This is a genomic window from Aeromonas sp. DNP9, from assembly GCF_001728955.1.
Classification (GTDB): domain Bacteria; phylum Pseudomonadota; class Gammaproteobacteria; order Enterobacterales; family Aeromonadaceae; genus Aeromonas; species Aeromonas veronii.
Map to the genome: position 1 here is coordinate 1 of NZ_LYSQ01000027.1, position 57,671 is coordinate 57,671.

The 57,671-nt window shown below is 58.2% G+C and carries 45 protein-coding genes, 1 tRNA gene and 1 pseudogene (1 of these 47 running past the window's edge); 24 read left to right on the forward strand and 23 right to left on the reverse strand.

The window, feature by feature from the left end:
- The 13 genes and pseudogenes from A9G06_RS17585 to hinT all read right to left on the reverse strand — a co-directional run.
- Window positions 1–290: pseudogene (locus tag A9G06_RS17585) on the reverse strand (IS3 family transposase); the annotation flags it as partial.
- 125 nt (window positions 291–415) lie between these two features.
- A complete protein-coding gene (gene tyrA, locus A9G06_RS17590; RefSeq protein WP_069556049.1) occupies window positions 416–1,543 on the reverse strand; it encodes a bifunctional chorismate mutase/prephenate dehydrogenase in 1,128 nt (375 codons plus the stop codon).
- A gap of 135 nt (window positions 1,544–1,678) precedes the next feature.
- A complete protein-coding gene (locus A9G06_RS17595) occupies window positions 1,679–2,752 on the reverse strand; it encodes a 3-deoxy-7-phosphoheptulonate synthase (protein WP_021231016.1) in 1,074 nt (357 codons plus the stop codon).
- A 409-nt stretch (window positions 2,753–3,161) separates the two neighbouring features.
- Window positions 3,162–4,463 carry a glucose-1-phosphate adenylyltransferase gene (glgC, locus tag A9G06_RS17600; protein WP_069556050.1) on the reverse strand — a complete coding sequence of 434 codons (1,302 nt, stop codon included), beginning with the start codon at window positions 4,461–4,463 and terminating at the stop codon, window positions 3,162–3,164.
- Between the two features lie 290 nt (window positions 4,464–4,753).
- The gene (gene secF / locus A9G06_RS17605) at window positions 4,754–5,671 is read right to left on the reverse strand and encodes a protein translocase subunit SecF (RefSeq protein ID WP_005334046.1); all 918 of its coding nucleotides are present in this window, start codon (window positions 5,669–5,671) and stop codon (window positions 4,754–4,756) included.
- Between the two features lie 151 nt (window positions 5,672–5,822).
- Window positions 5,823–7,625: a protein translocase subunit SecD gene (gene secD, locus A9G06_RS17610; RefSeq protein WP_069556051.1), complete on the reverse strand. Its 1,803-nt coding sequence runs from the start codon at window positions 7,623–7,625 to the stop codon at window positions 5,823–5,825.
- 158 nt (window positions 7,626–7,783) lie between these two features.
- Entirely contained in the window at window positions 7,784–8,218 is a 435-nt protein-coding gene (locus A9G06_RS17615; protein WP_083243824.1) for a hypothetical protein, read from the reverse strand.
- Between the two features lie 95 nt (window positions 8,219–8,313).
- Window positions 8,314–9,171 (reverse strand): DUF6279 family lipoprotein, encoded by an 858-nt coding sequence (locus A9G06_RS17620; protein ID WP_005353080.1) that lies wholly within the window; start codon window positions 9,169–9,171, stop codon window positions 8,314–8,316.
- 3 nt (window positions 9,172–9,174) lie between these two features.
- Complete coding sequence (locus A9G06_RS17625) at window positions 9,175–9,999, reverse strand: phosphotransferase (RefSeq protein WP_253182347.1); 825 nt, start codon at window positions 9,997–9,999, stop codon at window positions 9,175–9,177.
- Between the two features lie 10 nt (window positions 10,000–10,009).
- A complete protein-coding gene (gene lpoB / locus A9G06_RS17630; protein ID WP_069556054.1) occupies window positions 10,010–10,606 on the reverse strand; it encodes a penicillin-binding protein activator LpoB in 597 nt (198 codons plus the stop codon).
- Window positions 10,606–11,001, reverse strand: a complete 396-nt coding sequence (locus tag A9G06_RS17635) for a YcfL family protein (RefSeq protein ID WP_069556055.1) — start codon at window positions 10,999–11,001, stop codon at window positions 10,606–10,608. The genes lpoB and A9G06_RS17635 overlap by 1 nt, the downstream gene beginning before the upstream one ends.
- Before the next feature lie 82 nt (window positions 11,002–11,083).
- Complete coding sequence (locus tag A9G06_RS17640; protein ID WP_069556056.1) at window positions 11,084–12,520, reverse strand: COG3014 family protein; 1,437 nt, start codon at window positions 12,518–12,520, stop codon at window positions 11,084–11,086.
- Window positions 12,520–12,870, reverse strand: coding sequence for a purine nucleoside phosphoramidase (gene hinT / locus A9G06_RS17645; RefSeq protein WP_021231009.1), 351 nt, complete (start codon window positions 12,868–12,870; stop codon window positions 12,520–12,522). Before hinT ends, A9G06_RS17640 begins: the two co-directional genes overlap by 1 nt.
- Before the next feature lie 252 nt (window positions 12,871–13,122).
- On the opposite strand from hinT, the gene A9G06_RS17650 reads away from it, so the two are divergent.
- Window positions 13,123–15,135, forward strand: a complete 2,013-nt coding sequence (locus tag A9G06_RS17650) for a methyl-accepting chemotaxis protein (protein WP_069556057.1) — start codon at window positions 13,123–13,125, stop codon at window positions 15,133–15,135.
- Window positions 15,136–15,206: 71 nt separating this feature from the next.
- Here A9G06_RS17650 and A9G06_RS17655 read toward each other — a convergent pair whose 3' ends face one another.
- Window positions 15,207–16,082, reverse strand: a complete 876-nt coding sequence (locus A9G06_RS17655; protein WP_042053203.1) for a 6-carboxytetrahydropterin synthase — start codon at window positions 16,080–16,082, stop codon at window positions 15,207–15,209.
- A gap of 80 nt (window positions 16,083–16,162) precedes the next feature.
- Between A9G06_RS17655 and A9G06_RS17660 the strand changes: the two genes are divergently transcribed.
- The 5 genes from A9G06_RS17660 to A9G06_RS17680 all read left to right on the forward strand — a co-directional run bounded on the left by A9G06_RS17660 (window position 16,163) and on the right by A9G06_RS17680 (window position 21,531).
- On the forward strand, window positions 16,163–17,506 hold the full coding sequence (locus A9G06_RS17660; RefSeq protein WP_005353068.1) for a dihydroorotase: 1,344 nt from the start codon (window positions 16,163–16,165) through the stop codon (window positions 17,504–17,506).
- A 112-nt stretch (window positions 17,507–17,618) separates the two neighbouring features.
- Window positions 17,619–17,695 (forward strand) — tRNA-Pro (locus A9G06_RS17665).
- Window positions 17,696–17,911: 216 nt separating this feature from the next.
- Window positions 17,912–18,343: a hypothetical protein gene (locus A9G06_RS17670; protein WP_041235087.1), complete on the forward strand. Its 432-nt coding sequence runs from the start codon at window positions 17,912–17,914 to the stop codon at window positions 18,341–18,343.
- 204 nt (window positions 18,344–18,547) lie between these two features.
- Window positions 18,548–19,807 carry a dicarboxylate/amino acid:cation symporter gene (locus tag A9G06_RS17675; RefSeq protein WP_005334018.1) on the forward strand — a complete coding sequence of 420 codons (1,260 nt, stop codon included), beginning with the start codon at window positions 18,548–18,550 and terminating at the stop codon, window positions 19,805–19,807.
- Window positions 19,808–19,911: 104 nt separating this feature from the next.
- Window positions 19,912–21,531 (forward strand): methyl-accepting chemotaxis protein, encoded by a 1,620-nt coding sequence (locus A9G06_RS17680; RefSeq protein ID WP_042083837.1) that lies wholly within the window; start codon window positions 19,912–19,914, stop codon window positions 21,529–21,531.
- Window positions 21,532–21,594: 63 nt separating this feature from the next.
- Here the strand turns inward: A9G06_RS17680 and A9G06_RS17685 are convergent, their stop codons facing one another.
- On the reverse strand, window positions 21,595–22,197 hold the full coding sequence (locus A9G06_RS17685; RefSeq protein ID WP_069556058.1) for a DUF924 family protein: 603 nt from the start codon (window positions 22,195–22,197) through the stop codon (window positions 21,595–21,597).
- A gap of 251 nt (window positions 22,198–22,448) precedes the next feature.
- Here A9G06_RS17685 and A9G06_RS22300 point away from each other — a divergent pair, with 251 nt between their 5' ends.
- From A9G06_RS22300 to A9G06_RS17695, 3 genes are all read left to right on the forward strand, one after another.
- On the forward strand, window positions 22,449–22,589 hold the full coding sequence (locus A9G06_RS22300; RefSeq protein WP_021231002.1) for a hypothetical protein: 141 nt from the start codon (window positions 22,449–22,451) through the stop codon (window positions 22,587–22,589).
- A 1-nt stretch (window position 22,590) separates the two neighbouring features.
- Window positions 22,591–23,511, forward strand: a complete 921-nt coding sequence (locus A9G06_RS17690) for a DUF808 domain-containing protein (protein ID WP_069556059.1) — start codon at window positions 22,591–22,593, stop codon at window positions 23,509–23,511.
- A gap of 122 nt (window positions 23,512–23,633) precedes the next feature.
- The gene (locus A9G06_RS17695; RefSeq protein ID WP_069556060.1) at window positions 23,634–25,430 is read left to right on the forward strand and encodes a M3 family oligoendopeptidase; all 1,797 of its coding nucleotides are present in this window, start codon (window positions 23,634–23,636) and stop codon (window positions 25,428–25,430) included.
- A 63-nt stretch (window positions 25,431–25,493) separates the two neighbouring features.
- On the opposite strand, the gene A9G06_RS17700 is transcribed toward A9G06_RS17695, so the two are convergent.
- Window positions 25,494–26,900 carry a nucleobase:cation symporter-2 family protein gene (locus A9G06_RS17700; protein WP_069556061.1) on the reverse strand — a complete coding sequence of 469 codons (1,407 nt, stop codon included), beginning with the start codon at window positions 26,898–26,900 and terminating at the stop codon, window positions 25,494–25,496.
- A 505-nt stretch (window positions 26,901–27,405) separates the two neighbouring features.
- Between A9G06_RS17700 and ycfP the strand changes: the two genes are divergently transcribed.
- A complete protein-coding gene (gene ycfP / locus A9G06_RS17705) occupies window positions 27,406–27,945 on the forward strand; it encodes an alpha/beta hydrolase YcfP (RefSeq protein WP_005334000.1) in 540 nt (179 codons plus the stop codon).
- A 74-nt stretch (window positions 27,946–28,019) separates the two neighbouring features.
- Window positions 28,020–29,312 carry an NAD(P)/FAD-dependent oxidoreductase gene (locus tag A9G06_RS17710; protein WP_021230998.1) on the forward strand — a complete coding sequence of 431 codons (1,293 nt, stop codon included), beginning with the start codon at window positions 28,020–28,022 and terminating at the stop codon, window positions 29,310–29,312.
- Between the two features lie 84 nt (window positions 29,313–29,396).
- On the opposite strand, the gene A9G06_RS17715 is transcribed toward A9G06_RS17710, so the two are convergent.
- The 3 genes from A9G06_RS17715 to A9G06_RS17725 all read right to left on the reverse strand — a co-directional run bounded on the left by A9G06_RS17715 (window position 29,397) and on the right by A9G06_RS17725 (window position 33,925).
- Window positions 29,397–30,038: an energy-coupling factor ABC transporter permease gene (locus tag A9G06_RS17715; RefSeq protein WP_069556080.1), complete on the reverse strand. Its 642-nt coding sequence runs from the start codon at window positions 30,036–30,038 to the stop codon at window positions 29,397–29,399.
- Window positions 30,039–30,125: 87 nt separating this feature from the next.
- On the reverse strand, window positions 30,126–30,923 hold the full coding sequence (gene pflA / locus A9G06_RS17720) for a pyruvate formate lyase 1-activating protein (protein ID WP_005333994.1): 798 nt from the start codon (window positions 30,921–30,923) through the stop codon (window positions 30,126–30,128).
- 65 nt (window positions 30,924–30,988) lie between these two features.
- On the reverse strand, window positions 30,989–33,925 hold the full coding sequence (locus A9G06_RS17725) for an EAL domain-containing protein (RefSeq protein WP_069556062.1): 2,937 nt from the start codon (window positions 33,923–33,925) through the stop codon (window positions 30,989–30,991).
- Window positions 33,926–34,060: 135 nt separating this feature from the next.
- Between A9G06_RS17725 and A9G06_RS17730 the strand changes: the two genes are divergently transcribed.
- From A9G06_RS17730 to pbpC, 4 genes are all read left to right on the forward strand, one after another.
- Window positions 34,061–35,749: an FAD-dependent oxidoreductase gene (locus tag A9G06_RS17730; protein ID WP_005344666.1), complete on the forward strand. Its 1,689-nt coding sequence runs from the start codon at window positions 34,061–34,063 to the stop codon at window positions 35,747–35,749.
- 215 nt (window positions 35,750–35,964) lie between these two features.
- Window positions 35,965–36,624, forward strand: coding sequence for a VTT domain-containing protein (locus tag A9G06_RS17735; protein ID WP_005353037.1), 660 nt, complete (start codon window positions 35,965–35,967; stop codon window positions 36,622–36,624).
- Window positions 36,625–36,789: 165 nt separating this feature from the next.
- Window positions 36,790–41,676, forward strand: a complete 4,887-nt coding sequence (locus tag A9G06_RS17740; protein WP_069556063.1) for an alpha-2-macroglobulin — start codon at window positions 36,790–36,792, stop codon at window positions 41,674–41,676.
- Window positions 41,677–41,728: 52 nt separating this feature from the next.
- Window positions 41,729–44,074, forward strand: a complete 2,346-nt coding sequence (gene pbpC / locus A9G06_RS17745; protein ID WP_253182348.1) for a penicillin-binding protein 1C — start codon at window positions 41,729–41,731, stop codon at window positions 44,072–44,074.
- A gap of 426 nt (window positions 44,075–44,500) precedes the next feature.
- Here the strand turns inward: pbpC and A9G06_RS17750 are convergent, their stop codons facing one another.
- Window positions 44,501–45,466 (reverse strand): hypothetical protein, encoded by a 966-nt coding sequence (locus A9G06_RS17750; protein WP_069556065.1) that lies wholly within the window; start codon window positions 45,464–45,466, stop codon window positions 44,501–44,503.
- Between the two features lie 177 nt (window positions 45,467–45,643).
- On the opposite strand from A9G06_RS17750, the gene thiI reads away from it, so the two are divergent.
- Complete coding sequence (thiI, locus tag A9G06_RS17755; protein ID WP_069556066.1) at window positions 45,644–47,092, forward strand: tRNA uracil 4-sulfurtransferase ThiI; 1,449 nt, start codon at window positions 45,644–45,646, stop codon at window positions 47,090–47,092.
- A gap of 75 nt (window positions 47,093–47,167) precedes the next feature.
- Here the strand turns inward: thiI and A9G06_RS17760 are convergent, their stop codons facing one another.
- Window positions 47,168–47,560: a hypothetical protein gene (locus A9G06_RS17760; protein ID WP_069556067.1), complete on the reverse strand. Its 393-nt coding sequence runs from the start codon at window positions 47,558–47,560 to the stop codon at window positions 47,168–47,170.
- A 100-nt stretch (window positions 47,561–47,660) separates the two neighbouring features.
- A complete protein-coding gene (locus tag A9G06_RS17765) occupies window positions 47,661–48,293 on the reverse strand; it encodes a trimeric intracellular cation channel family protein (protein ID WP_069556068.1) in 633 nt (210 codons plus the stop codon).
- A gap of 373 nt (window positions 48,294–48,666) precedes the next feature.
- Here A9G06_RS17765 and flaA point away from each other — a divergent pair, with 373 nt between their 5' ends.
- The 7 genes from flaA (at window position 48,667) to A9G06_RS17800 (ending at window position 55,817) form a co-directional block, all read left to right on the forward strand.
- Window positions 48,667–49,578: a flagellin A gene (flaA, locus tag A9G06_RS17770; protein ID WP_069556069.1), complete on the forward strand. Its 912-nt coding sequence runs from the start codon at window positions 48,667–48,669 to the stop codon at window positions 49,576–49,578.
- Between the two features lie 584 nt (window positions 49,579–50,162).
- On the forward strand, window positions 50,163–51,068 hold the full coding sequence (flaB, locus tag A9G06_RS17775; protein WP_069527712.1) for a flagellin B: 906 nt from the start codon (window positions 50,163–50,165) through the stop codon (window positions 51,066–51,068).
- Window positions 51,069–51,101: 33 nt separating this feature from the next.
- A complete protein-coding gene (locus A9G06_RS17780; protein WP_069556070.1) occupies window positions 51,102–51,542 on the forward strand; it encodes a flagellar protein FlaG in 441 nt (146 codons plus the stop codon).
- A 27-nt stretch (window positions 51,543–51,569) separates the two neighbouring features.
- Window positions 51,570–52,979 carry a flagellar filament capping protein FliD gene (fliD, locus tag A9G06_RS17785; RefSeq protein WP_069556071.1) on the forward strand — a complete coding sequence of 470 codons (1,410 nt, stop codon included), beginning with the start codon at window positions 51,570–51,572 and terminating at the stop codon, window positions 52,977–52,979.
- 25 nt (window positions 52,980–53,004) lie between these two features.
- On the forward strand, window positions 53,005–53,427 hold the full coding sequence (gene fliS / locus A9G06_RS17790; protein WP_069556072.1) for a flagellar export chaperone FliS: 423 nt from the start codon (window positions 53,005–53,007) through the stop codon (window positions 53,425–53,427).
- Window positions 53,424–53,723 (forward strand): hypothetical protein, encoded by a 300-nt coding sequence (locus tag A9G06_RS17795; protein WP_069556073.1) that lies wholly within the window; start codon window positions 53,424–53,426, stop codon window positions 53,721–53,723. Before fliS ends, A9G06_RS17795 begins: the two co-directional genes overlap by 4 nt.
- 6 nt (window positions 53,724–53,729) lie before the next feature.
- Window positions 53,730–55,817 (forward strand): 6-hydroxymethylpterin diphosphokinase MptE-like protein, encoded by a 2,088-nt coding sequence (locus A9G06_RS17800; RefSeq protein ID WP_069556074.1) that lies wholly within the window; start codon window positions 53,730–53,732, stop codon window positions 55,815–55,817.
- 193 nt (window positions 55,818–56,010) lie between these two features.
- Here A9G06_RS17800 and A9G06_RS17805 read toward each other — a convergent pair whose 3' ends face one another.
- Window positions 56,011–57,000: an alpha/beta hydrolase gene (locus A9G06_RS17805; RefSeq protein ID WP_069556075.1), complete on the reverse strand. Its 990-nt coding sequence runs from the start codon at window positions 56,998–57,000 to the stop codon at window positions 56,011–56,013.
- Between the two features lie 273 nt (window positions 57,001–57,273).
- Here A9G06_RS17805 and dapB point away from each other — a divergent pair, with 273 nt between their 5' ends.
- Window positions 57,274–57,671, forward strand: partial view of a 4-hydroxy-tetrahydrodipicolinate reductase gene (dapB, locus tag A9G06_RS17810; RefSeq protein WP_069556081.1) — the 5' end (the start) only. It continues 415 nt past the right edge of the window; the window shows 398 of its 813 coding nt (coding positions 1–398); its start codon is at window positions 57,274–57,276; the stop codon falls past the right edge of the window.

A 57,671-nucleotide genomic window follows, 5' to 3' on the forward strand; every position in this document is an offset into this window, starting at 1 on the left:
TTCTGGCTCATCAGTGCCAGCTGCTGCTCGAGTTCCTTGATGCGCTGTTCGGGTGTCTGGTTGTCGGGGTCAGGCATGGTGATGCTCCTGCCGGCACGTACAGAAGCCCCCTGGCTCCAATCTTGCCGACCATGTTTACGTAACCATACCAGAATGGTCGAATTGCCCTGAATGCCATATCGGGCTTGTGCTTGCTGGCAACTGAGCTCGCCTTTTTCAATCTGCTCGACCAGTGCCAGTTTAAAAGTCAGTGAGTAATCGCGCTGTGTCCGTTTCACACCTTGTCCCATCGGGTTCTCCATTTATTGGGGGGAAAGGTGTAAACCATATTCAGGACGGGACATAACAAACAAAAAGGGAAGATGCCTGAGTATCTTCCCTTTTTGGTTATATGAGCGTTACTGCTTTTGCAGGATCAGCCGTGTTGGCGGCGGTCGTTGGCCTGGGCCAGTAGCATGCGGCTTTCACGCAGGAACTGGTCGGCATGCTCGCCGAAGAAACCGGAGACTTGCGAGAAGGCATCGATGAAACCGTCCCTGTCCCCCCGCTCCAGCAGCCCCAGCGCTTCGCCGAAGTTTTGGTAGTAGCGACGGATCATCGCCAGATTCTGCGGTGACGACAAAATGATGTCGGCATAGAGGTGGGGATCCTGAGCGAACAGCCGCCCCACCATGGCGAGCTCCAGCCGGTAGATGGGAGAGCTCAAACTCAGCAGGCGATCCAGATTGGCCTGCTCCCGGGAGAGGTGCCAGCCATAGGCAAAGGTGGCGAAGTGACGCAGTGCCTGAATGAGGGTCATCGCCTCATCGTGGGCCTTGGCTTCCACCTGTTGCAAGCGGGCGCCCCAGATGGTCATCTGATCCAGCAGCCATTGGCTGGCGGCGGGGTCACGACCCTGGCAGCAGACGATCACCTGCTTGGCGAGGCTCGCCACATCCGGCCCGAACATGGGGTGCAGTCCCAGTACCGGGCCTTGGTGCACCGCCAGCATATGTTCGAGCGGTGCCGCCTTCACGCTGGTGACATCCACCAGCAGGCAGTGGGCGGGCAGGTTACCGAGGCGATCGATGATCTGGCAGGTGATATCGATGGGCACCGCCACCATCACCAGACCGGCTCCGGCGAGGATCTCGTCAGCACGCGGCCAATCGGCTTGCTCCAGCGTCTCGACCCGGTAGCCTGAGAGGCTGAACATATGACCGAACAGCCGACCAAGCTGGCCCTGACCGCCGATGATGACCACCTTGCCAAGATCCGGCTTTATGCACTTGAAGCCGGTGTCTTTCTCGCTGGCATAAGATTCACGCATCACCCGGCGCAGTACATCCTCGATGAGATCGCCGGGCACCCCCAGCAGCTCGGCCTCGGCGCGGCGGCGGGCCAGCATGCTCGCCTCCCTGTCCGGTGCATAGATGGGCAGGCCGTGGCGGCTCTTTACCTCACCCACTTCTCCCACCAGGGCCAGACGGGCGGCCAGCAGATCGATCAGCTGCTTGTCCACCGCATCTATCTTGTCCCTGAGTACATTCAACTCTTCAGCCATATCCAGCCCCTGCTGGCGCCGCAAGCGGCGGCGCCCTGAAAATCAAGATGCAACAAGGTATCACGGCATGAGCTGCCAGATGCCACCTGCGGTGATACCCAGATTGTTCAATAGGTTACGACAAGATACCACGGCTTACCGTGCAGTTCTGCCCTTGAGGGGGTCAGCCAGCTGGTTGTGGCAGCGGGCCAGCAGGGTAGCGGTGGTGTCCCAGTCGATGCAGGCATCGGTGATGGAGACCCCGTAGCGCATCTGCTCCTTGGGCTGCTCGCTGGACTGGTTACCCTCAAACAGGTTGGATTCGAGCATCACCCCGATGATGGAGCGGTTGCCCTCCTGGATCTGGTGGATGACGTTGTCGGCCACCTTGGGCTGCAAACGGTGATCCTTGCTGGAGTTGCCGTGGCTGCAATCCACCACCAGGCTCGGCAGCAGGCCCGCTTTCTCCAGCGCCTCTTCCGCCAGCGACACGTTGACCGAGTCGTAGTTGGGATGTTTGCCGCCGCGCAGGATCACGTGGCCATCCGGGTTGCCCTGGGTCTGCAGCAGCGCAACCTGGCCCTGCTGGTTGATCCCCATAAAGGCGTGAGGGGAGGAGGCCGCTTGCAACGCATTAATGGCAGTCCCTAGGTTGCCGTCGGTGCCGTTCTTGAAGCCGACCGGCATGGAGAGACCGGACGCCATCTCCCTGTGGGTCTGGGATTCGGTGGTGCGGGCGCCGATGGCTGACCAGGAGAAGAGCTCGGCCAGGTATTGCGGGCTGATGGGGTCGAGCGCTTCGGTGGCCAGCGGCAACTCCAGCTCCGCCAGCCAGCAGAGCAGCTCGCGGGCACGGTGCAGCCCCAGCTCCACATCGAAGGTGCCATCCAGATTGGGGTCGTTGATAAAGCCTTTCCAGCCGACCGTGGTGCGCGGCTTCTCAAAGTAGACCCGCATGACAATGTAGAGAGAGTCCTGATAGGCATCATGCAGCGCTTTGAGTCTGGTTGCGTACTCTTTGGCGGCGTCCATGTCGTGGATGGAGCAGGGACCACAGATCACCAGCAGCCGGTGATCGCGGCGGTGAATGATATCGGCGATGGTATTACGGGCCCCTTGCACGAATGCCAGCGCCTTGTCGGAGATGGGTAACTTCTCCTTGAGCTGGGCAGGCGTGATCATCACTTGTTCGGACTGGATATGGATGTTGTTCAGGGGGTCTCTTTGCATGATTTTATTCTCTCTACTGTATTAAGCCAAAAGCGGTTGTACCTATATATTTACACTGGTACCTGATTTGTTACGCAACCGCCATCACCTTACCAAGGAAAAACAAACAATCAAGTGAAACTAGTGGGTTTACCGCTAAAAAGTCAGATAAAGGAGCTGCTATATAGCGCGAACAGGAATAATACAGAGGATTTTTCGGAGGGTTAATGGTTTTTGTGTAATTTAATGTTTACGGCATGAGGGCGTGAAGGCTGCGTTGTCCAGCTGTTTACCCACAGTAAATGGTATCTCTGGGAGACTGCAACGCGATGGGAATGATGGTGTGAGGCAGCTATCTGGTCAGCCATAGAAAGAGGGAGCCATCATGGCTCCCTTTACGGTAGGAAGGGGGATCCCGTCTGGCTGCGGATCAGCGCTTTTGTTTTCCCTGCAGCTCTTTGTTCAGGCGAGTGAGCATCCCCTGGGTGACCAGCACTATGCCCTGCTCGGAGCGGTGGAAGCGACGTGCATCTTCATCGGCGTTTTCACCGATCACCGTGCCTTCCGGCAGTTTGCACCCCTTGTCGATCACCACCCGGCGCAGTCGGCAACCGGCACCAATCTCCACACCCGGGAAGATAACGGCCTGATCCAGGGTGCAGAATGAGTCGACCCGCACATTGGTAAAGAGCACCGAACTCAGGATGAAAGAGCCGCTGACGATGGTGCCCCCAGCAAACATGGAGTTGATGGTCATGCCGTGCTGACCGTTTCGGTCCTGCACGAACTTGGCGGGAGGAGTCATGTTCTGACTAGTCCAGATGGGCCAGTCCTGATCGTAGATATCCAGCTCCGGCGTGACTGAGGCGAGATCCATGTTGGCTTCCCAGAAGGAGTCCACGGTGCCCACATCGCGCCAGTAGGGGCGGCGATCCGGACAGCAGCCGACACAGGACATGCCAAACGGGTGAGCGAATGCGGTGCCCTCTTTCACCACGCGGGGGATCACGTCCATGCCGAAATCGTGATGGGACTGCTCGTTGGCAATGTCCTCTTCCAGCAGCTGATAGAGATACTCCGCATCGAAGATATAGACGCCCATTGAGGCCAGCGCGGTGTCGGCCTTGCCCGGCATGGCGGGCGGGTTGACGGGCTTTTCGACGAAGGCGTTGATCTTGCGATCATCATCCACCGCCATCACTCCGAAGGCGCTTGCTTCACTGCGTGGCACCTCGATGCAGGCAACGGTCACCTTGGCGCCCATATTGACGTGGTCGAGCAGCATGGCGGCGTAATCCATCTTGTAGATGTGATCGCCCGCCAGCACCACTACATATTTGGGGGCGTGATCGCGGATGATATCCATATTCTGGTAGACCGCATCGGCGGTACCCCGATACCAGTTCACCTCATCCACCCGCTGCTGGGCAGGGAGCAGATCGATAAACTCGTTCATCTGGTAGCGCAGGAAAGACCAGCCGGACTGGAGATGGCGCAACAGGCTGTGGGACTTGTACTGGGTCACGACACCGACCCGACGAATGCCGGAGTTGATGCAGTTGGAGAGCACGAAATCGATGATGCGGAATTTGCCGCCGAAATGAACGGCAGGTTTTGCACGGTTGTCGGTTAACTGTTTGAGGCGACTACCCCGCCCTCCTGCGAGTACCAAAGCCATGGTCTCGTTCAGCAACTGTCTGGATTTTGCTGTATTGGCAGGTTGTAACAACATCTCATATCCCTTTGTAGATAAATCACTACAATGTTGCCTCCTTTGAGCCCTCAAGAAAGTGCTTTCAGTCACACTTTATGGTTTCTGACGTAATAAAATGACCTTTTTGTTATTAAAAATGACGGGTTGATCCGTCATTGCTTTCAATATGGTCAGTTGTCAATTGAGACGAGCCGAGCACCAAAAGGGGCGGCGAGAGACCGACAGGAGGAATGGGAAAAAGCCCCTGCCAATGGTTGGCAAGGGCATAGTTGGTAGAGGTTCGATTAGCCGACTCTGGTTAGCAAGGATCAGGCTGCGTTGGCCAGTGGCTCCTCGCTCTTCTTCTGGTAGGCCTGCGGGGTGAGCCCAAGCAGCTCCTGCACGGTCGAGGCGACGGTGATGGAGGAAACAGTACCCACCAGGATCCCGGCAAAAAGGGTGAAGGAGAAGCCGTAGAGGGCGTCACCGCCAAACAGCAACAACGCGCCCACGGTAAACAGGGTGGTGCCCGAGGTGATCATGGTGCGACTGAAGGTCGCCTTGATGGCCACATCGGAGCACTCGTGGATCCCCATCTGGGTACGCGAGCTCAGCAGATCCCGCAGCCTGTCCGAGATGACGATGCTGTCGTTGAGGGAGTAGCCGATCACCGCCATCAAACCGGCGATGATGTTCAGATCGAATTCGATCTGAAAGAGTGACAGCAGCCCCAGCGCTACGATGGCGTCATGGACCACCGAGAGCAGGATGCCGATGGCCTGACGCCACTCGAAGCGAAACGCCAGATAGGCCGACATCGCCAGCGAAGCGACCAGCACGGCCAGCATCCCCTGCTGGAACAGTTCGGCACCCACCTGAGGGCCGACGATGGTGGTGCGCAGCAACTCGACCGGCATCCCCAGCTGTTGGGTCAGCATGGTGGCGAGATCCGCCGCGGGCCAGGGAAGTTCGTGGGGGGGCAGCTTGATCAGCCACTCGCCGGGAATACCGGCCGAGCTCAGCTCAACGGCTCCCGCCAGCGGGGAGACCAGCATGGCATTGAGCTCATGGGCCTCTTTCAGGGTCTGGATATGAAACTCCAGCAGGATCCCGCCGGTAAAATCGAGCCCCAGTGTCAGGCCGTTCACCAGCAAGATGGCGACGCTGGCCACGGTCAGCAGGATGGAAGCCCACAGGCCGATATAACGCCAACGGGTCAGCCCCATGGCAACGATCATTCTCAACATAATTCTCTCCTTGGCCAGCCAGCATCTGGTAGTTGGCCCATCACGACGTGTCGCAACACGCCGGGAAAATAGTGTTCTGCTTTGGCCGCCCCGGCCATATCCATGGCTGATGGCGCAGCCAAAGCCGCTCATCAGAGGGACTGCTGTCCCGTTACACCTTCAGCGTGCGCTCGCTGCTGCGTCCCCACAGGGGATTGATGATGGCGCGTGTCCCCCAGATCCCGGTGATCATGCTGGAGAGCAGACCCAGAATGAGGGTGATGGAGAAGCCCTGCAGCGGCCCGGAGCCGATGGAGTAGAGCACCACGGCGCAGATGAGCGTAGTGATATTGGCATCAAAAATGGTGTGGAAGGCGGAGCGATAGCCAAAGTCGATGGCGTTGGCCAATGAGCCCCCCTCTCGCAGCCGGTCCCTGATCCGCTCGAAGATCAGCACATGGGTATCCACCGCCATGCCCACCGTCAGCACCAGACCGGCGATCCCCGGCAGGGTCAGCACGGCGCCCGGCAGCACTGCCAGCATGCCGACCTGCATCAACAGGTTGGCGACCAGCGCCGTGATGGCAACCCAGCCGAATTTGCGGTACCAGGCCATCATGAACAGCATCATGCCTGCCATGCCGAAGGCCAGCGCGGTGAAGCCCGCCTCGATATTCTGCATCCCCAGCGTCGGGCCAATACTGCGTTCTTCCAGGATCTTGAGCGGGGCGGTGAGGGCGCCGGCACGCAGCAGCATGGCCAGCTCTTGCGCCTCCGGCAGACTGCCAATGCCGGTGATGCGGAACTGGTTGCCAAGGGCGGTCTGGATGGTGGCGACGTTGATCACCTCGCTCTGGGCGCGCAGTTTGCCCTGAGCGTTGGTCTTGTACTCGGTGAAGACGGTCGCCATCGGCTTGCCCACATGCTGTCGGCTGAACTGGTTCATCTTGCTGCCACCCAGGGTGTCGAGCACGATATTGACCTGGGGTTGACCCATTTCGCCCATGTTGGCGCGGGCATCGACGATGTGCTCGCCGGTGAGTACCGGCTTGCGCGCCATGCCAACAGCCTGACCGTTGCGATCGGCGATATAGAAGTGGCTGTCGGCTTTGGCCTCGTAGAAGGCCAGCGAGGCGGTGGCGCCGATCACCTCTTTCGCCTGCTTGGGGTTATGTACCCCGGGCAGTTCGATACGGATACCATCCTGCCCCTGACGCACCACCGAGGCCTCGACGATGCCGAGCTCATTGATCCGTTTTTTCAGGATCGACAGGTTCTGGGTCACGGCGTTGTTGACCAGCAGGGTGCGCTCAACATCGCTCAGCACCAGTTTCAGATCATTGCCGGAGCGGGCCAGCTTCCACTGATCCTGACGGGTACCGGCACTCTCCTTGATGATGGCGAGCCAGCTCTCCTGTTCGGCCACCTCCGGCAGGGTGACGGCTACGGCGCCCTGTGCGCTGCGCGTGACGCTGGCGCCGCGCAGATTGGCTTCACGGAAGCGGGTGCGCAGGGTATCCACCAGATTCTTGGTCTGATTGTCGATGACAAAGTCCACGTCCACCCCGATCAGCAGCTGGGAGCCGCCACGCAGATCGAGCCCCAGCTTGATGGGGTCGGCGCCAAGGCGGGTGATCCAGGCCGGTGCGTTGGAGTGAAACTCCAGGGTCAGGGCGGCACTGTCGACCCCTTGCAGCTCCAGCAACTGCTTGGCGCGCTGCTGCTCGCCCTGGCTGGCAAAGACCAGCTCGACTCGCTCAGGTTGCTCAATGACCTTGAGCGGGGTCAGGTGTTTGTCGCTCAGCAGCATCTGTTGCTGGGTGGTCAGGCGCTGCTGTCCGTGCAGGCCGAGGGAGGGCTGCTCACCAAAAAAGGTGGGCAGGGAGTAAAAGGTAAAGGTCAACAGCATCAACAACAGCAGTGCGTACTGCCACTTGCTCATGCGGTTGAGAACGGTGCGATTGCTCTTTCTCATGGCAAACAAGCCTCTGTCAGGAGAATGGTGCCTAGGCCGATAGCAACAAGGCTCGGCAAGGCGCAAAAAATGGGATGCATCAGATGCGGATCAGGCAGTTGCCGGATCCGTCAGGAAGAGGAGATGAGCAAACAGTGGATGTGCCAGCCCCTCCGGGGTCAGGCGTTCAGATAGCTCTGGGTGAAGCGGTACTGCAGATGTTGGCGCTGTAGATGGCGCCGATGGATCGCACCGAAGCGATCGCGAAAACTCTGCTTGTGATAGAGCTCGGGGGCCAGCATCAGCCAGCCGAGCAGCAACAGCAGGATGGCCTGGGCCGACCAGCTCTGGATCAGCTCGTAGACCACACTCTTGGGCTGGTTGTCACTGCGCAGGGATTGTTCGAGACGCAGCAGGTGATTCTGATGGCTGCCAACAAACTTGATGATGCCATCATCGCTGTCGCTAAGCTGATTGAACACCTGAGTCTGCTGCTGTTCACTGTGGGGAGATGCGGGTAGCAGCGGGCCTTCCATTCGGGCGATGGAACAAAGCAGGGTGAGGGCGATAACCAGAGTTACCAGCACCAGTTTTACTTTGTCGATAAAGCGCAAAAAGTTAATTCCCGATAAATAGAAAGGGCAAACTACCATAAGCGCTCGGTTTGAACAAGGTTGCCCGGGCGCATGGCACCATTCGGTGCCGCTCGTCAGCTGCCGCTCATCTGCTTGAAGTCGCGGGCATAACCCTTGAGCAGGGAGTAGAGATGGGCCCGCTGGGAGATATCCAGCGACTGGCTCATGGCGCTCAGCCAGTTGACGGTACGCTGGCGCGACTGCTCGGTATAGCCGGTAAAACGGCCATCCATCAGCCCATCCCCCTCGGCCAGCAGGTCAGTCAGCTCGCGGGTAAAGTCGGGACTCTGGCGCTGCTTCATCAGCCTGTCCAGCTCCTGGGTCCAGGACTCCTGAAACTCGAGCCAGGGGGGCATCAGCTCGTATTGCCATTCGGCCCACTGGGCCACCAGTGGCGCCTGTGCAGGTTTCACCTCGCCAATCCAGAACTCGAGCCGCTTGTTCATCTTGTCGCGAAACTCCGCCAGCATCTGCTCTTTGGGCTCAGTGGCAAAGTCCTTTTGCCGCTCCTGTTGCCGCTTGACCCGATCGGTCATAAAGCGGGCCACCTGCTCATCGGTCAGGGTGCGCGCCAGCCTGACCGCGCGGGGGATAGTATTTTCCAGCGTGCGGGTCAGGCTCTGCTGCACCGCATCCAGGTTGGTCGAGATCTGCTCCGGCGTCATGGGGCTGGCCACCGCCTTGGCCAGCGCGTCGAGATCCTTGGCGTAGCGCGGCAGCTCGTGTTGGCGATGCCAGGCCATCAGCCCCTTCACTTCGCGGCTGAGCAGATCCTTCTGCGAATAGGAGAGGGCAAAGTAGTCATCCAGCTGCCAGATGATGGCGGTATCGAGCCAGTAGTAGATCACCCGGGTGGAGCAACCGGTCAGCAGCAGGCCGATCAGCAGCAGACCCCAGGTTTTCGGCTTGTGCCAGCGCACCTTGTTTATCATCTGTTACTCCAGTCGTTGCCGGTTGATGGCGATCAGGGTGTCATAGTCGAGTGAGGGCTGTTGCTCTGCCATCAGCAGGGCCCAGAGCAGGCCGATATAGTCGACCCAGGGTAAAAATGCCTCGCTCTGAAAATCGGGCCACTGGTGGCGCGGCAGGGCCTGCAGATAGTGCACTTCCAGCTCGTCGCGCCGCTCGGCGGGCCACTCATGGGTGCGCTGGATGCTGGCGAGCTCAAAGCCGGGGTGACCTACCGCGCCATACTCCCAGTCGATGACCCAGGGTTTGTTTCCCAACAAGTTAGCCGGATTGAGATCATGGTGGCAAGGGCGCCAGCAATCATTTGGCTCACTGCTGGCGAGCAAGCCCCGCTCCAGGGCGGGCAGCCAGGAGGGAATGTGGGCCAGTCGGGCGCGATAGCCCGCGGCGTGGGCTCGCACCGCCATCACCACCGCAGGTAGCGGCAAGCGATGGAGCTTGCGCAGCACCTCAGCCAGCAGACGGGGCTGATCGGCTGCCGGTGGCGCCGCGTGTACCCAGTTTGGCTCATCGCACCATTCGAGCAGCATCAGACCGCTGGCGGGATTGCCATAGTGGCAGGGCAGCGCCAACCCTTCTGCCATCGCTCCCTGATAAAGCTGCCACTCGGTGGAACGGTCGATACCAAGGCGCACCGGGTCGGAGTGGCCCTGACGCAAAAAGTAACTGCGCCCCGAGGGGAGGCGCAGTCGATAGTTGCAGTTGGTCAGGCCTAACCCGAGTGGTTCCAGCTGCCCCTCCCGCCAGGGGGCGGGCAGGCTGGCCAGTAGCGGATCACGGTTGCCTGTCACCGGGAGCTTGTTACCAGCCAAAGGTGGATTTCTTCGCCTGTTTGCGGATCTCTTTCTGATCGGCCCACAGCAGTTCGCCGTTTTGCAGGTCCATCAGGTTCATGGTCATTTGGTAGTAGACATCCTTCACCTTGCCATTGTCTTTGACGATGCTGGCGAGGTTGCCATAGAGCATGTAGCGGGCACCGGTCTGCTTGCCAAGCCGTACCATGGAGGCCGGGTCTACCATGCCGCTGCTCTGCTGGTATTCGAGCTGCTGCTTGACGGCGGCCACCTTGCTCATGTCGACGAAGCGGAACTTGCCGGCCCGCAGCAGCTTGGTGCGGATGGTGTCGGTGATCGCTTCAGTATCGATGTGCTCGGAGGTCTTGTTGCGGATAGAGTCCATAAACATCACCGGACGACCGCCGGCGGTGATCTCGCTGGTGGCAGGGGAGGCGAGCATGGAGTCCGCCATCTTGTCGGCGATGGCCTGCAGGTCGCTTGAGCCGTAATCGACGGTGACGGTTTCGGTTTCAGTGGGATCGCCATAGCTGACGGTGGTGCTGGAGCAGCCGCCCAAGAGCAATGCAGAGGTCAATATCAGCAGGGCATGATTCATTTTCATCAGTAGGATTCCTCAATCACTTCGCGTACGTAAATCCGGTAACCCTGCGCCGCCGGGCTGGGCGCCAGGGCCGAAAGGGTGCGGGTCTGATAGCCATGCAGCTTGATGGGGGTCCAGCCGCGGCCATCGCTGGCGACCTCCTGACCGGCCTCATCATACCAATAGAAGATATATTGCAGCTTGTTATCGCCGCGCTGGGTGCTGGCGGCGGCCACATTGACCTGCAGCAGGCCATTTTGCTGGCGGCGGCTCAGCTCGGTCAGGGTGACGTTGACGTTTTGATGCTGCTCCGCCACTGGTGCATCGCCCGCCGGGCCATAGAGCGCCACGCCTGAGGTGTTGGTGGCGCAGCCGGTCAGCAGCGCGAGCCCGAGGGCCAACCCGTATGCTTTCATCTTGCTCTCCTTAATCGGGTGAGTGGGGCCGCGTGTGAGCCTGCCCGGTTAATTGTCTTGCTCATATCTCTTCGCCATCTGCTCAGAGCGGCATCACCCGGGTGGTCAGACCGGCGCCGAGGCGCTGTACCCAGACCAGGGTGGTGCGGCCGCTATGAATGGTCAGCGGCAATTGGCGCTGGGCAGCACCTGCTCCCAGAGTGAGGTTCACCTCACCCGCCGGCACCATCCCCTGCCAGCTCGATGCCTGAGCTGGCAGCGTCAGCCAGCTGCGGGTATCGGCCCGCTCGGAGAGGGTGTTGAAGATCCCCACCAGAATATTGCCCACATCCCCTCCCTCTTTGGCGGCGGTGCGGCGCATCTGCTCCTTGGCCACCAGCCGCAGCGCCTGGCGGGTCAGCATGCCGGGCAGCCGCTCCTGCAGATCTTTGGCGGCCAGCGCTTCCAGCCTGACCAGCTCGCTGGTCTGCTCGACCCGTTTGCCGAGCGTGACGGTGAGCGGCCCCGTATCGCTGGCCCGATTATCGTAATAGGGGATGGCGACGGTAAAGGTACGAAAATCGCCGCGGGAGGTGGAGATGGGGAGCGGCAGGAAGAGTTCGCGCCGCGCCGGGATCAAACCATCTTCAAACAGCACCACCAGTTGGCCTTGATCTTTTGCAAGCGGCGGCGCTTTGCGGCCTATCTTTTTCTCGGTCTCGCGGATCTCGTCCGGTGAGCCACGCAGCCGCGCCAGACGCAGCAAGGCATCTTGCAGGCTGCGGTTGTCCGGCGCTATCTGGTAGCCGCGCTGATAGTCGACCCAGGCATCGTTGAGATCCCCGGCCGCCTCATAGAGCACGGCGGAAAAATAGAAGGTGTAGGCGTTCTGAAAACCGTTTTTGACCTTGCCGATCAACCGGTCGAGATCCGGTGCGCCGCGCGACATCAGCTGGCGCATCTCCCCTTCTGCTTCGGCCTCTTTGCTCTCATCCTTCGCCTTGCGCACCTCATCGGCTCGCCGTTTCAGGGCCTGCTCCTGCACCTGATTGGCCCGGCGTATTTCCACCAGGGCGCCATCAGCATCACCCCGTTGCAGATAGTTGAGGGCCAGATAGTGATGCAGCATGGTGCGTTCGTAATCGGGAGTACGATAGGCCATCGACTGATCGTTGGTGAGCAGACTGCCCACCTGATCCAGACCGTGGCTCAGCCGGTATTCGGCCTGATTGTCTTCCCACTGAAGGCGGCTGTCGGCGGCGGTGAACGCCAGCTTGCTGCCCGCATCCTGACCCGCCAGCCAGGCAATGCGCCCCTGTTCGAGCCGATCCAGCACAAAGGTGTCATCCCCAAGGGTGGAGTCGCGCACCTCGGGCAACGCCTCGGCGGCATGGCCCAGCAGCAGCTGGTTGCGCAGGGGCACCATCTGATCGGAGTAGGAGACGAACATATCCTGCCAGCGGGAGGCACAGCCTCCCAGCAACAGCAGGGCGCCGCAGAGCAACAGGGCGCTGCGGCAGGTTGAGGCGTGGCGATTCATTACAGGCTGAGCAGCGGTCCCAGCGGCTGGCCACCGACCAGATGCATGTGGATGTGGTAGACCTCCTGCCCGCCGTGGCGGTTGCAGTTCATGATGAGGCGGTAGCCATCTTCGGCGATGCCCGCCTCGCTTGCCAGCTTGCGGGCCACGGTGAACATCCGGCCAAGGGCCAGTTCATGTTCGGCTTCCACGTCATTAACGGTGGGGATCAGCACATTGGGGATGATCAGAATATGGGTTTTGGCCTTGGGCTGGATATCCCGGAATGCGGTGACCAGATCGTCTTGATAAAGGATGTCGGCGGGGATCTCTTTACGGATGATTTTGCTGAAAATGGTTTCTTGCGCCATGGCTAACTCCCTTATATGAAACAGAAAATTGAACTAGAACCCCAAGCGGCTCCCGAAAGGGGGGCGAGCAGCACGCCAAGTGTGACACAAGCCGACATTTGACACAGCTGATGTCCCATTCCCTTCAGTTATTGTTAAAAATACCGATAGCCAGAGGGACGTCATCTGCAGCGCCTGTTCAGGGTGGTCTGCAGGGTATCAAAAGGACGGGGTACTCAGGCAAGGGACTTTTGCATATACAGCGGGACAATAATGAAACAAACAATGTCGGATCTCTCCATCTTGCAGCGAGTCTACCTTGGCTTCGCGATCCTGGTGGCCGTGATGGTGGCCAGTTCACTGCTCACATTTCGTAGTCAGGAGACTCTGGGGAACGCACTGGAGCAGGTTACCCAGCAGTCTATGCCGCTGGTGATTGCCAGCAGCCAGACCCAGATCACCCTGCTCAGCGCCAACAAGTGGCTGGGGGATGTGCTCACCGAGCAGGATCCCAAACAGCTGCCGGCCGAAGTGGCCGAACTGAAACAGGCCAAGGCTGCGGTGGGCAACAGCCTTGACGTCTTGCGCCAGCAGGTGGCCCATCACCCCGAACTGCAAGGGGAGATGAGCAGCCTCAGCCAGCAGGTCGACAGCTACCTGCAACTGACCGATACCCTGCCCGGCGAACACGAGGCGCTGCTCACTCGGCTGCACAAGGTCAATCTGGCCAAGGGGCAGTTTCAGGTCAGTCTGCCCCAGTTCAAGAAGAGTCTGGGTGACATGATGGTCACCATCGACGACAGCTTCATCAAGATGCTCTCCGAGACCCTGACCACCAAGCTTTCCGCTATCGAACTCTCCACCATGGACGCCCTCAATCAGACCATTCCGGCCCCCATCGAAGGGGCGCTCAAGCGCAACAAGATGCAGATCGAGGGGTTCAACAGTACCATCAAGGATCTGCAGGGGGAGCTGAAGAACTTCGAGAACGACATGGGCCACTATGTTCACGGCTTCGTGCGCGACACCACCGCAAGCGAAGGCGTGCTCTCCCAGTATCTGGCGCTGATGAAGCAGCAGGAGCAGATGCGGGAGAAGAGCAAGCAGGCGAGTGCGCTCATCGTGGCAATTCAGGATCAGCTTGAGCGGATCACCGCTCAGAGCCAGCAACTGATGAACCAGAGCATTCAGCATGCCAAAGCTGCACAGAGCCAGAGCACCCTGACTCAGGGAGCCAGCATAGCGGTCGCCATCCTGATTGCCATGCTGGTGGCATATACCCTGGGCAAGGCCATTCGCCGTCCGCTCAGGGAGTTGCTGCGGGTGCTGACCGAAGTAACTCAGGGCGACATGACCCAGCGCATCGGTTTTCAGAGCAAGAACGAATTTGGCCAGCTGGGCAGCCAGATCAACCTGCTGATTGCCCAGATGGGGGAGGTGCTGGCGCAGCTTTCACAAGCGTCGGCCCAGCTTAACGATGCCGCCCACGGCAATCGCCACACCACCGAATCAGTGCGGGCGGATCTGGAGAAACAGCGGCAGGAGACCGCCTCGGTCGCCGCCGCCATGACCCAGATGGAGGCCTCGGTGCGGGAGGTGGCGCAGGCTGCCAACCAGACTCTGGAGCGGGTGCAGGATGTGGAGAAGGCCTCCGAGATGGGACGCAAGGTGATGGCAGGCAATATCACCACCACTCATCAACTGGCGGGCAAGCTGCAACAGACCGGCAAGGTGATCGGTGATGTGAGCGCCATGAGCAGCCAGATCGGCAATATCCTCGATGTCATTCGCGGCATTGCCGAGCAGACCAACCTGCTGGCCCTCAACGCCGCCATCGAAGCGGCGCGGGCCGGCGAGCAGGGGCGCGGATTTGCGGTTGTGGCGGATGAGGTGCGCAGTCTGGCGGGCCGCACCGCCCAGTCCACCAGCGAAATCCAGACCATGATCGAGAACCTGCAGCAGGGGGTAGCCAAGGCGGTGACCGTGATGCAGGAGTGCTCTCGCGAGATGGACAGCTGCGTGGATCAGAGCTCTCACGCCAACAACGCCATGGAGGAGGTGCAGGGGATTGTGGTGCTGATCAGCGACATGTCGAGCCAGATCGCCTCTGCCGCCGAGCAGCAACAGGCCACCAGCGCCGATATCGCCACCAACCTCAACCGCATCTCCGATATCTCGGATCTCAACTATCAGGGGATTGAGCGGGTAGCCGAGACCAGCCAGCAGCTGGACTCCCTCGCCGAGCAGCAGGAGAGCCTGGTCAAGCGCTTCCGCCTCAGCGCCTGATGGTCGAGAGTTGAAACAACAAGGCCCCGCAGATGCGGGGCCTTCTCTTTATTACGGTAGTGACAAGGGGATCAGGCGTAGGCAATCGCACCCTTGCCGACCCCTTCATAGGCGACAATCTTGACGAACTTGTCGCCCACCATCTTCTTCACTTCGCGAGCAATGTAGCAGGCCAGCAGCTCGACCGTGGTGTCGGTGTCGATCATCTCCACCTCGGCGGTGGGGATGGCCAGCTGGAACAGCCCTTGCGGCGCCACATATTTGAAGCCGCAGTGATGCTCGCCAAGCTGGGCATTGGCGCGAGGGCTCAAAGCGAGCTCGGTGAGCGCCACTTTGTCCTCCTCGGTGCCGAGGTAGATATCGCCCCAGCGCTCGGCCCAGTTGAGCTCAAGCTCCTGGTCGCGCTCGCCATCGACGTGGATCTCGATAGGAGAGCGGTGGCCGTGGGCGATGCGCTGGCAGTTGCCATCGTGCTTTTTCAGGCCGTGGCTGTAGTGGTAGAAGGCACCGGTGATCGCTTCCTGACGCAGAGTCAGGGAGAGATCCTTGATATTACCCGGCAGCCGTTTGGCCAGTACCGCCAGCAGGTAGCGGGTCACCGACTCTTTATCAACTTGTGGTGCCGGGATAAAGGCGAAGCCCTGGGATGGGCAGCGCAGATGGATGGAGCGACCCGGGCGCAGCAGATCCACTGTGCTTTCGTCACCATCCAGTGTCTCGACGTGGATCAGCGGGCACTCGGTCGGCACCAGCAGCTTGTGGTCCACCTCTTCATCGATGATCGACTTGATCAGCTTCTTTACCCGGCCAAAGTCCAGCAGCATGCTCATTTCGTTGAGCTCACCGCTCATTTCGATATCTACCAGCCAGCTCTCGCCCACCATGCCGCGGCGTTCGCACAGGTAGCTGGAGTCGATCACGGTCAAATCTCTTACAAATAACTTCATCAGTCAGGCCTTGCTACAGAGAAAGGGCAGTTTTGCGCTATTATGACCCGCGATTATCGGCAAAGGAACTGGAACCCCCCATGAACAAACTGCTTATCAAAAATGCCACCCTGGTCAACGAAGGCCGCATCTATGCCTCCGATGTGTTGATCGAGGGGGAACGGATTGCCCGCATTGCCCCGGACATCGAGGCGCCCGATGCGCTGGTTATCGATGCGGCAGGTCGCCACCTTATCCCCGGAATGATCGATGATCAGGTCCACTTCCGGGAGCCGGGGCTGACCCACAAGGGGACCATCGCCAGTGAATCCCGGGCCGCCGTCGCCGGTGGTACCACCAGTTTCATGGAAATGCCCAACGTCAATCCCCAGACCACCACCCTCGACGCCCTCGAAGCCAAATACCAGATCGCCGCCAACTCCTCCGTCGCCAACTACAGCTTCTATCTCGGCGCCACCAACGACAACCTTGAAGAGATCAAGCGTCTCGACCCCAAGCAGTCCTGCGGTGTCAAGGTGTTTATGGGCTCCTCGACCGGCAACATGCTGGTGGACAATCAGGAGACCCTGGCGGCCATCTTCCGCGAAAGTCCGGTGATGATCGTGACCCACTGCGAAGACACCCCGACCATCGCCAAGGCGGAAGAGGCGGCACGGGCCAAGTGGGGCGAGAATGTGCCGATGGGCGAGCATGGCCGCATTCGCAGCGACGAAGCGTGCTACAAATCCTCCAGCATGGCGGTGGCGTTGGCCAAGCAGTACGGTGCCAAGCTGCACGTGCTGCATCTGACCTCGGCCAAGGAGCTGTCGCTCTTTACCGCCAGCCATGACCTGAGCGAGCTGAAGGACAAGAACATCACCGCCGAGGTGTGTGTGCACCACCTCTTCTTCAATGAAGCCGATTACGAAACCCAGGGCAGCCTGATCAAGTGCAACCCTGCGGTGAAGAGTGCCGCCGACCAGCAGGCGCTGCTGGATGCGGTACGCAACGATGTGCTCGACATCATCGCCACCGACCACGCGCCCCACACCTGGGAAGAGAAGCAGAACAGCTACTTCAAGGCGCCGTCCGGCGTACCGTTGGTGCAGCACTCTTTGCAGGCGCTGCTGGAGCTCTATCACAACGGCGTGTTTACCCTGGAGACTATCGTCAAGAAGACCTCCCACGCGGTAGCTGAGCGTTTTCAGGTACAAGATCGCGGTTATATTCGCGAGGGGTATTTCGCCGATCTGGTGCTGCTGGATCTGGGCAAGCCCTATGTGGTCAACGATGACAACATCCTCTACCACTGTGGCTGGTCGCCCTTCAACGGCTACCGCTTCCACAGCACGGTGGAAATGACGCTGGTGAACGGCCAGATCGCCTGGCAAAACGGGCAGGTGACTGACCAGATCCTGGGCAAGCGGCTGACCTTTAACCGCTGATTGTTCGCAAAGCAGGCGAACGCACCGTGGCCGAGGAATTGGCGGCGTTTCCCTGTTGACAGGGCAGGGTCATCTCCATAAACTCTGCCCCCGTCAGCCGAGCTGACTCCGTCGGTGTGTAGCGCAGCCAGGTAGCGCATCTGCATGGGGTGTAGAGGGTCGGAGGTTCGAATCCTCTCACACCGACCAAATTCCCCGGTAAAGGCCTTGTCAAACGACAAGGCCTTTTCTTTTGCCTGCGATTTGCCGCACAGGCGCGAAGCCAGTGGTGATGCGTGCCGGTCGATGTTGGCGTGAGTCGATTGTGCAGCCACCGCGCTTTATGGTGTAGTAACAACACTGTTGCTCATTTGCCTGGCGAGGCCTCTCGTGTCTGCATCCGTATCCAAGCCCTGTTGTCTGCTGATGCTCACCCTGCTGCTGGTGGGCTGCGCCACCCCTTACGAGAGTGAAAAGTCATTCTGGAACGGCCAGACCGGTTTCTCCCAGACCCGGCTTGGCCCGGACAAGTGGCAACTGGAGTTTGTCGGCAACGATCTGGTGGACAGGGAGACCGCCCGCAAATATGTGCTCAAGCGGGCAGGGGAGCTGGCACTGGCAGAGGGTTACTCCTGGCTCAAGGTCGATGAGCTGACCATTAACCGCGATGCCGTCAGGGTGACCCCATCACGGCCGATCTTCGGCTTTGACGAGGATGAACCTGATCTCTTTATGGCCCAGATGCAGGTGCAGCATACCATCTCGGCGCTGCTCACTTTTCGCCTGTTGCCACGGGCACTCGATGAGCGAACTCTGAATGCGAAATATCTCGCCGAAATCAAAATAAACAGTGATTAATATTGGTGATTTGCAAGATCCATATCACATGCACCTAATGGCAGGATAAAATTCTGGATAAAGCCTCTAGATTTACCCCCTGCTTTTAGGCATTCTCCCAGCATACCAGCCGCCAGGAATCAACGGCTCGGATCACAAAAACGGACTGTAGTGGCTCCCACGCCACTGTTTACGGCTTGCACCAATCAAAACCGGGACTCCCCCATGAAAATGAATAAACTGACGGTCGCCATCCTCATCTCCATGATGTTTGGTATCCTCACCGGCCAGGGCTATCGGATGTTTGCCGCAGATCAGGCTGCGGATTTTGCCAATAACATCACGATCCTGACCGATATCTTCCTGCGACTGATCAAGATGATCATCGCTCCCCTGGTCTTCACTACCCTGGTGGTCGGTATCGCCAAGATGGGCGACACCCGCACCGTGGGTCGTATCGGTGCCAAGACCCTCGGCTGGTTCATGCTGGCCTCCCTGATGTCCCTGAGCCTGGGTCTGGTGATGGTGACCCTGATGCAGCCGGGTGTGGGTCTTTCACTATCCCTGCCCAATGACACCGCCAGCTCGGGCATTGCTGCCGGTGCCATTACCCTGAAAGATTTTGTGACCCACGCCATCCCCAAGAGCGTGGTCGAGGCGATGGCCACCAACGAGATCCTGCAGATCGTGGTCTTCTCCCTCTTCTTCGGTCTGGCTGCCGCCGCGCTCGGCGATCTGGCCAAGCCGGTGGTGGTGCTGATGGCCAGCGCTGCCGAGATCATGCTGAAAGTGACCGGTTATGTGATGAACTTTGCGCCGTTCGCGGTGTTTGGCGCCATCGCCGCCATGGTGGCCAAAGAGGGGCTGGGTATTCTGGTTACCTACGGCAGCTTTATGGCCCAGTTCTATATCGCGCTGGCCTGTCTCTGGCTGCTGCTGATCGCCATGGGTAGCGTCTTCCTGCGTGGTCGCGTCATCAAGCTGCTGGCGATGATCCGCGAGCCGATCCTGCTTGCCTTCTCGACTGCCAGCTCCGAAGCGGCCTATCCGAAGACCCTGGATCGTCTGGAGAAGTTCGGTTGTGACAAGCGCATCGCCAGCTTCGTGCTGCCGATGGGTTACTCCTTCAACCTCGACGGCTCCATGATGTACTGCACCTTCGCGGTGATGTTCATTGCCCAGGCGTATGGCATCGAGCTCTCCATGGCCCAGCAGATCACCATGCTGCTGCTGCTGATGGTCACCTCCAAGGGGATGGCCGGGGTACCGCGCGCCTCTCTGGTGGTGATTGCCGCCACCCTGAACCAGTTCCATATTCCGGAAGCTGGCATTCTGCTGCTGCTGGGGATCGATCACTTCCTCGACATGGGCCGCTCTGCCACCAACGTGCTGGGCAACGCCATCGCCGCCAGTGTGGTGGCCAAGACCGAAGACAGTCTGGGTGAAACCGTCGCGCTGGGCGAGAGTGAGCCAGCCAAAGCCTGATCACAACGCCATGAGCCATAAACAACAACGGCCCGCCAATGCGGGCCGTTGTTGTTTATGGCTCGTCTACACTGCTAGATAGTTTTCATCTGGAGTGTACGGTTATGAACATTGCTCGTCGGCTTCAACTGATAGCGCTGCTCGTTATGCTGGCGCTTGTTTTCCTCAGCTGGTTCAGTATCAACCGCCTTGGGGCTGGCAATCGAGACTTGAGCTATGTGACGGACAATACGGTGCCCAGTATTGCGCTGATCAAGGAGGTGCAGGCTGCGTTTTATGAGCTGCACTCCCGGGTTCAAAGCCATATCCTCAACACCGACAATGACAAGATGCAGCAGATAGAAGCCGATATTGCCGAGCATCGCAAACAGATCAATTCGCAACTGGAGAAATATAAAGCAGAGATGCTCTCCAATGACGAAGACCGGCGCCTGACCGACGATGATCAGCGCATTATCGCGCAATATTATCAGGAGATAGACAAGGTTCTGCAGCTCTCCAGACAAAACAAGAACGATGAAGCGCGAGACATGCTGGCGGGAGAAGCCACCAGAGTGTTCCAGCAGTTTGCCAAGGCAATCGAGCTTCATGTCAACTTCAATATGGATTTGGGACTGGCGCTCAAGAAGCAGGGCCAGGAGAATTATGACAACAGCCTGCAAACCCTGTTGTTTATCGCCGGTGGTGCCACCGTACTGACGATGGGGCTGTTTGTCTGGTTGTTCAATCAGGTGGCCAATCCCCTTCGCACCGCCATGGATACCCTGACCCGGATCCAGCGCGACCTCAACTTTACCCTGAGAGCAGATGTGAAACAGCAGGATGAGATTGGTCTGACCCTCAATGCGGTCAACCGGCTGCTCGATACGCTGCAACAGACATTTACCGAATTTTCCGTCGGCAGCTTGCAGATCAAGAGCACTGCTGAATCCCTCTCTCAGGCAGCGCAACACCTGGCCAGCTCGGCCAATCAGGCCAATGATGCCACCAGTCTGATAGCCGCCGGTGTGGAAGAGATGACGGTCAGCATCACAGATATCTCCCAGCGTACTCAGGAGACGAGCCGCATCACCAACGAGTCGGGGCAACTGGCGACCGAAGGGGGTCGGACCATCGAGCGCACCGTCCATGCCATCAACGAGATAGCCGACTCGATCCGGCAGGCCTCAGCCGAGGTCATTGCGCTGGGTGAGGGTATTTCGCGCATTGGCGGTGTGGTCAACGTGATCCGTGATGTCGCGGGGCAGACCAACTTGCTGGCCTTGAACGCGGCCATTGAAGCGGCGAGGGCCGGGGAGTCCGGCCGTGGCTTTGCGGTAGTGGCGGATGAGGTGCGCAAACTGGCGGAGCGGACGGCGCAATCCACCCAGGAGATCTCCGCCACCGTAGAGGCGATCCAGCAGGAGTCGAACAATACGGTCTCCCGCATGCATCTGGTGGAGGAGAAGGTGAGCCAGGGGGTCACCATGGCGACCGAGAGTGGCGCCATTATTGCCGAAATCCGCAGTGCATCGCACCGGGTGATGGAGCAGGTGGGCGAGATCACCAATGCCATCCGCGAGCAGAGCTCGGCCGCCGAGTCGATTGCTCATCAGGTGGAGCAGATTGCTCAGGTCGTGCAGCAAACCAGCAGCACAGCGGAAGAGACCTCAGCCGCCGCCGAGGAGCTCAATGTCACCACAGAGAGCATCCACCAGCAGATATCCCGCTACCGCATTCAGTAACGCCGACGGTTGTTATCCATCTGCTATCCCCGCCAGCTGGCGGGGATTTTTTATATGGCTTGCTTAGAAGCCTGAGCCCGGTTGCTGCAAAAATGCCGCCTCTTCCGGTGTGCTGGTGCGACCGAGTATGTCGTTGCGGTGGGGGAAGCGGCCAAAGCGTTCGATGATCACCTGATGGCGGCGGGCAAAGTCGGCAAATTCGGCAAAGGTCGCCTGCGCCGGTGTGCCAGCCTGCTCGGCAGCGAGTGCCTCGAACAGCGCCACACTTCGGGCCTGTTGTTCGCGGGATTCGGCATGCTCTAGCGGCAGATAGAAGAAGACCCGCTCCAGTGGCGAGAGGGATTTGTCAGCCCCGATGGACAGCCCTTTCAGGCAGAGATCCCTTGCCAGCGCATCCTGGGCAAAGGCCGCAGGCGTGCCGCGATGGATATTGCGCGGCAGTTGGTCGAGCAGCAGGATCAGCGCCAGCCGACCGCTGGGGAGATCGGCCCAGTGGGCGAGGCTGCCCTTGGCTGCGGCCTCTGCCAGCTCGCCAAAGCGGCTGGCCAGCAGGGCATCCGTTTCGCTGCTTTTTCCCCACCAGAGCGGGGCTTGCCGTGTGGCCCGCAGGACGTCATCGGCTTCGTCGCCAAACCAGAGAGCGAGCAGAGGTTGCCAGGGTTGCATGGGAACTCCTTGAGGTGATTCAGAGGGAACCAGGAACAAATGGCTCAGGGGTGCTGCCGAAACGGCGGCTTCTCGTTACACTGTGCCATCTTTTGCCAGAAAGACGTAACCCCCCGATGGCGAGCGCCGAATTCTTGGCTCGGCCGATGATGGCCTGCGATCGCCATGAGGTGGTCCTGTTGACCTTGGTGGTTATCGGGACGTAAACCCCTCTCCCGGGGTTGTTCTCATTGATATAAGGAATCTCTGATATGGCCGGAACCAGTTTGTTAGCCCTGCTCGACGATATCGCCAGCGTGCTCGATGACGTGGCGCTGATGACCAAGGTCGTGGTGAACAAGCGCGAGACATTTTTCGGGAAGACGTTTCTCACTGATATAAGGGATCTTTGATATGGCTGGAACCAGTTTGTTGGCCCTGCTCGACGATATCGCCAGCGTGCTTGATGACGTGGCGCTGATGACCAAGATGGCGGCGAAGAAGACCGCTGGGGTGTTGGGGGATGATCTGGCCCTCAACGCGGAGCAGGTTTCCGGGGTGCGCGCCGAGCGGGAGCTGCCGGTGGTATGGGCGGTGGCCAAGGGGTCATTTCGCAACAAGCTGATTCTGGTGCCTGCCGCCATCGCCATCAGTGCCCTGGTGCCCTGGCTTATCACGCCGCTCTTGATGCTGGGAGGCGCCTACCTCTGCTTTGAGGGGGCCGAGAAGCTGGCCCACAAGTTCCTGCCTCATGAAGTGAGCGAGGGTGAGGCACACACTGCTCCTATTCCCGATGATCTGGTGGCCTTCGAGCAGCAGAAGGTGAAGGGAGCGATCCGCACCGATTTTATTCTCTCTGCCGAGATCATCGTCATCGCCCTTGGCACGGTACAGGGTGCAAGCCTCGCGCTGCAGCTCTCGGTGGTGGCTGGCATCGCCCTGCTGATGACCATCGGGGTCTATGGGTTGGTGGGGCTGATCGTCAAGCTCGATGACATCGGTCTGCATCTGCTGCAAAAGCCCGATGGCAGCGCCCTGCGCCGCGCGGTGGGGCAGGGACTGCTGGTGACGGCTCCTCGTCTGATGCACCTGCTGGCACTGGTCGGCACCATCGCCATGTTTATGGTGGGCGGCGGCATTCTGGTGCATGGCTGGCCCTTTGCTCATCACCTGATTGAAGGCGCAGCCGCTGATGTTGCCACCCTGCCCACAGTAGGGGCCGTACTGGCGGCGGTGACGCCGCCCCTGCTCAACGCCGTGGCCGGTGTGGTGGCGGGTCTGCTGCTGGTTGCCGTGATGACGCTGGTGAGCCGTCTTGCCCCGGCCAAGGGATAAGCGAGCTTGCGGGCCATTTTCTCTTTTTCCTCTCTTCATTTTTTGGCCTTCGGGTTGCCCGGTCTCTGACTTGCTGCCCGCAGGTCTGTTGCGCCTCCCGATAAAGGCCTTTGCGAGAAGTTATGTATCAACAACAGTGGAATAACGACCATATCTACCCGGGCCTCGACAGCCCCGAGCTGGAAGCGGACATGCGCGCAGCCCGCCACGCGCTGGAAGAGCTGGCCAGCTATATGGCGGATCTGGACGGGGTGCGTGACGATGACGCAGCGCAGCTGGATTTCTTGCGGGAAGTGCGGCTGCGCGCCCGTGATATTCGCCATATCGGCTGGAACGTCGCCATTCTGGCCGCTTGCCGCGGCAGTCAGGATGCGCGGGATCCGCAGGCCAAACAGCTGGCGTCCCGTGCCCGCGCCCTTAATGCCGATCTGTTCAAGACGTTGGCGCCGGTGGAAGATCTGATGCTGGCGTTGCCGGAAGAGGAATTCGCCGCGCTGATGGTGGATCCCCTGCTCGGCGAGGAGGCGTACCGCCTGCGCCACGAGCGTCGTTTGCAGGATCAGCGCCTGCCGGTGGCGGCGGAGCAACTGGTGATCGGTCTGGGCACCGATGGCCTGCACGCTTGGGGCAACCTCTACAACGATCTGGTGGGCAAGATCCGCTTGACCATTGATGGCCGCGAGATGGGGCTGGCCGAGGCGAGCAATCTGCTCTTCAGCCCGGTGCGGGCATTGCGTCTTGAGGCGTTTGATGCCATCAGTGCTGGCTGGGAAGATGAGCAGGAGACGGTCGCCGCCATCCTCAATGCCATCAACGGCTGGCGGCTGGAGCTGGCCCGTCAGCGTGGTAATACCCGAGTGCTCGATGCGCTGGATCTCTCCTGCCACCAGAGCCATATCAAGCGTGCCACCCTCGATGCCCTGATGAGCGAAACCTGGCGAGCCCGTGGGTTGGGCCAGCGTGCGCTGGAGCTGATGGCCGAGCGCCTTGGTCTCGACGATCTGGGGCCGGAGGATCTCTTTGCGCCGCCGCCTGCTTCCAGCAGCCGCGACATTCCTTTTGATGAGGCGATCGAGTTGATTGCCGATGCCTTTAGCCGTTTCGATCCCGAGATGGGGGCGTTTGCCCGTATGATGGCCGAGAAGGGGTGGATTGATGCGGCGCCCACGCCAAATCGCCGCACCGGTGCCTACTGCACCAAGTTTGCCGAACCGGTCGAGCCGCGGGTCTTCGTCACCTATGCCGGCACTATGGACAATGTCATTACGCTGGCCCATGAGCTGGGTCACGCTTGGCACAACTGGGTGATCCGCGATCTGCCGATGAGTCAGCGCAGCTACCCCATGACGCTGGCGGAGACCGCCTCCATCTTTGCCGAAACCCTGGTGCGAAGCGCCCTGTTCGAGCAGGCGCAAAGCCCGGAAGAGCAGCTGGCCATCGCCTGGGCGGAGGCGGATGGCGCAGCCACCTTCCTGGTCAATATTCCGGCCCGCTTCGATTTCGAGCGGGCGCTGGTGGCCGAGCGGGCGCAGGGGTATGTGTCGGCAGAGCGACTCAAGACGCTGACTGACGAGGCGTGGGGACGCTGGTATGAGGGGAGCCTGACCCGCTATCACCCCATGTTCTGGGCGGCCAAGGCGCACTTCTCCATCGCGGGGCTGGGCTTTTACAACTATCCCTATCTGTTCGGTTATCTGTTCAGCCTCGGGGTCTATCAGCAGTTGATGAGCCGCAAGGCGGCGGGGGAAGAGGGCATTGCAGAGGCCTATCGTGCCTTGTTGCGCGATACCGGCCGGATGAGCGCCGAAGATCTGGTAGCCAAGCATCTGGGGCAGGATATCCGTGAGGCCGCCTTCTGGCAGGGGAGTCTGGCACAAGTAGCGCAGGCGGTAGAGCGCTTCACGCAGTTGCCTGCCTGATTGGGTCAGCGGTGATATGAACAACAGGCCCCCGGACAGTCTCGCTGTCCGGGGGCCTGTTTGTTATGCCTGCTCTTGCTGCGGTTTGATGGGGCCAACGAACAGGGGGCGGGTCTGGTGAGTCAGATCCGGCTGATAGCCGTTGAAGAAGAGGTTGAGCAGCACCGAGCTGATGGTGGCCAGCAGGATACCGCTATGAAAAAGCGGTTGTAGCTGCGCCGGAAGCTGCTGGAAAAAATTCCCGGAGACCGTCGGGATCATGCCAATTCCGAGACTGATGGCGACGATATAAAGATTGTGACGGTTGCCGCTGTAATCGGTGCGCGCCAGGATACGAATGCCCGTGGCCAGCACCATGCCGAACATCACGATACCGGCGCCCCCCAACACGAAGGGCGGGATGGAGGCGACCAGCACCGACATCTTGGGGATAAGGCCAAAGGCGAGCAGGATCCCCCCCGACATCACGCAGACCCAGCGACTCGATACCCCGGTCACGCTCACCAGACCGATATTCTGGGAGAAGGAGGTGTGGGGGAAGCTGTTGAATATCCCACCAATAATGGTGCCGATGCCATCCACCCGCAGCCCGCGCACGATATCACCGCGCCTGGCCGGATGGCCGACGATGTCGCCAAGGGCCAGAAACATCCCCATCGACTCGATAAAGGTGATGAGCATGATCACCGTCAGGGTGGCGATGGAGATGGGATCGAAAGTGGGCCAGCCGAAGGCGAAGGGCACTATGGGGGCAAACCAGGCTGCCTCGCCGAGGCCATCGAGGCTCACTTCACCCATGGCGATGGCCACCGCGAAACCGAAGATGATCCCGAGCAGCACCGAGATATTGCTGAAAAAGCCCTTGGTGAAGCGGGTCACCAGCAGGATAAAGACGAGCACCAGAAAGCTGGTGCCGATATAGCGCAGGCTGCCATATTCCGGATTACCCTTGCCCCCCGCCATCCAGTCGATCCCCACCTGCATGATGCTGATCCCGATGGAGGTGATAACCACCCCGGTGACGACGGTGGGGAAGAGCGGCATCAGCCTACCTATCAGCGGCACCAGCAGGGTCGAGATGATACCGGCGGCAATGGTGGCGCCGAAGATGCCCGTCAGCCCCAGATCCGGGTTGGCTCCGATGGCCAGCATCGGCATCACGGCGGCAAAGGTGACCGACATGATGACCGGCAGCCGGATCCCGGCAAAGCGGCCAATCCCGACACATTGCAGCAGGGTGACGATGCCGCAGCAGAAGAGATCCGAACTGATAAGGTAGGAGATTTGATCCTTGGGCAGCCCCAGACTGCCGCCAATCACCAATGGCACCGCCACGGCGCCGGCGTACATCACCAGCACATGTTGCAGGCCCAGGGTAAATAGTTGGCCCATGGGGAGCATGCGCTCCACTTCATCCACCGGGCGCTTGCGCGCACCCGCTCGGGGGGAGGGGGGATTGGTCTCGTTCATGAACAGATCACTCCTTGAAGCCCGCGCAACTGCTACAGGCAAGATAGTGAAAGCCGCAGCTTTCCCGGTCATTGATCTCGTGTATTGGCAGAGGTGCCAGATCCCTCGGCAGTAGTGAGAGGGATCCGGTGCAGCACGGGTCAGTGCACAAAACATGCACAACGCCGCTCACGAGAGAAAACGTTTGGCGATAACGCCTTGTTTTTGCAGGATGAGTCACATACCGGCCAGATATGTGTCCGGCTGCTGGCAGGGGAAGGAGGTGGGGGCATCTCAGATTGGTAAGGGGTTTATCATTATCGGTCTGGCGATCTCACTTTGATAGCCGGGCACCATAACGTTGTTCGCAATGCGCCCCTCTGCATGTGACGGCGCTCGCGGGCCGCAGGGCGCAATCGGGGGCGGGGGCGTGATCCAAAGCAAGAAAGTTGGATGTTTTGGTGGCGCACGGGGCCGCCGCTGGGGTAGTTTCGATAAAACCGACACAGATCCTGAGGTCTTATCCATGATCATCTATCTGCATGGCTTTGATGCCACCAGCCCAGGCAATCACGAGAAAGTGCTGCAGTTGCAGTTTATTGATGATGATGTGCGTTTCGTGCACTACAGCACGGTTCACCCCCGTCATGATATGAGCCATCTGCTCAAGGAAGTGAAAAAACAGCTCGATATGAGTACCGATCCCAAACCGCTGATCTGCGGCGTGGGTCTTGGTGGCTACTGGAGCGAGCGGATCGGCTTTCTGTGCGGCATTCGCCAGGTGATCTTCAACCCCAACCTCCATCCGGAAGAGAACATGCAGGGCAAGATCGACCGGCCGGAAGAATATGACGATATCGGTACCAAGTGTGTAACTGAATTTCGTAAGAAAAATTCAGGAAACTGCCTGTGTATCCTTTCCGTTCAGGATGAAGTGCGCGATAATCGGGACACTGAACGTGAATTGAAGAACTATTACGACATCGTGTGGGATGAGCGCGAGACTCATAAGTTCAAAAATATCTCGCATCATCTGCAGCGGATGAAGGCCTTCAAAGAAGCCTGATCCATCACGTCGACCGATTTCGTTTTAGGGAGCCAATGGCTCCCTTTCGTTTTGAGGAACCGAGGAAAATCATCATGATGAATATTGTCGTTGTAGGCGGCGGCGCCGGTGGCCTGGAGCTGGCCACCAGTCTGGGTCGCAAGCTTGGCAAGAAGAACAAGGCCAAGATCACTCTGGTCGATCGCAACCGCACCCACCTGTGGAAACCCCTGCTGCACGAAGTGGCCACCGGCTCCATGGACGCGGGCATCGATGCTCTGAGCTACCAGTCTCACGCCAAGAACCACGGTTTCGACTTCCAGCTCGGCACCCTGACCGATATCAAGCGTGACGATAAGCGCATCGTGCTGGCCCCGATCCACGACGACAATGGCGACATCGTGGTCAACGAGCGCGAGCTGCCCTACGACTATCTGGTGATGGCCATCGGTTCTGTCTCCAACGACTTCAACACCAAGGGCATCAAGGATAACTGTATTTTCCTCGATAGCCCCTCCCAGGCGCACCGTTTCCACAACAGCATGATGAACCGCTTCCTGCAGTTTGCCACCGAATATAAGCCGGGCGACAAGGTGAAGATTGCTATTGTCGGCGGCGGCGCCACCGGCGTTGAGCTCTCTGCCGAGCTCTACAACGCGGTCGAGCAGCTCTACGCCTACGGCTTCAAGAACCTCACCACCGACAGCCTGAAGGTGACCCTGGTGGAAGCGGGCCCGCGCATTCTGCCGGCTCTGCCGGAGCGTATCAGCGGCGCCGCCCATCAGGAGCTGGTCAAGCTGGGTGTGGACGTGCGTACCGCCACCATGATCACCGAAGCGACTGCCGAAGGTCTGCACACCAAGGATGGCGAGCTGATTGAAGCTGACCTGATGGTGTGGGCGGCCGGCATCAAGGCGCCTGACTTTATGAAGGATATCGCCGGCCTTGAGACCAACCGCATCAACCAGCTGGTGGTGAAAGAGACTCTGCAGACTACCCGTGATGAGAACATCTTCGTTATCGGTGACTGCGCGGCCTGCCCGCAGCCGGATGGCAAGTTTGTGCCGCCGCGCGCCCAGTCTGCCCACCAGATGGCCAGCCAGGCATTCAAGAACATTCTGGCCAAGATGAATGGCGGCGAGATGAAGCCCTACCTCTACCACGACCACGGTTCGCTGGTCTCCCTCAGCCGCTTCTCCACCGTGGGCAGCCTGATGGGTAACCTGATGCGCGGCTCCATGATGGTGGAGGGCTACATCGCCCGTCTGGTCTACATATCCCTCTACCGGATGCACCAGATCGCCCTGCATGGCTATGTCAAGACCGGCCTCATCATGCTGGTGGGTCGCATCAACCGGGTACTGCGCCCGACCCTGAAGCTGCACTAAGCCAAGGTTTGACAGAATTCGGAATACCAAAAGGAGAGGCGATCGCCTCTCCTTTTTTATGGGCACAGATCAGGAAAGAGAGAGCTACTTGCCCAGATAGGTGCGGTCGAAGAAGGTATTGACCCAGTGAGGGCGGTAGATGGCCAGCACCGTCATCGCCATGCCGTTGAGCAGGGCTTCGGGGAACAGCAGCAGTGGCCAGATGGAGAGGTAATCTGCCGTGATGGTGTGCCAGGGGTAGCTGTCACTTAGCCCCATTAGCAACGCGCTGGCGGCCACCTTGACCGAGATGGTGATGGCGCCGCCGAGAAAGGCGGCAACGAAGATATAGACAAAGAGATGGCGCGGCAGCCAGGCCCAGCTGGCCAGAAACAGCAGCCAGCTGGTGGCTACCGGCAGGGCGATGCCAACCAGTGCCTGCCAGCCAAAATCGGCCAGATTGGTGACACCGAAGTAACCGAGCACCAGCAGGGTCAGGCAGGGGGCGAGCAGTGCCAGCCGCCAGCCAAGCAGCAGGGTGAGGGCGGTGAGCCCGAGAAAATGGACCTCCAGCCCCTCATGCAGACCGGCTCTTAGATACCAGAGCGGCACCAGCGCGATGGCACTCCCCAGCAGCAGGTGCTGATAGAGGGGGTTGTCATGGAGGGTCTGCCACAGGGAGCGGCGCAGGCTGAAGGCCAGCAGTACCAGCCAGATCAGGAGGGCGGCGAGTTGTCCTTCACTCATCTTGTCGTCCATTCATGCAGTAGAGTCCGGGCGGCCTTCCCGACCACCCATAGCAGAGCAGGCTGACGAGTCAGCCTGCTTTTACCATCAATATTTGACGTTGTTGTGGTACTTGCCGAGGATGCCCTTGACCCGTTCCATGGTCTCCTTGCTGGGGGGCTTGATCCCGCTCAGCTCGTACGGGTCTCCCAGCACGTCCCACTTGTGTTTGCCCAGCTCATGGTAGGGGAGCAGCTCCACCTTCTCCACGCTCTCGCCCAGCTCGGCGATAAATTGGCCCAGCCCTTCGGCGCTCTCGTCGTCGTCGCTCCAGGTCGGCACCACCACGTAGCGGATCCACATGGTCTTGCCTTTGGCTGCCAGATAGCGGGCAAACTCCAGGGTGTATCTGTTGCTGACATGGGTCAGCGGAATGTGTTTCTCGTCATTGATCTGTTTGATGTCGAGCAGCACCAGATCGGTCTGGTCGAGCAGCTTGTCTACCTGTTCGTCGAGATGGCGGACGAAGCCGTTGGTGTCGAGACAGGTGTGGATCCCTTTCTCTTTGCAGGCGGTAAAGAGTTCGGTAATGAAAGCGGGTTGCAGCATGGCTTCACCGCCGGACGCTGTCACGCCACCGCCGGAGGCATTCATGAAGTGGCGATAGCTGGTGATGTCACTCATCAACTCCGGTACGGTCACTTCGCGGCCACCTTCGGTATCCCAGGTATCGCGGTTGTGGCAGTACTTGCAGCGCATCAGGCAGCCTTGCATGAATACGATAAAGCGTATTCCCGGGCCATCGACAGTGCCGCAGGTTTCGACGGAATGGATCCGGCCAACGGTGCCGTGAGCTCCGGCTGGCTGGCTGATTTCAACGGCTGGGATCCGATTAATGACAGACATAAACAACTCCAACGATTCGAGCAGGCCGTTATTTTATTACATAAACCCCTATTGATCCTACACCTTTAGTCCGGCGCCCGGCTGCCAAGCAGCTGCTCCAGCCCCTTGACGGTGAGCGGCCGACTGGTGAGAAACCCTTGATAATGCTGGCATCCCAGCGCTTTGAGGATGGCCAGCTGCGCCTCCTCTTCCACCCCTTCGGCGGTGACGGTAAAACGGAAGACCTGGGCCAGATCGAGTATCGCCTTGACGATGGCCCTGTCCTGTTCGCTGTGTACCAGGGTCTGAATGAAGCTTCTGTCGAGCTTCACCTCGTCGGCGGGCAGATCCCGCAGATAGGCTAGCGACGAGTAGCCGGTACCGAAGTCATCGATGGAGATGAGGATGCCGAGCTCCTTGAGCTGGCGCATTCTGGCAATACTCTCCTGCCGATTCTCCAAGACTACCGATTCGGTCACCTCCAGCAGCAGGCGGGAAGGGGGCACACCGGTGTCGCGCAAGATGTACTCCACCTGTTGTACGAAGCCCTGAGTGTGGAACTGGCGAGCGCTGACGTTGACCGACAGATGGGGGATCTGCAGGCCACGGTTGAGCCAGAAGCTGTATTGGGCGCAGGCGGTCTTCATCACCCAGTAGCCGATTTCGAGGATCAGGCTGGTCTCTTCGGCGATGGGGATAAACTCCCCGGGGGGCACCATGGTGCCGTCGCTGCGCTGCCAGCGCAGCAGCGCCTCGATACCCGACAGCGAGCCATTGTCGACCCGGTATTGCGGTTGATAGTGGAGTTGCAGCTCGTGGTGACGCAGGGCATCGCGCAGCTCATTGGTGAGGGTCAGCCGGTTCTTCTCATGCTGGGCCATCGCCTCGGTAAAGAAGACGTAGTGGCCCTGACCGGCGCGCTTGGCCATGTGGGTCGCGGTGTCGGCCTGTTGCATCAGGACCAGATGATCCGTCTCGTTGCCGGAGAAGAGGCTGATCCCCACCGAGGCGCTGCAGTGCAGTTTGTGATCGCCGATGTCGAACGGGGTGCGAAACAGCCCCATCAGCTCGCGGGCGAAGTGCTCTGCCAGAATTTTGGCGGTGACTTCCCCTTGTCCCAGCTGGGTAAAGAGCAGGGCAAACTCATCCCCCGAGATGCGCGCCTGCACCAGATTGTCTTGGGGCAGCTCCCTGAAACGCTGCACCACGGCCTGCAGCAGCAGATCGCCGCAGGCGTGACCGAGGGAGTCGTTAATCGACTTGAAGTTGTCGAGATCCACCAGCAGCAGGGCGCCCCACTGGCCGTTGGGGGTGCTCAGGGTCTGCTGCAAAATATGGTTGAGGCTGCGGCGGTTGTGCAGACCGCAGAGATCGTCGTAGTAGGCCAGCAGCTCGATATGTCTGGCCGCCTCTTTCTCCTGGGTGATGTCGTAGAAGCTGCAGATAAAGTGGCTGAGCTCCCCCTGCTCATCCTTGACGCCGTTCACCATCAAGCGCACCGGAAAGAGGTGACCATCCTTGTGCAGGCAGCGCTCTTCCCCGAGCCAGAACTCCTGCTCGTTGACGGTGCGGCTGACATCTTCCTTGAGATGATCCCCGTAGTAGGTGGGGCGCAGCTTGCGAATGGAGTGACCGATCACCTCTACCTCGCCAAATCCGGTGATCCGGCTGAAGGAGTGGTTGACCTTGAGGATGATGCCGTTGTGATCCATCACGATCAGTCCATCGTGGGTATTGAAGGCCACCTCGGCTAGCCGCAGGGCATCGTCGGTGGCGAGGCGCTTGAGCTCGATGGCGGCCCGCTCGTGCTGGCTGCTCAACAGATCCAGAAGCTGTTCGGGCTCCTCAAGGGGGGTATCGAGCAGCAGGGTGATCTGGCCAATGGGGACGCCGCTCTGGCCATGGAGCGGAATGCCGATGTAGGCGCTGGCATTGAGGGCAAGCAGCCGGGTCGCCTTGGGATAGCGCACGGGCAGATCTTCCACATAGATGGCCTGACCGTGCTGGAACAGCTCCTGAGCGGGGCCGGGGTCGAGCTGGATGGGCTTGAGGGTGGAGCAGATCTCCTCGTTGATGACGCAGCGGGGGATGATCCAGAGATCCTGACCGCGGGGCTGGAACTCGCCGATCCAGCCCACCCGGGCACCGCTGGCGCTCATGGCCCAGCTTACCAGCGTCTTGCAGTAGTCGATGCCGGTCTGCTGGTGCAGTTCGGGCGGGAGGGCCAGCTCGGCGCGGTGCTCTTCCGGTTGCGGTTGCCAGTGGCCGAGCAGCTGGGCGCTGCTGCGCACCAGCTGCAACATCTCCTCGCTAAGCGGGGTGGGATCGAGATACTCCAGACTCAGCACCCCGAACAGCTTGTCCTGCTCCAGCAGGGCACCATCAAGGCGTGAGCGCACACCTGCACTGGTCAGATAGAGGTGATTGCTCAGCATCGGCTGGTGGGCCGCTTCCGAGAAGCTCAACGCTTTGCGGGTACGCAGGGCGCGGATATAGCGGCTGTCGCCACGAATGGGGTAGAGCGCCTCGACCCCCAGGGTGAACACAGGGGTGAGCTGCTCGCTGCCGAGATCGCCGTTGGCCTGATAGTGCCAGAGGATGAGCCGATCGGCCCCCAAGCTCTCTTTAAGGGCCTCGAGCAGGGGCGCATACTGTTGCTGGCTCGCCATCTGGCTGAGGCGCGGCAGTTGCAATGCCAGATCGGCGATGGGCTCCTGACGAAGGTTCTGCAGACAGATGAGCCAGAAGCCATCCTGCTCGTGGGCGAGGGCGATATGCCACAACTGGCTGGCAAAGCGCACTGTGATCTTGCCGCCATGGCCGTTGGCCAGCAGTTGTTCGATGGGCAGGCGCAGGGCATCGGGCAGTTGGGCAGGCCAGGGGGCGCGCGGTTCGTCGAGCCAGTAGAGCGGGGTTTGCATCACGTCGGTCAGGGCGACCAGCCGTTGACTGCGCAGATCCAGACGGAAAAAGAGAGGCGTCTGGAGGGCAGGAGGAAGATGACTGAGTGCGGTAGACGACATGAACAAACAACATCCTGTTAAGCAACCGTCGGGGTTGCAAGAATACTGCAAAATGGTGTGAAACAAAATTTCATTGAATTCTAAATTAGAAAAGCCTAATTTATTGCCCATTATCATGTATGAGGAGTCTTGCAGATGAAACGGATCCTGATTATCGGTGGTGTCGCGGGGGGCGCATCGGCGGCGGCTCGTGCTCGTCGTTTGAGTGAAGAGGCAGAGATCGTGATGTTCGAGCGGGGCGAGTTTGTCAGCTTCGCCAACTGCGGTCTGCCCTATCACATCGGGGGCGATATCCCCGACCGGGATGCCTTGTTGCTGCAGACTCCCCAGAGTTTCAAGCGCCGTTTCAACGTCGATGTGCGGGTCTTCCACGATGTGATTGAGATCGACAAGGCGGGCAAGACCTTGCTGGTGCGCAACCTGCAAACCGGTGAAGAGCAGCGCGAGCATTACGATGTGCTGCTGCTGAGCCCGGGGGCGGCGCCGATCCGTCCTCCCTTCCCCGGTATCGACAGCCCCCATGTTTATACCCTGCGCAACATCCCGGACATGGATCGCATTCTGGCGGCCCTGCATCACGATCAGCCGCGCCACGTCACTGTGGTGGGCGGCGGCTTTATCGGGCTGGAAATGATGGAGGCGCTGCATCAGCGCAAGCTGGATGTCACCCTGCTGGAGCTGGCCGATCAGGTGATGGCGCCGGTGGACAAGGAGATGGCCAACATGCTCCATGCCCGCATCCGGGAAGAGGGGATTGACCTGCGCCTGCGCACCGGCCTCACCGCCATCGAGAGTCTGGATCTGCCAGCCGAGAAGACCTCCGCCGTGCCGACCGCCAAAAGCGGTGGCCTGCGCCTGACCCTCAATGACGGTTCTCACCTCGACACCGGCCTGCTGATCCTCGCCATCGGCGTCAAGCCGGAAACTCTGCTCGCCGCCAAGGCGGGGCTGGAGCTGGGCCCACGGGGCGGCATCAAGGTGGATGCCGGGATGCGTACCTCGGATCCCTTCATCTACGCGGTGGGGGATGCGGTGGAAGAGATTGACTTCGTCACCGGCGAATCTGTGCTGATCCCGCTGGCGGGCCCGGCCAACCGGCAGGGGCGCATCGCCGCCGACAACATGCTGGGCCGAAGCGAAACCTACAAGAAGACCCAAGGCACCGCCATCTGCAAGCTGTTCGATCTGGCGGTGGCCAGCACTGGCCTCAACGAGAAGCGACTGGTGCAACTGGGATTGCCGTTCGAGAAGGTTTATGTCCATCCGGGCAGCCACGCCGGTTACTACCCGGGTGCCCATCCGGTCAGCCTCAAGCTGCTGTTTGCCCCGGATGGCAAGATTTATGGCGCCCAGGCCATCGGCAAGGATGGCATCGACAAGCGCATCGATGTGTTGGCGGTGGCCCAGCGTGCCGGTCTCACCGTGTTTGACCTGCAGGATCTGGAGCTCACCTATGCGCCGCCGTTCGGCTCAGCCAAGGATGTGATCAACATGGCGGGCTTTGTGGCAAGCAACCACCTGAAGGGGGACACCCTGCTCTGCCACGTGGCCGAGGTGCAGGCTCGTAACCCCCATCAGCTGGTGGTGGATGTGCGCAATGGCCCGGAGCTCGACAAGCTGGGCCGCATTCCGGGGGCGCTGCATATCCCCCTCGACGAGTTGCGTGGCCGCCTCCATGAGCTGCCCAAAGAGAAAGAGCTGCTGATCAGCTGTCAGGTCGGGCTGCGTGGCCATGTCGCCTGCCGTTTGCTGAGCCAGCACGGCTTTAAAGTGAAGAATCTCTCCGGCGGCTTCAAAACCTGGCAGATGGCCACCGCCGAGTAACTATTTTATTTCTGTGCCTGTTTGCCCCTCTCCCTTGTGCGTGCAAGATGAGGGGCTTTTTGTTTCTGCTTTTCGCCCTTCTTGCATTCCCCTCGTTGCTGCAATATTTCGACACACTTTATTTCCTGTGCCGGACAAAATTAACGTTTTGTTCAGGGGATAGGTGCTATAACCCCTGCCTCGTTCATGATGAACCGTGTAGTAGGGAGAGTGACATGCTGGATATGCTGATGGCCATTTGGCATCAGGATTTTGACGCCCTGGTTCAGATGCAGGCGGTACCCTTGCTGATCAGTTGCCTGATGCTGGTATTGCTGCTGGAGTCCGCATTCGTCTTCCTGCCCCTGCCGGGGGACAGCCTGGTACTGCTGGCCGGCGGGTTGGTGGGCATGGGGGTGTTTGGCCCCGAAGTGACTCTTGTCTATCTGCCGTTGGCTGCTGGCATAGGTTCTGTGCTCGCCTATTGGCAGGGACGGGCACTGCAGCGCACCCGCTTTATGGATCATATCGAACGGATGTTGCCTCCCGACAGCCTGCCCAAGGCGACCCGGTTGCTGAAAAAGTACGGTTTTCTGGCGATGTTCTCCTCCCGTTTTATCCCGTTCGTGCGAGTGCTGACCCCCATGCTGATGGGGATTGGCCGCCTGAGCGTGCTGCGCATGTGCGTGGCCAGCTTTGCCAGTGCCTTTATGTGGGCGCTCTGCCTCAGTTTGGTGGGCAAGCTGGCGATGAATACCCCCTTCTTCCTCCACCACAGCGAACTGTTGACCCGGGCCCTGCTGATTACCTCGCTGGTGCTGTTTCTGGCGGCCGTCATGGCCATCCTGTTTCGCTGGTTCAAAGGCGGAGCAAAAAACGAGACCAGCCACGACTAGATGACAACCCTTGCCGCACTGGATCAGTGGGCAAGGGGGTTCTCGTGCTGCAGGGGCGCGAAATTGTGCCCATTCGGGTAATGAGCTTTGTGTCGGGTGAACTGGATGCCTTATCCTGTTTCCAGCCACGCTGCGTTTGCAGCGCTCCAACTCGGGATGGAACCTATGCGCCTCTTCGACTCTCCCTCTGCTTCTCACCGCTCTACCGCTGAAACCTGCGCTCTGCGCCGCCGCTGGTCGGCCCTGCTGCTATCCGGGCTGACAGGTTTGCTGCTGGTCGGTTGCGGCCCTGACAAGCCCGCCAGCCAAGTACCGACCACAGAATCCACTGCGCAGCAGGAGGCCGGGGCGCCAACTTCTGTAGTGCAGGCCAATGCCCGCCAATATCGGGATGCCCCGGCGCTGGCGCTGGTCTTCTCCGGCCCCTTGGTGCCCAAGGCAAACTGGCAGAGCTGGCTTTCGGTGAGCGAGGGGGGCAAGCAGGTGCAGGGGGAGTGGATCCTCGCCGACGATGGTCGCACCCTCTATTTCCCGAATGTCCAGCCCGACAAGAGCTATGAAGTGAGCCTCAAGGCTGGGTTGGGGCCATCCCCCCAGAGCTGGACCCTCAAGACCCGTCCGCTGGAGGCGGGGGCCTCCTTTACCTCCAGTGGCATGGTATTGCCGCTGCGCGACGAGCTGCGCCTGCCCATCAGCGCGGTCAATGTGGATGAGGTCAATATCGACTTCTTTCGGGTCGATGCCGAATACCTGCCCCGTTTTCTGGCCGAGTATCGCCCCGGTGCCGGCATGGGCAACTGGGAGCTCGAGCAGATCACCAAGCGGGCCAAGCGGGTGTTCAGCGGCCGCTATGCGCTGGAGCTTGATGCCAACCGGCGCGAGACCCGCCTCATCAATGTGAAGGAGCCGCAGCTGGCGGAGGCTGGCGTCTACTTTGCAGTGATGTCGCCCCTTGGCAACTACGACTGGCGCAAAGAGACCACCTATTTTGCGGTGAGCGACATGGGGCTCAGTGCCCGTCGTTACCGCGATCAGCTGGAGGTGTTCGTGAGCTCCCTGGCCAGCGCCGATCCGCTCAAGGATGTGCAGCTCTCCCTGCTCGACGAGAAGGGCAACCGGCTGCAGGTGCAAACCACGGATCCGCAAGGTCATCGCCGCTTCGATCAGGTGCAGGGGGCTCGCCTGCTGCTGGCCGAGCAGGGCAACCATCTGGCGGTGCTGCGCCTCGATGGGGCTGCGCTCGATCTCTCCACCTTCGATCTCGGCACCCAGCCCTGGCAGGCCCAGCAGCTTTATCTCTTTAGCGGGCGCGATCTCTATCGCCCCGGTGAGCGGCTCGACAGCGAGATCCTGCTCAAGGGGCAGGATGGTCAGCTGTTGCCCGGCATGGCGGTGGAGCTGGAGGTGAAGCAGCCGGACGGTCAATTGCTCGAACAGAAACGGCTGCTGCCGGACAACCTTGGCGCCGCTCACTACGGCCTGCGTCTGCCGGACGATGCGCCGCTCGGGCGCTGGACCATTAACCTCAAGACCGCCGCCGGTAGCCGCTTCGAGTGGCCTTTTCTGGTGGAGGAGTTTCTGCCGGAACGTTTGAAACTGCAGCTTGGCAAGGGGCCGGATGGCGAAGTGACGAGTCTGGACGCTGCCCTCACCCTGCTGCTGCAAGGGGACTATCTCTACGGTGCGCCAGCCAGTGCCACCAAGGCCAAGGCGGAGGTGAAAATAAGCCGCGCCACGATGCCCTTTACCCAGTGGCAGGAGTTCACGCTGGGTGACGTGCTGCTCGCCGAGCAGGCCAAGGATCTTGAGCCGCGGAGTCTCACCCTCAATGCGCAGGGGCAGGGGACTTTTTCGTTAGCTGATGAGCTCGATGGGGTGCGCGCCCTCGGGCCGCTGGAGGTGGCCTATCGGGTGTCGCTCGCCGAGCCCGGTGGCCGCGCTGTCAATCGCAGCCGCACCCAGTATGGCTGGCCCGCGGGCAGCCAGTGGCCGGCGCTCAAGGCCGACTTCGTGGCGGATCGGGTAGAGGGGGGCAAGCCGCTCCCCTTCCAGATCCTCAACCTCGATGAGCAAGGCCAGCCGGTGGCGGGGGCGGTGAAGGTGCGCCTTATCAACGAGTACCGCGACTACTACTGGCACTACGCCGATGGCGAGGGGTGGAAGTACGAGTTCAACAGCCAGCCTTATCTGGAGCAGGAGCAGACCCTGCAGCTGGATGGCAAGGGGCCGACCCCGCTCACGCTGCAACTGGCGGCGGGCTGGTATCGGTTGGAGGTGGAGAACAGTCAGGGCCATCAATCGAGCCTGCGGGTAGAGATCGGCAGCTACGCCTGGGGCGGCGGTGGCGAGCAGGCGCGCCCTGACAAGATTGCCATCACTCTCGACAAACGCGCCTATCAGGCGGGCGACAAGGCCAAAGTGACGCTGGTAGCCCCGCTCCCCGGTAAGGGCTTGCTGCTGGTGGAAGATGGCGACGGCCTGCGCTGGTGGCAGCGTATCGAGCTCAAGGGGGCCGGTGGCGATGCCAAGGATGCCCGCGGTGAGTTCGAGATCACGGTCAGTCCCGAGTGGCAGCGCCATGACTTGCATATCTCGGCCCAGATCGCCGCGCCAGACAGCGCCTCCAAACCGGTCGGCAGCCAGCAGGGACAGAGCCTGCGCTCGGTCGGTCTGGTGCCGCTCACCCTGGATCGGGAAGCGCGCCGTCTGCCGCTCACCCTGAGCGCACCTGATAAAGCGGTGCCCCTTACCCGGCTGGAAGTGACCGCCACCTCCACCCCCAACAGTCAGGGCCGCGTGGTGCTGGCGGCGGTGGATCGGGGCGTGCTCAACATCAGCGATTATCAGCCGCTCGACCCGTTCGAGATCTTCTTTGGTCGCAAGCGCTTCGCCCAGGATTTGTTCGACAATTACGGCCAGGTGATCCCGCCGCAAGATGGCAAGCTGGCCCGCCTCAACTACGGGGGTGACCGGGCGCCGCTGAAAAAGGGGGGCGCGCTGGAGAGCCGGGTCGAGATCGCCGCGCTCTGGAGCGGCGAGTTGAGTTTTGACGAGCAGGGCAAGGCGGTGATCCCGCTCGATCTGCCCAACTTCAACGGCGAGCTGGCGCTGATGGCGCTGGCCTGGAACGAACAGCAAGTCGGGGAGGCCGAGCGCGCCGTCAAGGTGGTGGCACCGCTGGTGGCCGAGATCGGTTGGCCGCGCTTTGGCGCCAGAGGGGATGAGACCCGGGCGCTGGTGCAGCTGCGCAACATGAGCGGCGAGGATCAGACCCTCTCCCTTGCCTGGACCCTCAATGGTGGGCTGAAAGCAAACGGCGAGCTGCCCGGCACCCTTTCTCTTAAAAATGGCGAAGAGCAGTGGCTGACCCTGCCGCTCACCGTGACCGGGGCGAGCGGCGTGGCGAGCCTGCAGTTGGCTGCCAGCGGCAAGAATTTTGCTATCAGCCGCGACTGGTATCTGCCGCTGCGCTCCCCCTGGCCGGCCGAGACTCGCCAGCGCTATCAGATGCTGTCCCCCGGCCAGCAGATGAGCTTTGCGCCAGCTGAGCTGACCGGGCTGGATCGCGCCAACCTGCAGGGGCTGCTCAGCCTCTCCGGCACCCCCCCTTGGGATCCGGCAGCCCAGTGGCAGGCGCTGGCCGACTACCCCTACGCCTGTCTGGAGCAGACCCTGTCCCGTGCCTGGCCTTACTTGCTGACCACGGCGGATGAGCGGGCCGCCTGGAGCAAACCCGCAGAGGGCAAGAAAGCGGCGAGTGAGGCGGATGTGCAACGCGCCCTGCTGCAACGGCTGCAGCGGTTGCAACTGCCAAGCGGCGGTTTTGGCCTCTGGGATGGTCGCTCCGATGAGGAACAATGGCTCACCGCCTATGCTGCCGACTACCTGCTGGCGCGCAAGGAGGCGGGCGACGCAGTGCCGGAGGCAATGCTCAATCAGGCGCTGAACCGGCTGCAAAGCTATCTCACCGACAGTCAGTATGGTGAGCGCTGGAGCAGTGCCCCCGAGCACAGCCGGTTGGCCTATCAGGCCTACAGCGCCTATGTGCTGGCCCGGGTGGGCAAGGCACCGCTCGCTACCCTGCGACTTATCTGGGAGCAGCAGGCCGATCACGCTCGCTCCGGTTTGCCGCTGCTCCACCTCTCGCTGGCGCTCTCGGCCATGGGGGATGAGCAGAACGCCGCCAAGGCCCTCAGCCGGGCATTGGCGACCGAACGCGGGGATGACTATCTGGGCGATTACGGCTCGCCGCTGCGCGATGAAGCCCTTGAGCTCTCCTTGCTGCGTCAGCACAAGCTGGCTGCGGAGCGCTGGCCTGATCTCAGCGCCAAGGTAGCCGACACCCTGGCTCACCGTCAGTGGCTCAGCACCCAGGAGCGGCTCGCCTTGCTGCGACTCGCCCGCTTCGATCTGGCTGTTGACTGGCAGGCCAGGGTAACTTCCTCTCTTGGCAATGAATCCCTGAACGGTTCGGCCCCGTTGCAACTGGGTGCCCCTGAGGCACTGGCGGCGAGCACCGTCACCAACGAGGGCAAGGGATCCCTCTATGTACAGCGCACTCTGGCCGGTTACCCCGAACAGGCACCGGCACGGATTAGCAAAGGGATGAGTGTGACCCGCAGCTGGTTCAACAGCGACGGTCAGCGGTTTGATCCCGCCACAGTGAAGGTGGGCGATCTGGTGGTGGTACGGCTCAATGTCAGCAGCGAATCGGCGGTGCCCGATGCCCTGCTGGTGGAGATGGTGCCCGCTGGCTTCGAGCTGGAGAACCCGGCCCTTGGCAACAGCATCAAGCTCGAAGAGCTCTCCATCGAGGGGAAACCGGCGTGGCAGAGTGAGTGGAACGACTATCTCAAGCATCAGGAGTTTCGCGATGACCGCTACACGGCAGCGCTGGATCTGAGCGAGGGGAGCAACCAGCAGCTGGTCTACCTGATGCGGGCGGTGACGCCGGGTCGCTATCAGGTGCCGCCGACCCAGGTGGAGGATATGTACCGGCCCGAGCTGCGTGCCGTGGGTGAGGATATCCATGAGGTGATCATCTCTGAGTAACATTCCCTCCCTTGAGCGGGTTCGCCCGCTCACTTTCTGGCAGCATGGCGGGCTGAAATTAGTTCGCAGCGGCCGCGCTGGCTGGCGCAGGCTTGGTCGCCTGCCACGCTGGCTGCTCTTCTCGGTGCTGGGCGTTGTCGCACTGCTCCTGTCATTGCTGGCGCTGGATAGACTCTTCCCGCCTCCACCGCTCGATCCTGCCTACGCACGGGTGGTGCTCGACATGAAGGGGCGACCGCTGCGCGCCTTTGCCGATACCAGCGGCGTGTGGCGTTACCCCGTGACCCTGGAGCAGGTTTCCCCCCGCTATATCGAGGCGCTGCTCGGCTACGAGGATCGCTACTTCTGGCGCCATCCCGGGGTCAATCCGGTGGCCATGGTGCGCGGGGTCTGGCAGTGGCTGCGCTATGGGCGGGCTGTATCGGGCGGCTCGACCCTCACCATGCAGGTGGCGCGTCTTATCGAACCCTATCACAGGAGCGTGCCCGGCAAGCTGCGCCAGATGGCGCGCGCACTGCAGCTTGAGTGGCACTACGACAAGCGCACCCTGCTCACCGTCTACCTCAACCGGGCGCCGTTTGGCGGCAACCTAGAGGGGGTGCAGGCGGCAAGTTTTGCCTACCTTGGCAAGAGCGTCGCCAAGCTGACCTATGCCGAGGCGGCGCTGTTGGCGGTGCTGCCGCAGGCTCCCAGCCGCAACCGGCCGGACCGGCATCCCGAGCGGGCCCGAGCCGCCCGTGACAAGGTAATGCAGCGGCTGGTGGCTCAGGGTGTCTGGTCCGAACAAGTGTGGCTGGAGGGGCGTATCGAGCCGGTGCTGGCCCGAGGTCACTTCACGCCGATGGAGGCGCCGCTGTTTGCCCGCCTCGCCGCTAACAATCAGACCGGGGCGCTGGTGCACACCACCATCGACGGCGATCTGCAGCGTTGGTTGGAGGGGCGGGTGGCGAGCTATATCCGTCGCTTCCCTGAGCAGACCTCAGCGGCGTTGCTCTTGGTAGACAACAAAACCATGGCGGTGCGCGCCTATGTAGGCAGCTCCGAGTATGGCAATTTGCGCCGCCACGGTTACCTCGACATGGTGCAGGCGATCCGCTCTCCCGGCTCCACCCTCAAGCCCTTCATCTACGGTCTGGCCATGGATGAAGGGTTGGTGCACTCGGCCTCCTTGCTCTCCGATGCGCCAAGGCTGGGCTCGGAGTATCGTCCCGCCAACTTTTCCGGTGCCTTTCAGGGGCCGGTGACCCTTGCGCAGGCGCTACAGCAATCCCTCAACGTGCCGGCGGTGCAGGTGCTGGAGGCGCTTGGGCCGGACAAGCTGGTCAGCCGCCTCGACAACGCCGGGGTGCGGCTGGCCCTTTCCGACAAGCCCAATCCGGCCATCGCGCTGGGGGCGGCGGGCATTCGGCTCGAGCAGCTGGTGGCGCTCTACAGTGCGCTGACCCGCGAGGGACAGGTGGCAATGCCGGTCTGGCTGGCGGGGCAGCAGGCGGTGTCGCGCCCCTTGCTGAGCCCGGGGGCCGCCTGGATTATCTGGCAAATCTTGAGCGCGCAGGGGCGGGCGGATCAGCCTTTTGCCAGTGAGGCGACCGGCCGGGTCAATCGACTGGCCTGGAAGACCGGCACCAGCTATGGCTATCGCGACAGCTGGGCGATGGGAGTCTCCGGTCGCTGGACTATCGGCGTCTGGCTGGGACGCCCCGACGGTACCCCCATGCCCGGTTTTTACGGCCAGAGCGCGGCGGTGCCGTTGCTGCTCTCTGTCTACTCGCGGCTGGCTGACAACAGCCCCTTGCCGGCACAACCCAACACGGTGAGCGAAGCAGAGATCTGCTGGCCGCTGGGACGCAAGGCCAGCGCGACCCTGCCTGAAGCCTGTTTGCAGCGTCAGAGCGCCTGGCTGCTGGAAGTGCGCGATCCTCCCACCTTGCCGGATCCCATGGACTGGCCCTCGCCGCTGCGTCAAGTTGCACTCACTGCCGGGGGCAAGCCGACTCTGACCCGTTGCTCCGATGCGGCGCAATCCGGCTTCCGGGCACTCTGGCCATTGTCGCTGGAGCCGTGGCGGTCCCCCAGCGAGCGGCGTCAGGCGCTGCTGGCAAGTGGTTGTGCTGGGGAAGGACAGAGCGCCGAGCTGCAGGCCCCCATTCGTATCGTGGCGCTGGGGGAGGGCAACCTTATCCGCAGCCAGCGTTACCGGCTGCAGCCCAAGGTGTTGGGCGGTGTCGGCAAGCCGGCCTGGTTTCTCAATGGCCAGCGGCTGCGTTGGGACGGGGATCAGGTACTGAGTATGGCGGGTCGTTATCAGCTGGTGGTGGTGGATGAAGCAGGCAACAGCGATCGTATCGAGTTTCGCGTGGTGCATCCTGACAGTGATGCCGGTACCATCACCCGTTGAGCGTTTTGTCGACAGCCATTGAGGGGGATGTAATTAACTATTTGAAATGCATCAATATTTGATTGGATGAATTAATTTGTGAATAATTATGAATTCATTCAAATCCAATCGGGAGTTCTCTTTTGCTGCGTGTTCTGTGTCCCTTGCTGGTGCTGATGATTTCGGGCTGTGCCACTACCAATCATGGTGATCACCATGTTTCTCCTGAACGTACCGGGTTCTATTCACCTTTCGAACCCGCTTCCGAGAGTTTTGTACGTTGTTATCAGAAACAGTTTGCCTGTACCCCTGCCAATATCCGCCGTGACAGAGCGATGGAAGCGCGCCGTGACGCACAAGAGCGGGCCAATCACCGGGGTGATGATTGGTAGGCTGCAGATAACGAAAGGGGTTGGCAAATGCCAACCCCTTTTTCATTCCGCCAATTCAGCCTGGTTGGCGCAGATGACCGAGCCGGGTGAAGAAGTGCTGGCTCTTGCGCTGGTGAAAGTGGCTCTTCTTGATGGGATGGAAGATGAGGTCGCTTTCGGGATGGCTCGCCTTTAACTGGTGGAGCATTGCCACGGCGGGCAGGCTGGTGCTGACCAGGGTGGTAAGTGGCATGCTGATGGTCTCGGGGCCGAGCAGTTGATTCAGCCCTTGCCGGGCCTGCTCGAATCGGGTCAGGGCCGCCGGATCGGCATAGCCGCTCCCCAGCATGGTGAGCAGGTTGTCGAGGGCCAGATGAAATTCGGCCAACTGCTGGCGAAAGCCGCTGCGCCCGCGCAGGGCGATAAGCTCGGCGAAAGAGATCTCGCCGAGGTGAGTGGGTACTTGCAACGGGATCTCGAGGTGGAAGCAATCCTGACCGCCGCGATTGTGGTAGCGGGATTCGAGCAGATGGAGCAGGCGGTCGAGATAGTCGTGATCGGTAATAAGCGCCCCGTCATTGGCGAGTGCCCACTCACGGGCAAGGCGCATGGAGATCAGGTTGGCAAAGCGCCGCGCCATTCTGATCCCACCCTCATCCCGGGTCGCAAAGCCGTGAGTCAGGCAAAAGCCGTGCAGTCGCTCCAGTCCCGCCTGATCTGGGCAGAAGCAGTCGTGGTTGGCCTCCTGACGCCAGCGACCAATCAGCTCCTTGTTGCCAAACACCTTGTGGCGGACGAAATCGGGGGCCACCAGGCCGCTTATCTGGCTCTCCAGTTGCGGGGTAATGGCGGCAAAGAAGGCGGCATCGGGCCGCACGGCCAGCAGATCGGTCTGCTGTTGAAGGGTATCGAGCAGGGCGGTGAGACCGCTCTTTTCGCTGACGGTGAAGACAAAGGCAAGCCGCTCCAGATAGAGCAGGGCAAATTTGAGCCAGAGCTCGTCGCGTACCTCCATACCGGGGTAGTAGATATAGGTCTTCATCGGATCAATCTGTTGTCAAAAATCTGGCGAGGCGCAGGGTCGGGAATATACGCAAGATTGCTGCCGTGCGGCAAACATTGCGTAGGGGAATGTGAGCAAACGCTCATCCAGTAGGCGCTGACCACAAAGTTCTGATATAATTCGCGCCCTTAAATCAAGGTCACCCGAGTCATTACCATGAAGTTCATTATCAAGCTGTTCCCGGAAATCACCATCAAGAGCAAGTCGGTTCGCCAGCGCTTTATCAAGATCCTGCAGGGCAATATCCGCAATGTCCTGCGCCGCTTCGACGACGATGCCCGCGTACGGATGGATTGGGACAAGCTGATTGTGAGCTCCCGCAATGACCAGTTCCGCGAGCAGGCTATCGAAGCCCTGGCCTGTATTCCGGGCATTCAGGCTTTCCTCGAGGTTCAGGCCAGCAAGTTTACCGATCTGCACGACATCTTCGAGCAGGTGAAAGCCGTATGGGGCGACCAGCTCAAGGGCAAAACCTTCTGCGTGCGCGCCAAGCGCCACGGCAAGCATGAGTTCTCCTCCCTCGAGGTTGAGCGTTACGTGGGCGGTGGATTGAATCAGCACTGCGAAAGCAATGGTGTGCGCCTCAAGAACCCGGATGTGAAGATCAACCTCGAGATCGACGGTGAGGAGCTCTTTATCGTCAGCGCCATCCATCAGGGCCTGAGCGGCATGCCCATCGCGACCCAGGAAGATGTGCTGAGCCTGCTCTCCGGCGGTTTTGACTCCGGCGTGGCGTCGTTCCAGTTCATCAAGCGCGGCTGCCGCGTGCACTACTGCTTCTTCAATCTGGGCGGTGCGGCCCACGAAATCGGCGTCAAGCAGGTGGCCTACCACCTGTGGAACCGTTTCGGCTCCTCCCACCGGGTACGTTTCACCGCTGTGGACTTCGAGCCGGTGGTTGCCGAGATCCTCGAGAAGATCGACAACGGTCAGATGGGCGTGGTGCTCAAGCGGATGATGATGCGTGCTGCCGCCAAGGTGGCCGATGAGTTCCAGATCCCGGCGCTGGTGACCGGCGAGTGTGTGGGTCAGGTATCCAGCCAGACTCTCACCAACCTGAACGTGATCGACCGGGTCACCGACAAGGTGATCCTGCGCCCGCTTATCACTTGGGACAAGCCGGACATCATCAATGAAGCCCGCCGCATCGGCACCCTGGAGTTCGCCGAGACCATGCCGGAGTATTGTGGGGTCATCTCCAAAAAGCCGACCGTGAAGGCCGAGCTCTCCCGCATTGAAGAGGAAGAGGCCAATTTTGACTTCTCCATTCTGGACAAGGTGGTCTCCGAGGCCCGTTACCTCGATATCCGTCGTATCGGTGAAGAGACTGCCGCTGAAGTGCAAGAGGTGGAAACCACCCAGGTGCTGGGCGCTGACGAGGTGATCCTGGATATCCGCTCTGCCGACGAACACGACGAGAAGCCGCTGGTGGTGGAAGGTCGTGAAGTACTGCATATCCCCTTCTTCAAGCTGGCCACCGCCTTTGGCGATCTGCCCAAAGAGAAGACCTACCTGCTCTACTGCGATCGCGGTGTGATGAGCAAGCTGCAGGCGCTCTATCTGAAAGAGAAGGGCTTTGACAACGTCAAGGTGTACCGCCCGTAAGCGTGGTTTGCTTTGCCCACAAAAAATCCGGCCAATGTGCCGGATTTTTTTATTTCACAGAGTGAGCAATGACTATCAGGGACAGGGAACCGGAGTGAAGGAGTCTTGCCCCTGACAACGCCAGCCCATTTCCGCCTCCCGCATCTGCCACAGGTTGTTGCTGCGATAGAGGGTCAGGATGTAGATCATGTCACTCTTGCTGCCGTCGAGGGCGACCGAGAGCACCAGATCATTGTCCAGCTGCTGGGCATGGATGCGGCTGGGTATGTCACCATGACCGACGAATCGCAGAGCGACCTCACGGTAGTCATTAACCCAGTTTTGCTGTTGATGGCTTGCCTGGCGTATCTGTTGGTTGAACTGCTGCACCGGCGCCGAGGCCAGTCGTCCAAATACCACTTGTGCTTCGGCGTGGGCTGTCATCACGTTCGCCAGGAGGAGGGTGGTAAGCATACCGATTTTACGCATGAGAAGTTCCGGCTAACAACGACTGCTTCTATGACAACAGAAAAGCCTATTTGGTTCAACGCAAGGCCCACAGCGACATGATGACGCTGTGGGCCTGCTCTCAATTGCGTTGCAGCGAGAAGGTGGGCAGCGACAGATGCCAGTAGATAGCTGCTACCCGCAGGCCAAACACGGCCGTCATGCAGATGAGCATGGCCGTTACCCTGTCCATGTTTGCCTCAAGCGCCAGGGTATAGAGAATGCCGCCGAGGATACAGGCGGTGGCATAGATCTCTTTTTGCAGCACCATGGGCACCTCCCGCGCCAGTACATCGCGGATCATGCCACCGGCTACCCCGGTCATGGTGCCCATGATCACGGCAATCAGCCCTGGGGTGCCGAAGTTGAGGGCCTTCTGGGTACCGATCACGGTAAAGAGGGCCAGTCCGAAGGCATCGGCCACCGGCAGCACATACCAGGGCATTCTGCGGGGCAGTTTGACCATCCACATACCGATCAGCGCCGTCGCAATGACGACCCAGATATAGAGCGGGTCGCGCACCCAGAACACGGGGGTGGCTCCCAGGATCATGTCACGGATGGTGCCGCCGCCGATGGCAGTGACCGCCGCCAAAACCATGACGCCAAACCCGTCCATTCTGAGTCGGCCAGCCACCAATACCCCTGAAAACGCGAATACCGCAGTACCAAACATGTCGCTGATGTAAACAATCTGCTCAACCAGTGTCTGCATGGAGAACAACTTACGCCAAATTGTTGATGGGGCCGCGATTTTAGGGGCTGGTGAGCCCAATCGCCAACAGTGCTCGACAAAATTGAGAGTCGGGACGGATTTTTCTCGCAGCACGAACCGGTAGTGTCTCGTTTGTTCCCTGCCGTTGACGGGCTTCAGAAGGTTGAGCCCATCACAGGTTTAGGTCCGATTTTTTCCTTAAGTTTTCCCTTGACCCGCCGATATATAAGGTAAGCGGCGTTAATGCGATGAAGCGTTGAAAAAAATGCTAAAGACATCCAAAAACGAGCCGTTAAATAAGACGCATCGGGCACAGAAAATAATAAAGCTTGAGCAAATAGAAGAGTAAATTTAATAGCTTAGGAGAATAGTCATGGGCCTTTATATCAACACTAACGTTTCATCACTCAACGCTCAGCGTAACCTGATGAATACGACCAAATCACTGGATACTTCCTACACTCGACTGGCATCTGGCTTGCGTATCAACAGTGCCAAAGATGATGCCGCGGGTCTGCAAATTTCCAACCGTTTGACCTCACAAATTAACGGGTTGGATCAGGGGAACCGTAACGCCAACGATGGGATTTCGGTAGCGCAAACAGCTGAAGGTGCGATGGATGAAGTCACCTCTATGCTGCAGCGTATGCGTACTCTGGCTCAGCAATCAGCCAACGGCTCCAACAACACAGATGACCGTACCGCGTTGCAGCAAGAGTACACTCAACTGATGACTGAAATTGACCGTGTTGCTAAAGATACCACGTTCGGTGGGCAAACATTGCTCAATGGTGGTTACGTAGGTTCTTTCCAGGTGGGGGCAGATGCAGGACAAACAATTACGTTTAAAATGACATCGGCTTTTACTATCAAAGGGATGGCTTCGGCTACGAAGGGGAATGCTACTGTCGCGACAACTACAACAGGTGAGCCTTACACTGTGACTAAAAGCAACACAGGTAATGTCGCAACTACAAGCATCAGCACTATTACCACGGCCAAAGATGCTCAAACAGCTATGGCAAACTTGGATTACATGATTAAAGTTGTGGATAGTAAACGTGCTGAGCTGGGTGCTGTTCAGAACCGTTTTGATTCTACCATTCGTAACCAGGCGAACGTATCTGAAAATGTCAGTGCTGCCCGCTCACGTATCCGTGATGCTGACTTTGCAACTGAAACTGCCAACCTGACCAAGCAGAACATTCTGCAGCAAGCAGCATCGACCATTCTGTCTCAGGCAAATCAGCGTCCGCAGTCTGCACTGTCACTGCTGCAAGGCTAACAAAAGAAAACAGGGCGGTTGTTCAGGCCGCCCTGATCAAGAGATGGAACAAAGGGGTGTTCGGGTCGCACTCTGTTCTATCGGGAGAGATATAAATCTCTACTAGTAATGCCAAGTGTTGTCCAGTTGTTCAGTTCTGTCACGCTTGGTCATATTCTCCTGAGCATATGCTCATCTTTAGGCCGGTTTACCGGCCTCTTTTTATTGTGCCGCCAAATTGACGTCACTCTATCAGTGTTTAGCATGAACCGTGCCAACATCCTTCTTCCTGTAAACTGGGCCATCATCAGCAGTGAGTTGTATGGTGATGCTGCTCAATTCATATCCTGTTGCCGCTTCCCGGAGAAAACTTGCCGCTTTAGGCAACAATTTTCCTAAAGCTTGCCTCTGTGCTGCCGTTAAATAAAGTGAAGCAATCGAGGGGTGTTCGGAATCCAACGTTTGCACTACTGCGGGTGACCTGTTCGTTCAAACAGACACCCGCCTGAAGAGACAGGCCTGTTCAACCTGCTCTTCAAACGGTGGGCCGTCGTTTTGTTTGGACGACGCAACCTGCAGTTGCATGTTCTTCGGGAGAATATTTTATGGCTATGTACATTAACACCAACGTTTCATCACTGAACGCCCAGCGTAACTTGATGAATACCAACAAATCGCTGGATACCTCCTATACCAGGTTGGCATCCGGTCTTCGTATCAACACAGCCAAGGATGATGCTGCTGGTTTACAGATTTCCAACCGTTTGACTTCACAGGTTAACGGTTTGGATCAAGGTAATCGTAACGCTAACGATGGTATTTCTGTGGCACAAACTGCGGAAGGTGCGATGGATGAAGTGACCTCCATGTTGCAACGGATGCGCACTTTGGCTCAGCAATCAGCGAACGGTTCCAACAACACGGATGATCGTGTCGCTTTGCAGCAGGAATATGACCAACTGACGACAGAGATAAATCGTATCTCTGGCGATACCACTTTTGGTGGTCAAAAGCTGCTTGATGGTACTTATAAGGGATCCTTCCAGGTCGGTGCAGATGCAGGGCAAACAATTACCTTCAAGATGACATCTGCTTTCACAATCAAGGGCATTGCATCTGCGACAAAAGGGAGTGCAACAGTAACTACCAGTACCACAGGTGAGCCCTATACTGTTGCCAAAGCAACTACAGCGGTTACAACAACTAGTGTTAGCAGTATTAAAACCGCTAAAGATGCCCAGACTGCCATGGCCAACCTTGATTTCATGATAAAGGCGGTTGATAGCAAGCGAGCAGAGTTGGGGGCGGTACAAAACCGTTTTGACTCGACCATTCGCAACCAGTCCAACGTGTCCGAAAACCTGAGTGCAGCACGTTCGCGTATCCGTGATGCGGACTTCGCGACAGAAACCGCCAACCTGACCAAGCAGAACATCCTGCAGCAGGCGGCATCAAGTATCTTGGCGCAAGCCAACCAAAGACCGCAATCTGCTCTGTCCCTGTTGGGTTAATGAGTAGTGATGAGATAGAAAAGGAGCGACGATATGGCCAATGACATTGGAATCCCCTCATCGGTCACTCCTTCTTCTCTTCAGTCAAGTAGCAAGAGCGGCCAATCGGCCGCTCAAGTGCTATCTGGCATGGCGGAAGAGCAGCGGGTGATGACACAGGATGTGGAAAAACAGCAAGAGGAGCGAGCCAAAGAAAAGGTCCGCAAGTCTGATGTCTCTGATAAGGACATTGAAAAAGAGGTACAAAACTTGCAGGAGTTCAGCAAGTTACAGGGATGGACCGTCAACTTCAGCGTCGAAAAGGATCTCGAGCAAGTTGTTATCAAGGTGATGGACGCCAATACCAAGTCAATGATCCGGCAGATCCCAAGTGAAGAGTTGCTGGCTATCAGCAAGCGTCTCAAGGATCTGCGTGAAGGTGATGTGATAGGTGGTGGCTCAAGAGTCGGATTATTGCTTGATAAAGAGATTTAATACGCAAGTTTTACGAGGAGAGTGAGAATGGCCACTATTACGTCTGCTGGTGCGGGATCAGGACTGGATTTGGAGTCTGTCATTGCTGCAAGCGTCAATGCCAAGAAGGCACAGCTGATGCAGCCCATCACCACCAAGAAGACCAATGCTCAGATCACTCTCTCAGGGGTTGGGCAGTTGAAATCGGCTATCGCCTCTTTTGTGACGACACTCCAAGCCATGTCCAAGGATGATGCGTTCAACAAACGCTCGATTAATATTACCCAGGATAAAGATAATCCGGTGCTTAAGGTGGAGAGCAAGACGGGTTCCTCTAACGGGCAATACGATATAACTGTCGAAAAATTGGCGAAAACTAGCAAATTTGAAGGCAGTTTTGACTCTTCGACTACTCCAATGATCACTCAAGATGGAACCTTGACCTTTAAGGCTGGTGATAAGATCTTTGATGTGGATGTGAAGGCGGGGGACTCGATACAGTCCATTCGTAAACGCATCAATAATGATGGCGATAATTTTGGTCTTAATGTCAACATCATGAACACATCTGATGGTAAATCTAAACTTGTGATTGACTCTGGGGTTAGCGGGAGTGGCAAGGATCTGGAGATCACCGGAAGCACCACTGAGTTGGCAGATAACTTCACTTCTAAATTGTCAAAAACTCAATCCGCGCAAGATGCTCAAATCAAGGTAGATGGAAACACGCTTACCAGTGCTACCAACACATTTGATGGCACTATAGTTGGTCTTAAACTGACAGTTTTGAGGGAATCTGATAGTACGAGCACAACTGCAAGCGATGGTTCGGTGACCAAGACTTATAAGTCCAACAAAGTTGACGTAACCACCGACAAAGCTGGCATTAAGGACATGGTCAAAAGCTTTGTCGACGGTTACAACGCACTGGTTAAGAAAAGCAATGAGCTCGGCAAGCGCAACTCTATCGTGGCAGGGAAGAGCCAGAATGATGGTGGAGCTCTGGCGGGCGATGCAACGACGCGTGCCGTCGTCAATATGATGAATGGCATCATCACCGAGCCCTCGCAAAAGTCCTCCACTTACTCAACGATTTTCCAGATGGGTATAAAGATGGATAACAAGGGGGTATTGTCTATCGACGATACCAAGTTCAACGAGGCTATCGACAAGAATTTCGATCAGGTCGTGGCAGTTTTTGGCGGCAAGGATGGTGTCGCAGGTCAGTTGGCCAGCCAGCTGGAAACCTATTCCAAGACCGGTGGTTTGCTGGCTAAGCGAGAAGATTCTTTGAATTCAGATCTGCGTGAAGTGAGCCGCAAAGAGTCAGATGTTGCCACTCAGCTGACCAAATATCAGGAGACCTTGCGGGCCCGTTACGGAAGCCTGGATGCCATGCTGGCCAAGATGAACAAGTCTGCTTCATATTTGAATCTGCTGAATACCCAAAATAGTTAATTTGAAGTGATGAGTGGTGTCTCATATGTATCGTAAAAATATTAAAGCTTATACCACCCAGAATCTGCAATCCGAATTGGCTGTAGCTGATCCTTACCGCGTGATTCAACTTTTGATGCAAGGTTGCCTGGAGCGCTTGGCTCAGGCTCGTGGTGCTATCGAACGTCGAGATTTTGAGCAAAAATCCCAGTCTATCTCTAAAGCAATGGCCATTATCAACGGGCTGCAAGATTCACTTGATCTCTCTTATGGTAAGATTCCCGAAGACCTTTCTGCGCTTTATGACTACATGAAAGTTCGGATGATGGATGCAAGCCGTGATATGGATATCACAGCTGTCGATGAGGTTATGAATCTGATGCTGACCGTGAAAAGCGGTTGGGATGCCATTCCTGTCGAGGAGCGCGATAAGGCCTTGGCTCAACAAAAGGTGGGCGGAACCGAATGAGCAATAACCGTTTGCCAGAATTAATCGCAACAGGTAAAAAATTACTTACCTTGTTCGAACAGGAGGATGTGCAAACGGCTGAACAGTTGATCGACCATTATCTCATTCTCCTTGATGCTGTTTTTCAGAATATTCCGCCACATGTGGTTCTTGACATGGATCACCAACAAGCATTGGTGCAGTTTCAAACCCTGCATGAGCGGATAGAACATGCAAAGAATCAGACAGAAGCGACTTTGTGGAAAATTTCAAAAGCAGGTCGAGCATCTGATATGTACAAGCTGAACGCAGGTTAGGCATACATGGATATTAAACAAGAAATTACAATTATCGAGAGTGAGCTTGTTCGCCTTGAGAAGCAAAAGCAACAGGAAATTGCTATGTTGGAGGTATTGCCTGTTCGTTTTGCTATGAACATGGATGCCTTTAAGAAATTCATGCCAAGTATATATGATTTTTTTGAATCATATCAACCAGTACGGCCATTCCGTTTTTTTTGCAATGAAAATGGCATTCCAAATATATTGTGGCTTGATGAGCAAGTTTCGTTATACGGTGATGATCCATTCGCAGATGCTGAATCACAAATTGATGAAGTAATTGAACAAAGTATTTTGCAATGTATTGATTTTGCACCGCAATGGTATTTTGATGATCAAATACATATAAAATATAACAACGAAATATCCAAGCTTAAACAACAATCAGCGCTCGAAGGGTTATCACTCAAGAGTGCACTTTCAATGGACATTCCATTATCCTTGATGTATGGAATAGGTTTAGGTTATCAACTGGGCTATTTATACGAGCGATGCAAAATAAAGAATTTGTTCGCCTTCGAACCAGATGTTGATATGTTTTATGCATCTTTATATTGCTTTGACTGGCGTTCTTTGCTGGATTATATGGAGCAAGAGTCTTTAAGCTTGCATTTATTCATAGGGGTTGATGAAAAGTTATTAGCAGCTGATATGATGGAAGCACTTCATCGTAAAGGTGCATTCTGGTCTGCAGCATATTTCTCATTCTGCCATTATCATTCACCAAAGTTGCATTCGCTTATTAACCAGGTTGAAAATGAGTTCTATCTGCTGCGTACGGGTTGGGGTTTTTTTGATGATAATGTTTTTGCACTAGCGCATAGCCATACTCATCTGCAAGATGGCACACCATTTCTTCTGCGGCAACGTGACACATCTTCATCTGCAACCATACCTGTATTTGTTGTTGGAAACGGGCCATCGTTAGATCAGAGCATTGATTTTATTCGAGATCATCAACGTCAGGCTATTATCATTGCCTGTGGCACCGCAGTCAGCGCACTTTATAAAGCTGGGATCAAGCCAGATATTTATGTTGCTGTTGAGCGTACCAAAAGCTCAGCAGATTTTTTGCATATTCTGGATGCAGGGGAGTTTCTCAAGGATAGTGTTTTTTTAAGCGTGGATGTTATTCATCCTGAGTGCAAGACTTTTTTCCGCAAAACCGGGTTAGCATTTAAACCCAATGAGCCCATGTATAAACTACTGGCCACTCACTTTGGTGAACAGTTTCAGTTTAATTCAATCGAGTATTCAAACCCATTTGTTGGGAATACCGGTCTTAATTACGCGGCATTGCTTGGTTTCACAGATATTTATCTTTTTGGTATTGATAATGGATATAAGTCCGCCGATAAGCATCACTCCAGTTTGAGCCTTTACTATAATGAAAGGCAGGAAGCTAAATACCATCAAAATCTGAAAGAGACATTTCCTGCTCGTGGTAACTTTGGTGGTGAAGTCCGTATCAATCATTTATTTGGTCTCTCTATTCACAATATGGCTCAGGTTTTGGAAAATAATCCTGAAGTACGTTGTATCAATTGTAGTGATGGTGCCTATGTTGCTGGTGCTGAACCTCGTCGGGTTGAGCAGATAAACCCAAATTGGCCAGTTTTTAATAAGCGAGCCTTCATTGATGATTTGCTGTTTCGTTGTTTCAAACCATTTGATGTTGCCAGTATTGATTTCCAATCGGCTATTAACGTGCCGTTTTTTAATGATGTAGTTAATAAGTTGCTTGATGATTGGAAAGTAGTTCCTCGTGAACGCAACGCAATTCAATCGATGATGCAACGCCATCATGATTATCTGCTGTATTTGTTCATGAGTCGTGATAGCCATCTTTACCGTGTGCTGATAGGATCAATAAATTATTTCTATGCCAATATCATTAGTTTGATGATGGCTCATATAAATGACTCTGATGATGCGTTGACAGAAAAGTTAAATTCTACAATCACTATATTGGATCAGTTTTTTACTGATGCCAAAAGCATTTATGCTGGCGCATTGGAAGGACATGATTCGGCTTATTTTATAGGGCTTGATGTATTTAAATTGCGTTGAATGTAATGTCTGCTGAATCGAGAGTCATTCAATAATCGTGACTGGGGTCATGTTTTTTAAAAGCATGGTCCTTTTATATGTCACTGACGTTATTTTATGTAGTTATGCTTGAGTTTAGTTTCTACGGGGATTGATAATCGTGTATTCAACAAGGTTACCGTCTATATCGTGGCCATGACATAAACCAATGTTGTCATGGGGACTCTCTTTCCAAGTCGTCAACGATCTGCACTGCGCTATTCAAGGCGTCTCTATCAAGAGTCAAAGGAATGTGGCCAATACCGGGCAGCAGGGTGACGGGCCAGGAGATGCCGAGACGTCTTAACTCAGGTTCAAGTTGATCAGTTTGGAAGGCTTCGTCATTTGCACCCGCGATCACGGCGCAGGGGCGTTGCACATTGCGCAAATTCTGCTGATAGTCGCGCTCTGGCTGAAAGTTCGAAGCAAGGTTGAAGGAATAGGAGGGGGTCAGCAGGGATTTCGCCTCATCATTGAGGGCAAAGTTCAGCACGGTCAGATGGTTGAGTGCGAAAATATGGAAACCGTTGAGGATGCTCAGGGCGATGAGGCGAGGCAAGCCGACACGCACCCAGCCACCGCTGTTGGGCCGGTAGTTGGCGGCGGTGGGGCCGAGATAGGGGGAGAGCAGCAGATAGCTCTCGAACAGGGTTTGTCGCGTGCTGCCAGCAACGCGCAGGACAAAGCCACCTCCTGACGAGAAACCGACGAGTGTTGCAGGCTTGTCGGGGGTTACCGACTTGATGAAATCTTCCAGATCGTCTTCAAGCTGACCGATGTAGGCAATGGTGCCTTTGTTGCCCGATGCACCATGGCCGCGAATATCGAGGGCGTAGGCGTCGTATCCCGCTTGCGAAAAGGCGTTCGCCATCTTGTGCATGCTTTGACTGCTGGCAGAAGAGCCGTGAACCAATACCACGCTGCCCTTGACCTTGTTGTTCTTCGTATTGCCCTCTGCGCCATAGTGCCGATAGGCCAACTGCGTGCCGTCACGCGCCGGGTATCTTGAGAGAGGTGGCATGTTGCTCCAGTCACTCCCCTTGAAAGGGTCGTTGATGCTGGCCATCGCCGGTGCCGAGCTCGGCCCGCCAAACAGCAGAGCCGCGGCCAGTATGACCAGGGTCAGTGATATCAACCCCACAGCAAACAGCAATCCTGCGCTCATCCTTGCACCTCGTTTGATATCGACACGGGCGTGGCCCTGATTTTGCTTATGCTGGCATTTCACTCGTTCGAACCTATCAGATGGCACCCGCTCTGCCAAATGATGGAGTGAGACGATGAAAAACGGCCTGTGACCAAAAGGAAGTTCTTGGCCAGCCAGTGGGCGCTGCCGTTGGCGAGTGCAGCAAGGTGTGGTGGCATCATGGCTTTTCAAACCCGGCGCAGGCTGGTAAAACGGTCTCTTTCCATAATTAAAAGAGATGAGAGGGTGGAGATGGACAATCCGATCCGTGTGGCCGTGATGGGCTGTAATGGTCGTATGGGCAAGGTGCTGCTGGAGGCCATCACCAACACCGATGGCGTAGTGGTCGGTGCCGCGCTGGAGCGGCCGGGTTCGGCGGTGATCGGCCTTGATGCCGGTGAGCTCAATGGGCTGGGCCATCTGGGCGTGGCCATCAGCGATAGTCTGGACAAGGTGCGCGAAGAGTTTGATCTCATCATCGACTTCACCCGCCCCGAGGTGACCCTTGCCAATCTGGCCTTTGCGCTGGCCCACCACAAGCAGATGGTGATCGGCACCACCGGTTTTGACGATGCAGGCAAGGCCGCCCTGAAAGAGGCGGGCAAGCAGATCGGTATCGTGTTCGCCTCCAACTACTCGGTCGGGGTCAA

Bases quoted from the DNA above. Each gene is read 5' to 3' on its own strand.
- tyrA (WP_069556049.1), bottom strand. From the start codon at position 1,543: ATGGCTGAAGAGTTGAATGTACTCAGGGACAAGATAGATGCGGTGGAC.
- A9G06_RS17595 (WP_021231016.1), bottom strand. From the start codon at position 2,752: ATGCAAAGAGACCCCCTGAACAACATCCATATCCAGTCCGAACAAGTG.
- glgC (WP_069556050.1), bottom strand. From the start codon at position 4,463: ATGTTGTTACAACCTGCCAATACAGCAAAATCCAGACAGTTGCTGAAC.
- secF (WP_005334046.1), bottom strand. From the start codon at position 5,671: ATGTTGAGAATGATCGTTGCCATGGGGCTGACCCGTTGGCGTTATATC.
- secD (WP_069556051.1), bottom strand. From the start codon at position 7,625: ATGAGAAAGAGCAATCGCACCGTTCTCAACCGCATGAGCAAGTGGCAG.
- A9G06_RS17620 (WP_005353080.1), bottom strand. From the start codon at position 9,171: ATGATAAACAAGGTGCGCTGGCACAAGCCGAAAACCTGGGGTCTGCTG.
- lpoB (WP_069556054.1), bottom strand. From the start codon at position 10,606: ATGAAAATGAATCATGCCCTGCTGATATTGACCTCTGCATTGCTCTTG.
- A9G06_RS17635 (WP_069556055.1), bottom strand. From the start codon at position 11,001: ATGAAAGCATACGGGTTGGCCCTCGGGCTCGCGCTGCTGACCGGCTGC.
- A9G06_RS17640 (WP_069556056.1), bottom strand. From the start codon at position 12,520: ATGAATCGCCACGCCTCAACCTGCCGCAGCGCCCTGTTGCTCTGCGGC.
- hinT (WP_021231009.1), bottom strand. From the start codon at position 12,870: ATGGCGCAAGAAACCATTTTCAGCAAAATCATCCGTAAAGAGATCCCC.
- A9G06_RS17650 (WP_069556057.1), top strand. From the start codon at position 13,123: ATGAAACAAACAATGTCGGATCTCTCCATCTTGCAGCGAGTCTACCTT.
- A9G06_RS17655 (WP_042053203.1), bottom strand. From the start codon at position 16,082: ATGAAGTTATTTGTAAGAGATTTGACCGTGATCGACTCCAGCTACCTG.
- A9G06_RS17660 (WP_005353068.1), top strand. From the start codon at position 16,163: ATGAACAAACTGCTTATCAAAAATGCCACCCTGGTCAACGAAGGCCGC.
- A9G06_RS17670 (WP_041235087.1), top strand. From the start codon at position 17,912: ATGCTCACCCTGCTGCTGGTGGGCTGCGCCACCCCTTACGAGAGTGAA.
- A9G06_RS17675 (WP_005334018.1), top strand. From the start codon at position 18,548: ATGAAAATGAATAAACTGACGGTCGCCATCCTCATCTCCATGATGTTT.
- A9G06_RS17680 (WP_042083837.1), top strand. From the start codon at position 19,912: ATGAACATTGCTCGTCGGCTTCAACTGATAGCGCTGCTCGTTATGCTG.
- A9G06_RS17685 (WP_069556058.1), bottom strand. From the start codon at position 22,197: ATGCAACCCTGGCAACCTCTGCTCGCTCTCTGGTTTGGCGACGAAGCC.
- A9G06_RS22300 (WP_021231002.1), top strand. From the start codon at position 22,449: ATGGCCGGAACCAGTTTGTTAGCCCTGCTCGACGATATCGCCAGCGTG.
- A9G06_RS17690 (WP_069556059.1), top strand. From the start codon at position 22,591: ATGGCTGGAACCAGTTTGTTGGCCCTGCTCGACGATATCGCCAGCGTG.
- A9G06_RS17695 (WP_069556060.1), top strand. From the start codon at position 23,634: ATGTATCAACAACAGTGGAATAACGACCATATCTACCCGGGCCTCGAC.
- A9G06_RS17700 (WP_069556061.1), bottom strand. From the start codon at position 26,900: ATGAACGAGACCAATCCCCCCTCCCCCCGAGCGGGTGCGCGCAAGCGC.
- ycfP (WP_005334000.1), top strand. From the start codon at position 27,406: ATGATCATCTATCTGCATGGCTTTGATGCCACCAGCCCAGGCAATCAC.
- A9G06_RS17710 (WP_021230998.1), top strand. From the start codon at position 28,020: ATGATGAATATTGTCGTTGTAGGCGGCGGCGCCGGTGGCCTGGAGCTG.
- A9G06_RS17715 (WP_069556080.1), bottom strand. From the start codon at position 30,038: ATGAGTGAAGGACAACTCGCCGCCCTCCTGATCTGGCTGGTACTGCTG.
- pflA (WP_005333994.1), bottom strand. From the start codon at position 30,923: ATGTCTGTCATTAATCGGATCCCAGCCGTTGAAATCAGCCAGCCAGCC.
- A9G06_RS17725 (WP_069556062.1), bottom strand. From the start codon at position 33,925: ATGTCGTCTACCGCACTCAGTCATCTTCCTCCTGCCCTCCAGACGCCT.
- A9G06_RS17730 (WP_005344666.1), top strand. From the start codon at position 34,061: ATGAAACGGATCCTGATTATCGGTGGTGTCGCGGGGGGCGCATCGGCG.
- A9G06_RS17735 (WP_005353037.1), top strand. From the start codon at position 35,965: ATGCTGGATATGCTGATGGCCATTTGGCATCAGGATTTTGACGCCCTG.
- A9G06_RS17740 (WP_069556063.1), top strand. From the start codon at position 36,790: ATGCGCCTCTTCGACTCTCCCTCTGCTTCTCACCGCTCTACCGCTGAA.
- A9G06_RS17750 (WP_069556065.1), bottom strand. From the start codon at position 45,466: ATGAAGACCTATATCTACTACCCCGGTATGGAGGTACGCGACGAGCTC.
- thiI (WP_069556066.1), top strand. From the start codon at position 45,644: ATGAAGTTCATTATCAAGCTGTTCCCGGAAATCACCATCAAGAGCAAG.
- A9G06_RS17760 (WP_069556067.1), bottom strand. From the start codon at position 47,560: ATGCGTAAAATCGGTATGCTTACCACCCTCCTCCTGGCGAACGTGATG.
- A9G06_RS17765 (WP_069556068.1), bottom strand. From the start codon at position 48,293: ATGCAGACACTGGTTGAGCAGATTGTTTACATCAGCGACATGTTTGGT.
- flaA (WP_069556069.1), top strand. From the start codon at position 48,667: ATGGGCCTTTATATCAACACTAACGTTTCATCACTCAACGCTCAGCGT.
- flaB (WP_069527712.1), top strand. From the start codon at position 50,163: ATGGCTATGTACATTAACACCAACGTTTCATCACTGAACGCCCAGCGT.
- A9G06_RS17780 (WP_069556070.1), top strand. From the start codon at position 51,102: ATGGCCAATGACATTGGAATCCCCTCATCGGTCACTCCTTCTTCTCTT.
- fliD (WP_069556071.1), top strand. From the start codon at position 51,570: ATGGCCACTATTACGTCTGCTGGTGCGGGATCAGGACTGGATTTGGAG.
- fliS (WP_069556072.1), top strand. From the start codon at position 53,005: ATGTATCGTAAAAATATTAAAGCTTATACCACCCAGAATCTGCAATCC.
- A9G06_RS17795 (WP_069556073.1), top strand. From the start codon at position 53,424: ATGAGCAATAACCGTTTGCCAGAATTAATCGCAACAGGTAAAAAATTA.
- A9G06_RS17800 (WP_069556074.1), top strand. From the start codon at position 53,730: ATGGATATTAAACAAGAAATTACAATTATCGAGAGTGAGCTTGTTCGC.
- A9G06_RS17805 (WP_069556075.1), bottom strand. From the start codon at position 57,000: ATGAGCGCAGGATTGCTGTTTGCTGTGGGGTTGATATCACTGACCCTG.